At 35.9% G+C, this 57,671-nt stretch carries 45 protein-coding genes and 1 other RNA gene (2 of these 46 running past the window's edge); 14 read left to right on the top strand and 32 right to left on the bottom strand.

From position 1 onward, the window contains the following. The 6 genes from MR062_RS02085 to typA form a co-directional block, all read right to left on the bottom strand. Positions 1 to 445, bottom strand: the start of a protein-coding gene (locus MR062_RS02085) for an oligosaccharide flippase family protein (RefSeq protein ID WP_242202418.1). It extends 1,055 nt beyond the left edge of the window; only the first 445 of its 1,500 coding nucleotides appear in the window; it begins with the start codon at positions 443 to 445; the stop codon falls past the left edge of the window. 5 nt (positions 446 to 450) lie between these two features. Then, positions 451 to 1,554 carry a DegT/DnrJ/EryC1/StrS family aminotransferase gene (locus MR062_RS02080; protein ID WP_242202417.1) on the bottom strand — a complete coding sequence of 368 codons (1,104 nt, stop codon included), beginning with the start codon at positions 1,552 to 1,554 and terminating at the stop codon, positions 451 to 453. Beyond that, on the bottom strand, positions 1,551 to 2,546 hold the full coding sequence (locus MR062_RS02075; RefSeq protein ID WP_242202416.1) for a GNAT family N-acetyltransferase: 996 nt from the start codon (positions 2,544 to 2,546) through the stop codon (positions 1,551 to 1,553). Before MR062_RS02075 ends, MR062_RS02080 begins: the two co-directional genes overlap by 4 nt. 48 nt (positions 2,547 to 2,594) lie before the next feature. Continuing rightward, on the bottom strand, positions 2,595 to 3,896 hold the full coding sequence (locus MR062_RS02070; protein WP_242202415.1) for an O-antigen translocase: 1,302 nt from the start codon (positions 3,894 to 3,896) through the stop codon (positions 2,595 to 2,597). 125 nt (positions 3,897 to 4,021) lie between these two features. Then, complete coding sequence (locus tag MR062_RS02065; protein ID WP_242202414.1) at positions 4,022 to 4,267, bottom strand: uroporphyrinogen decarboxylase; 246 nt, start codon at positions 4,265 to 4,267, stop codon at positions 4,022 to 4,024. Between the two features lie 80 nt (positions 4,268 to 4,347). Further along, the gene (gene typA, locus MR062_RS02060) at positions 4,348 to 6,147 is read right to left on the bottom strand and encodes a translational GTPase TypA (protein ID WP_242202412.1); all 1,800 of its coding nucleotides are present in this window, start codon (positions 6,145 to 6,147) and stop codon (positions 4,348 to 4,350) included. Positions 6,148 to 6,469: 322 nt separating this feature from the next. Here typA and kdsA point away from each other — a divergent pair, with 322 nt between their 5' ends. Further along, complete coding sequence (gene kdsA / locus MR062_RS02055) at positions 6,470 to 7,288, top strand: 3-deoxy-8-phosphooctulonate synthase (RefSeq protein ID WP_242202527.1); 819 nt, start codon at positions 6,470 to 6,472, stop codon at positions 7,286 to 7,288. A gap of 12 nt (positions 7,289 to 7,300) precedes the next feature. Here kdsA and MR062_RS02050 read toward each other — a convergent pair whose 3' ends face one another. After that, entirely contained in the window at positions 7,301 to 8,284 is a 984-nt protein-coding gene (locus MR062_RS02050; RefSeq protein WP_242202410.1) for a helix-turn-helix transcriptional regulator, read from the bottom strand. 79 nt (positions 8,285 to 8,363) lie between these two features. On the opposite strand from MR062_RS02050, the gene MR062_RS02045 reads away from it, so the two are divergent. After that, positions 8,364 to 10,700 (top strand): TonB-dependent receptor, encoded by a 2,337-nt coding sequence (locus tag MR062_RS02045; protein WP_242202408.1) that lies wholly within the window; start codon positions 8,364 to 8,366, stop codon positions 10,698 to 10,700. 98 nt (positions 10,701 to 10,798) lie between these two features. After that, positions 10,799 to 11,515, top strand: a complete 717-nt coding sequence (locus MR062_RS02040) for a DUF4198 domain-containing protein (RefSeq protein WP_242202407.1) — start codon at positions 10,799 to 10,801, stop codon at positions 11,513 to 11,515. 52 nt (positions 11,516 to 11,567) lie between these two features. Here the strand turns inward: MR062_RS02040 and MR062_RS02035 are convergent, their stop codons facing one another. Next, positions 11,568 to 11,819: a hypothetical protein gene (locus MR062_RS02035; RefSeq protein WP_242202405.1), complete on the bottom strand. Its 252-nt coding sequence runs from the start codon at positions 11,817 to 11,819 to the stop codon at positions 11,568 to 11,570. A gap of 41 nt (positions 11,820 to 11,860) precedes the next feature. On the opposite strand from MR062_RS02035, the gene MR062_RS02030 reads away from it, so the two are divergent. Then, positions 11,861 to 12,160, top strand: a complete 300-nt coding sequence (locus MR062_RS02030) for a hypothetical protein (protein ID WP_242202403.1) — start codon at positions 11,861 to 11,863, stop codon at positions 12,158 to 12,160. A gap of 4 nt (positions 12,161 to 12,164) precedes the next feature. Continuing rightward, positions 12,165 to 13,709 (top strand): PepSY-associated TM helix domain-containing protein, encoded by a 1,545-nt coding sequence (locus tag MR062_RS02025; RefSeq protein ID WP_242202402.1) that lies wholly within the window; start codon positions 12,165 to 12,167, stop codon positions 13,707 to 13,709. On the opposite strand, the gene MR062_RS02020 is transcribed toward MR062_RS02025, so the two are convergent. After that, complete coding sequence (locus MR062_RS02020) at positions 13,702 to 14,070, bottom strand: DUF1801 domain-containing protein (RefSeq protein ID WP_242202400.1); 369 nt, start codon at positions 14,068 to 14,070, stop codon at positions 13,702 to 13,704. The two genes, MR062_RS02025 and MR062_RS02020, sit on opposite strands and share 8 nt — an antisense overlap. Before the next feature lie 103 nt (positions 14,071 to 14,173). Here MR062_RS02020 and MR062_RS02015 point away from each other — a divergent pair, with 103 nt between their 5' ends. The 6 genes from MR062_RS02015 (at position 14,174) to MR062_RS01990 (ending at position 20,279) form a co-directional block, all read left to right on the top strand. Further along, on the top strand, positions 14,174 to 14,779 hold the full coding sequence (locus MR062_RS02015) for a hypothetical protein (protein ID WP_242202398.1): 606 nt from the start codon (positions 14,174 to 14,176) through the stop codon (positions 14,777 to 14,779). A gap of 6 nt (positions 14,780 to 14,785) precedes the next feature. After that, a complete protein-coding gene (locus MR062_RS02010; RefSeq protein ID WP_242202396.1) occupies positions 14,786 to 15,079 on the top strand; it encodes a winged helix-turn-helix domain-containing protein in 294 nt (97 codons plus the stop codon). A gap of 77 nt (positions 15,080 to 15,156) precedes the next feature. Continuing rightward, complete coding sequence (creD, locus tag MR062_RS02005) at positions 15,157 to 16,530, top strand: cell envelope integrity protein CreD (protein WP_242202394.1); 1,374 nt, start codon at positions 15,157 to 15,159, stop codon at positions 16,528 to 16,530. A 530-nt stretch (positions 16,531 to 17,060) separates the two neighbouring features. Then, the gene (locus tag MR062_RS02000) at positions 17,061 to 17,444 is read left to right on the top strand and encodes a ribosomal maturation YjgA family protein (RefSeq protein ID WP_242202392.1); all 384 of its coding nucleotides are present in this window, start codon (positions 17,061 to 17,063) and stop codon (positions 17,442 to 17,444) included. Continuing rightward, positions 17,432 to 18,112, top strand: coding sequence for a DUF1361 domain-containing protein (locus tag MR062_RS01995; protein ID WP_242202390.1), 681 nt, complete (start codon positions 17,432 to 17,434; stop codon positions 18,110 to 18,112). The genes MR062_RS02000 and MR062_RS01995 overlap by 13 nt, the downstream gene beginning before the upstream one ends. A 70-nt stretch (positions 18,113 to 18,182) precedes the next feature. Continuing rightward, positions 18,183 to 20,279 (top strand): M48 family metalloprotease, encoded by a 2,097-nt coding sequence (locus MR062_RS01990; protein WP_242202387.1) that lies wholly within the window; start codon positions 18,183 to 18,185, stop codon positions 20,277 to 20,279. 113 nt (positions 20,280 to 20,392) lie between these two features. On the opposite strand, the gene MR062_RS01985 is transcribed toward MR062_RS01990, so the two are convergent. From MR062_RS01985 to MR062_RS01975, 3 genes are all read right to left on the bottom strand, one after another. Beyond that, positions 20,393 to 21,139, bottom strand: a complete 747-nt coding sequence (locus MR062_RS01985) for a slipin family protein (protein WP_242202386.1) — start codon at positions 21,137 to 21,139, stop codon at positions 20,393 to 20,395. A 128-nt stretch (positions 21,140 to 21,267) separates the two neighbouring features. Further along, complete coding sequence (locus MR062_RS01980; protein ID WP_242202385.1) at positions 21,268 to 22,047, bottom strand: SDR family NAD(P)-dependent oxidoreductase; 780 nt, start codon at positions 22,045 to 22,047, stop codon at positions 21,268 to 21,270. 28 nt (positions 22,048 to 22,075) lie between these two features. Next, entirely contained in the window at positions 22,076 to 23,281 is a 1,206-nt protein-coding gene (locus tag MR062_RS01975; protein WP_242202384.1) for an NAD(P)-dependent oxidoreductase, read from the bottom strand. Between the two features lie 288 nt (positions 23,282 to 23,569). Between MR062_RS01975 and ssrA the strand changes: the two genes are divergently transcribed. After that, positions 23,570 to 23,967: a transfer-messenger RNA gene (ssrA, locus tag MR062_RS01970) on the top strand. A gap of 59 nt (positions 23,968 to 24,026) precedes the next feature. Here ssrA and MR062_RS01965 read toward each other — a convergent pair. The 19 genes from MR062_RS01965 to MR062_RS01875 form a co-directional block, all read right to left on the bottom strand. Beyond that, positions 24,027 to 24,575 carry a hypothetical protein gene (locus MR062_RS01965; RefSeq protein WP_242202383.1) on the bottom strand — a complete coding sequence of 183 codons (549 nt, stop codon included), beginning with the start codon at positions 24,573 to 24,575 and terminating at the stop codon, positions 24,027 to 24,029. Between the two features lie 122 nt (positions 24,576 to 24,697). Further along, entirely contained in the window at positions 24,698 to 26,215 is a 1,518-nt protein-coding gene (locus tag MR062_RS01960; RefSeq protein ID WP_242202381.1) for an aminotransferase class V-fold PLP-dependent enzyme, read from the bottom strand. A 174-nt stretch (positions 26,216 to 26,389) separates the two neighbouring features. After that, positions 26,390 to 28,336: a protein-disulfide reductase DsbD family protein gene (locus MR062_RS01955; protein WP_242202379.1), complete on the bottom strand. Its 1,947-nt coding sequence runs from the start codon at positions 28,334 to 28,336 to the stop codon at positions 26,390 to 26,392. Between the two features lie 42 nt (positions 28,337 to 28,378). Continuing rightward, positions 28,379 to 28,825 carry a protein-disulfide reductase DsbD domain-containing protein gene (locus MR062_RS01950; protein WP_242202378.1) on the bottom strand — a complete coding sequence of 149 codons (447 nt, stop codon included), beginning with the start codon at positions 28,823 to 28,825 and terminating at the stop codon, positions 28,379 to 28,381. 181 nt (positions 28,826 to 29,006) lie between these two features. Beyond that, on the bottom strand, positions 29,007 to 31,814 hold the full coding sequence (locus MR062_RS01945) for a M16 family metallopeptidase (protein WP_242202377.1): 2,808 nt from the start codon (positions 31,812 to 31,814) through the stop codon (positions 29,007 to 29,009). Between the two features lie 430 nt (positions 31,815 to 32,244). Next, positions 32,245 to 33,627 carry a TlpA family protein disulfide reductase gene (locus tag MR062_RS01940; protein WP_242202376.1) on the bottom strand — a complete coding sequence of 461 codons (1,383 nt, stop codon included), beginning with the start codon at positions 33,625 to 33,627 and terminating at the stop codon, positions 32,245 to 32,247. Between the two features lie 44 nt (positions 33,628 to 33,671). Beyond that, positions 33,672 to 34,886, bottom strand: a complete 1,215-nt coding sequence (locus MR062_RS01935; RefSeq protein ID WP_242202375.1) for a TlpA disulfide reductase family protein — start codon at positions 34,884 to 34,886, stop codon at positions 33,672 to 33,674. Between the two features lie 130 nt (positions 34,887 to 35,016). Beyond that, positions 35,017 to 35,982 carry a hypothetical protein gene (locus MR062_RS01930; RefSeq protein WP_242202373.1) on the bottom strand — a complete coding sequence of 322 codons (966 nt, stop codon included), beginning with the start codon at positions 35,980 to 35,982 and terminating at the stop codon, positions 35,017 to 35,019. 62 nt (positions 35,983 to 36,044) lie between these two features. After that, positions 36,045 to 37,475, bottom strand: coding sequence for a RagB/SusD family nutrient uptake outer membrane protein (locus MR062_RS01925; RefSeq protein WP_242202372.1), 1,431 nt, complete (start codon positions 37,473 to 37,475; stop codon positions 36,045 to 36,047). A gap of 11 nt (positions 37,476 to 37,486) precedes the next feature. Further along, entirely contained in the window at positions 37,487 to 40,963 is a 3,477-nt protein-coding gene (locus tag MR062_RS01920) for a SusC/RagA family TonB-linked outer membrane protein (protein WP_242202371.1), read from the bottom strand. A 209-nt stretch (positions 40,964 to 41,172) separates the two neighbouring features. Beyond that, complete coding sequence (locus MR062_RS01915; RefSeq protein ID WP_242202369.1) at positions 41,173 to 42,336, bottom strand: FecR family protein; 1,164 nt, start codon at positions 42,334 to 42,336, stop codon at positions 41,173 to 41,175. 607 nt (positions 42,337 to 42,943) lie between these two features. Then, positions 42,944 to 44,356, bottom strand: coding sequence for a RagB/SusD family nutrient uptake outer membrane protein (locus tag MR062_RS01910; protein ID WP_242202368.1), 1,413 nt, complete (start codon positions 44,354 to 44,356; stop codon positions 42,944 to 42,946). Between the two features lie 14 nt (positions 44,357 to 44,370). Further along, positions 44,371 to 47,934, bottom strand: coding sequence for a SusC/RagA family TonB-linked outer membrane protein (locus MR062_RS01905; protein WP_242202366.1), 3,564 nt, complete (start codon positions 47,932 to 47,934; stop codon positions 44,371 to 44,373). A 255-nt stretch (positions 47,935 to 48,189) separates the two neighbouring features. Further along, complete coding sequence (locus MR062_RS01900; protein WP_242202365.1) at positions 48,190 to 49,356, bottom strand: FecR family protein; 1,167 nt, start codon at positions 49,354 to 49,356, stop codon at positions 48,190 to 48,192. Positions 49,357 to 49,501: 145 nt separating this feature from the next. Continuing rightward, positions 49,502 to 50,068 carry an RNA polymerase sigma-70 factor gene (locus tag MR062_RS01895; RefSeq protein WP_242202364.1) on the bottom strand — a complete coding sequence of 189 codons (567 nt, stop codon included), beginning with the start codon at positions 50,066 to 50,068 and terminating at the stop codon, positions 49,502 to 49,504. 209 nt (positions 50,069 to 50,277) lie between these two features. Next, on the bottom strand, positions 50,278 to 51,300 hold the full coding sequence (locus MR062_RS01890; protein WP_242202363.1) for a UDP-glucose--hexose-1-phosphate uridylyltransferase: 1,023 nt from the start codon (positions 51,298 to 51,300) through the stop codon (positions 50,278 to 50,280). A 20-nt stretch (positions 51,301 to 51,320) separates the two neighbouring features. Then, complete coding sequence (gene galK, locus MR062_RS01885; protein WP_242202362.1) at positions 51,321 to 52,469, bottom strand: galactokinase; 1,149 nt, start codon at positions 52,467 to 52,469, stop codon at positions 51,321 to 51,323. 36 nt (positions 52,470 to 52,505) lie between these two features. Continuing rightward, positions 52,506 to 53,399, bottom strand: a complete 894-nt coding sequence (locus tag MR062_RS01880; RefSeq protein ID WP_242202360.1) for an aldose 1-epimerase — start codon at positions 53,397 to 53,399, stop codon at positions 52,506 to 52,508. A 9-nt stretch (positions 53,400 to 53,408) separates the two neighbouring features. Next, positions 53,409 to 54,401 (bottom strand): GntR family transcriptional regulator, encoded by a 993-nt coding sequence (locus MR062_RS01875; RefSeq protein WP_242202358.1) that lies wholly within the window; start codon positions 54,399 to 54,401, stop codon positions 53,409 to 53,411. Positions 54,402 to 54,553: 152 nt separating this feature from the next. On the opposite strand from MR062_RS01875, the gene MR062_RS01870 reads away from it, so the two are divergent. Together MR062_RS01870 and MR062_RS01865 are read left to right on the top strand one after the other, a co-directional pair. Further along, complete coding sequence (locus MR062_RS01870; protein ID WP_242202357.1) at positions 54,554 to 56,203, top strand: sodium/sugar symporter; 1,650 nt, start codon at positions 54,554 to 54,556, stop codon at positions 56,201 to 56,203. A gap of 195 nt (positions 56,204 to 56,398) precedes the next feature. Continuing rightward, entirely contained in the window at positions 56,399 to 57,265 is an 867-nt protein-coding gene (locus MR062_RS01865) for an alpha/beta hydrolase (protein ID WP_242202355.1), read from the top strand. 17 nt (positions 57,266 to 57,282) lie between these two features. Here the strand turns inward: MR062_RS01865 and MR062_RS01860 are convergent, their stop codons facing one another. Then, positions 57,283 to 57,671: the 3' portion of a (4Fe-4S)-binding protein gene (locus tag MR062_RS01860; protein ID WP_242202354.1), read on the bottom strand. 31 nt of this gene lie beyond the right edge of the window; 389 of the gene's 420 nt are visible here — the last part of the coding sequence; its start codon lies beyond the right edge, outside the window; its stop codon occupies positions 57,283 to 57,285.

The raw sequence follows: 57,671 nt of genomic DNA, 5'->3' as shown, positions 1-57,671 counted from the left end.
ATATGGCTTTTTTTCCATGACTAAGCTGATTAATCAATATAGCTATTGACAACCATAAAAATTCTATTGTGTAATCAGAATTCCCAAAAGTCCAAATACTCAATTTTTTTGAAAATAGCAAAGTAAGAACGGCTCCTATAATACCAGTAATCCAAATAACCTTATTCAAGACATTAATAAAAACAACTACTTCAGTCTTGTTTTTCTTTGAATTATACTGAGAAATCTCTCTTACTGCACTAGTATCTAAACCTAACTTTGTTAAATCAACAATAAGATTTACCGTAGAAGAAAACAAACTTAAAACACCAAATCCATTAGCTCCAATTAAAACTGTAACCACCTTAGTTTTTATAGCAGACAATAGAATGTTAAAAACTTGAACCCCTCCAAACAAGGAGGTAGATTTCAAAATTTGTCCATAAGAGTTGGTTTTCTTTTCCAATCTTGCTAAAATTCAGATAAAACTTTCACCACGCTTTTCACCTCTTCTTTTTCCATTATTGGACTTATGGGCAAGCTTAAAACCTCGTTATGAATCTGCTCTGTAATAGACAGTTTTAATCCATTCCACTCTTGGTAAGCCTTTTGCTTATGAATAGGCATAGGATAATGAATATAGCTTTCTATACCATTTCTATAAAGATGCTCTTTTAACGCATCTCTTTTTTTACTGCGAATGACGTATAGGTGATACACATGCCCATAAAAATCTTCAGGACAATTGGGAAGTAAAATGTTTTCATTTTGTATAGCTACAAAATATCTTCTAGCGATGCTTCTTCTTTTTTTATTATCATCCTCCAAGTTCTTTAACTTTACTCTCAAAAAAGCTGCTTGGATTTCATCTAATCTACAATTGCTACCTTTTATGTCATTTTTATAAGCAGAAGTTCTTCCATAATGCCTCAATCTCAAAATAATCTCTGCCAATTCTTGGTTATTTGTAGTAACTGCCCCTGCATCACCTAACGCTCCTAAATTTTTAGTAGGATAAAAACTAAATGCTGCAGCATCTGAAACATTGCCTGCTTTACGTCCATCAAAAAAAGTTGCTCCGTGCGCTTGAGCCGCATCTTCAATTAACAATAAACCAAACTCTTTTGAAATTTTTTCCAATCTTTCAACATCATACAAACGACCATATAAATGCACTCCTAAAATCGCTCTGGTTTTAGAAGTTATTACTTTTTCTATTTGAGCAGGGTCAATATTAAAAGTTTCAATATCAGGTTCCACCAAAATGGGCTTCAACCCTGAATTACTAACAGATAAAACTGTAGCAATATAAGTATTGGCAGGTACAATAACCTCATCACCCACTCTAATTTTACCCATAATTTTATAGGCTTCAAAAATAAGTTCCAAAGCATCCAACCCATTACTTGTACCAACACAATAATCTGTACCACAATAGCTTGCGAATTCCTTTTCAAAATTCGACACTTGTGTTCCCAAAATATAACTACCTGAATCTAAAAACTCATGAAACGCTGTCTTTAATTCATTTTCAAATCTTGAATTTAATTTAAGTAAGTCCAAAAACTTTATCATGGCAAGACCGCATTTAAGTTTTTATAATTTGCAATCGAAACACTATAAAAATCTTGGGTAATAGTTCTAGCCCCAAAACCTTCTTTCCAATATTGCAAACCACTATTAATATATTTACCATTATTTTCATTGGACGAACCAAAATCGAAATATGCCTTATCTGCAAAAACATTTTTAATTAAATGGCCAAAAAGAAAATCCAAGCTCCCTAGTTGATTACTATCTGAATTACCTGAAATATATTGGCAATGGGCTACATTCTTTGTCTCAAAAATTGTTGTTCCAGCTACAATTTCACCCCTATGATATACATTAAATTGCCTTATGTTATTTGGAAATCTACTCCTTAACAATATTATTTCATCAAGTGAATGAACTGGTAAAGCGTTATATTTAGCCTTCAAATTAGGGATCAAAATCATATTCCAAAAGGCATCAAAATTAGTTTCTTCAACAATCTTTAAATCATGTTTAACCCCTCTTTTGTAACCTTCTATCCTATTTCTCGACATTTTGATTGTCTCTTTTTGATTGATTACAGAAAGTGTATCTCGCTTTATTAAAATACCTTCGAGTAAAAACATGATATAATCTATTTCGTTATTGGGTACACTACTGTAAATTGAAGGTAAACACTTTATTTCTAATTTTTTATAGCTCTTTCTGCTCAAATATTCCAAAATGGCCGAAAATATATTTAAAGCATCATTAAACTTAATGTCTTTTTTTAAAACCAAACCGCCATAAGTTAATCCTTGGTGCGAATAAACAGTTAATCCCGAAACATTTGCAGGCAATACTGCTATTAACACCTCTTTCTTGAAAATCATTAAGGAAAAATCTTCAAACCTATCGCTATGATATTCCATAAAGTCTCTATGAAATAAAAAAGTAGCATTCTTAGCTTGGAAAACAAAGCTATTCCATTGATGGTAATAGACTTCACTATATTTTACTACTTTATAATCATTTGACACATTAGACTTTTCCATCAACAATTAAAGATTGGATCTACTTAAACAAAAAGGCCATCAACGCTGCTACTCCACCTTCTCATTGACCACCCCAAACAACGAACTTCCGAATATAAGCAATATCATACCAAAATACATTAAATAACTCACCAAATGACCTATAACGGCGCCTTCAACACCAAATAATTTTATAAAATAAATGCTGGTAACATATAAAATGATAACCAAAAAAGCTTCGGTTACAATGTAGTGCCAAAACATTTTCTTGGCCAAAAATTGATAGGCTATTACCGTCGATAGTACTTTTACCAAATCCCCCAACAGCTGCCAAATAAACAAATCTTCAACAGGCTCAAATTCTTCAGAAAAAACAAAAGCCACAATAAAAGACCTTAGCAGGTAAATAATGGCCAGACCCAAAACAAAAATGGGGATTATAGCCTTATAAAAACTAAATACTTCTTTTCTAAATTCCTTTACGGTATCAATCTCGGCAAATCTTGGCAATATATAAAGGGTCATAAGCGAGGTGACCAACATCAAGTAATATTTTGAAATTCGGGTCATGGCTTCCCAAAACCCTGCATCCTTATAACTGATATTCTCTATAATGTAAGATCTTATCGCTATAAAAACCAATGGTAAGATGATGGCTGAAAATAACGCCATTATGGAATACGGACTTAGTTTTTTTATAAACCCAAAACTAATTTGCTTTACCTGAATTAAATTAGACAAACTACGCCTATTAATAATCCCTACCAACGTAATTAAAAATATTAAGGCTTCTGCTATTGCCACAGAAATTAAAGCCCCATCTATTCGCTTTTGATAAATTAAAATTAATGCAATAGACAAGCCTAAAATTTGCCCTATAATGTTAATGACTATTAAGTTCTTGTACTTAGCAAACCCATTCATTATAGAGAATGAAAACATGTTTAATGCATAAAATGGGAGCACAATGGCAAAAATCCTTATCACATAGGTATAGTCATTATAGTCTGGAAAAATTAGGTCATTAATATGTCCTGCAAAAAAATAACACAGGAAAGCCATTAAGATCGTGGCAACAAAACCTAAGTAAAATACGGTTGAAATGACCTTAGCTAACTTCAGGACATCTTCCTTAAAATCGGCTATATATTTTACCGCTCCGTTATAGAGTCCCAAAATTGAAATGGACTGAATAGAACTTGTGAAATTTCTCAAGTTACCTATAAGTGCAAGGCCTTCAGCCCCTATAAACACTGCAATAGCCTTAGAAGTCAAAATCCCAGAAATAATCTTCACTAAAACCGAGACCGTTTTTAAAGATGTAATTTTAACTAAAACTTCACTGTTTATGTACGCTAATAATTTTTTCAATTATGTTGAATTAGCCTTTTTTATAAATTTAAAACTTAAAACTTTTGCAAGAATTTACCCCTCTTTAACGAACCAAATATACAAATCGTTTAAGTAACTGTAAGTTGCAAAAGAGATTTATTCCTTTAATTACCTAAGTTCTTTTGTAATAGATAATAAAGATTAACCGAAAAAATCGCTGCATTGGCTATTATTATGGGCAAACCTATCCTAAACGAAGGCATTAAAAAACCATATAGAATAAACAAAATACATCCCATCATATTGATAAGGCGTAACTTTTTAATGGTTTTCATTGTAAACGACAGCAACACCATTAAGGATGCCAAATAACCTATACACTCCAAACCTGTAATGCCAAACAACTCCATATACCAATATTAACAAAAAAAAAGAGAAATCCTGTTTAGAATTTCTCTTTTAATATCTATTTCATCAATCTATATAGCTTTTAAATCGCTTTATTTCGTTTGCGCTCAACTTCTGTTAACAATATTTTACGCAAACGTATATGGTTTGGGGTTACCTCAACATATTCATCCTTTTGAATGTATTCTAAAGCTTCTTCTAAGGAGAATTTTATAGCCGGTACAATTTTAGCTTTATCGTCTGCTCCTGCAGAGCGAACATTGCTTAACTTTTTGGTTTTGGTAACGTTCACCACCATATCGTCTCCCCTAGAGTTTTCACCAATAACCTGACCTTCATATATATCTTCTCCCGGGTCGATAAAAAACTTACCACGCTCTTGCAATTTATCTATTGAGTAAGGAATGGCCTGTCCGTTTTCCATAGACACCAAACTACCATTTTGGCGTTCTGGTATACCTCCTTTTAATGGCTGATATTCCTTGAAACGATGTGCCATTATAGCCTCTCCAGCAGTAGCAGTCAACAATTGGTTTCTCAATCCTATAATACCTCGTGAAGGCACAATAAATTCACATACCATACGGTCGCCCTTAGCTTCCATACTTATCATCTCCCCTTTTCGTAAAGTCACCATTTCAATAGCTTTGCCTGACACTTCTTCCGGCAAATCTATAGTCATTTCCTCTACAGGTTCACATTTAACACCATCTACCTCTTTTATAATAACCTGTGGCTGTCCAATTTGCAATTCGTAACCCTCACGACGCATGGTTTCGATTAAAACCGATAAATGCAGAACACCACGGCCAAACACCATAAACTTATCGGCACTATTGGTTTCCTCAACACGTAAAGCTAAGTTTTTCTCCAGCTCTTTGGTCAACCGTTCTTTAATATGGCGTGAAGTCACATATTTACCATCTTTACCAAAAAACGGCGAATCGTTAATGGTAAACAACATACTCATGGTTGGCTCGTCTATAGCAATCGTTTTTAAGCCTTCAGGAGTTTCCCAATCGGCAATAGTATCGCCAATTTCAAAACCTTCCAAACCAACGACAGCACAAATATCACCAGCTAAAACTTCTTCAACTTTTTTACGTCCTAAACCTTCAAAGGTATGTAGCTCCTTAATCTTGGATTTTACAACATTACCATTGCGTTTTACCAACGAAATATTTTGCCCTACTTTTAACTCGCCTCTGGTTAAACGCCCTATAGCAATTCGACCTGTAAAAGAAGAGTAATCCAACGACGTAATCAACATTTGCGTGGTTCCTGAAGCTATTGTGGGTGAAGGAATATGTTCAATTACCATATCCAACAACGGCTCAATATTTTCGGTTTGGTTTTTCCAATCCTCACTCATCCAATTGTTTTTTGCCGAACCATAAACGGTTGGAAAATCCAATTGCCATTCTTCTGCCCCCAATTCAAACATTAAATCGAACACTTTTTCATGTACCTCATCTGGGGTACAGTTCTCTTTATCCACCTTATTGATAACCACACAAGGCTTTAGCCCTAAATCGATCGCTTTTTGCAATACGAATCGAGTTTGTGGCATAGGGCCTTCAAAAGCATCGACCAATAATAAAACACCATCGGCCATATTAAGTACACGCTCAACCTCTCCTCCAAAATCGGCGTGACCAGGGGTGTCAATAATGTTAATTTTTGTGTCCCTATAGGTAACCGAAACGTTCTTTGAGGTAATGGTAATACCACGCTCTCGTTCTAAATCGTTGTTATCTAAAATTAAGTCACCTGTATTTTCGTTTTCACGAAACAACTGACAATGGTACATAATCTTATCAACCAAGGTTGTTTTTCCGTGGTCTACGTGTGCAATGATTGCAATGTTTTTAATATTAGCCATACTACATGCCTTATTTTAAGCGTGCAAAGGTACGCTATATTTTAACACGCTGGTTAATTATTGTCACAATTCGATAATTAATTTTAATATTTTGCAAATCAGAACCTTATTGACATTTATTGGTTTTTTAAGGCTTCTTCACTTCGAATAAACGCTATGGCCTCGATAAGCTTAGTACAGGAATGTCATGCCCAATTATCCTTCATCAATTGGCTAACTAATTATTAATAGATATTCCATAATTTATGTTATAAAAAAACAGCTTAAAAAAGAAGCTTATAATATGTATCTTTGCAGCAAAATTGTGAAACACATTACATCAATGAAGCTTCAAGACATCCCTAAACTAAAACACATCAATTCTAATAATTTTTTCTTATTGGCTGGCCCTTGTGCTATCGAAGGTGAGGACATGGCCTTGCGTATTGCCGAAAAGGTGGTAACCATAACCAACAAACTTGAGATCCCTTATGTGTTTAAAGGCAGTTTTAAAAAGGCCAACAGGAGCAGGATTGATAGTTTTACAGGTATAGGCGATGAAAAGGCCTTGAAAATCCTAAAAAAGGTTTCGGAGACTTTTGATGTTCCAACGGTAACCGATATCCACGAAGTTTCTGATGCCGATTTTGCAGCACAATATGTTGATGTGTTACAGATTCCTGCCTTTTTGGTGCGTCAAACCGATTTGGTGGTTGCAGCCGCTAAAACCGGAAAAGTGGTCAATCTAAAAAAAGGACAGTTTATGAGCCCAGAGGCCATGAAACATGCCGTACAAAAAGTAAAAGATGCTGGTAATGAGAAAGCATGGATAACCGATCGAGGCACTATGTTTGGCTACCAAGATATGATTGTCGATTTTCGTGGCATTCCTACCATGCGCCAATACGCTCCAACCGTTTTAGATGTCACCCACTCTTTACAACAACCCAACCAAACCATTGGTGTAACGGGAGGTAGACCGGATATGATTGAAACCATTGCCCGAGCTGGTGTAGTGAACCATGTGGACGGCCTCTTTATTGAAACCCATTTCGATCCCGCCAATGCGAAAAGTGACGGTGCTAACATGTTACACTTGGACAATTTGGAACAACTACTCACAAATTTAGTTGCTATTAGAAAAACGATAAACTCGCTTTAATCTATTATTACATTATAGTTTTGACCTATAGGCTTTAGGTGTTTCATTAAAAACACGTTTAAAGGCAGCACTAAAATGAGTGGCATTTTTATAGCCAACCGCTTCGGCTATTTCGTAAATAGGGATCTCAGTATTTTTTAATAAGGTCTTGGCCTTTTTCATTTTTTGGTTTAAAAAGTATTGATTGATTGTACAGTTGAAAACCCGTTTGAATTCCAGTTTCAAAATATTTTCACTTACTCCTACTTCTTCAGACAATTCCCTTATTGAATAGTTTTCACTTAAATTATCCTTTAAGTACTGTTTTAACAAAAACATTTTATTCATAAGCTTTTTATCCTTATTGTTAACCTTATGCATTAGCTTATAATTGCCCATTTGTAATGCAATGACCTCTAACACCTTTGCTTCTAAGAATAATCTTTTTACTAAGCCATCACCATGCTCACTTTCCAATATTTCCAAAGCAGCATAGAGACTTGGCGTGGTGGGCAGCATAAGCTTTTTGTCCGTAATGCTTTTAAATTCTGATTTCTCCATAAAACCATACTTTTTCAAAAAGAATTGAGGGACAATTATTTTTACTACTTTATAAGCTTTATTGTTATACATTTTTAACCCACCCCTAAACCGTTCTATATAAGCCATAAACGATTCATTTTCTACATAAGGCCTTTCTTCTGCCACATCTCCTATTTTAAGCAACATTTCCCCTTTAATTAAAAACGACAAATACAATGCATTAACATCAATTTCATTAAAAAAAACAAAGTTGTCATGAAGAACTAAATTACTTATAGAAATGGTAACACCTTCAAAATGCAGTTCGACAACATGCCCTTTTCCATATTCAGGTAAAACCGAATATGCTACTTGTAACAGTCCGCAACGCTCATTGCGACTAACTTCCCTACATAAATGATCTTTTAACCTTAAATGCTGTCCTGTTAAATCTATCGCCTTAAAATTGTGCTTTTCACGTCTTTTTTTCTTCAAATCGCGTCATTTATTAATTGGAAAACCATCATATTTTTGCGCTTTATATTTATTTAGACTAATTATAAATAGCAAACTTATGATAAAAAAATTAATCCTACTAACATCTTTTCTTTTTTCAGCATTGATTACTTACGGGCAGTATGGAAGTCTAAAAGGTAAGGTTGTTTCAAACCAACAAAAGGCCCTAGAATATGTAAATGTATCTTTATTAAATACGCAGTATGGAACATTCACAAACAGTCATGGAAATTTTATATTAAACGATATAATAGCTGGTGAATACCAACTTAATGTATCGTATGTGGGTTACAAACCCCAAAAAATAATACTTACCGTAAAAAACAATGAAACAACAAGCCTACCTACTATTGTTTTAATTGATGATGAAGAACAATTAACCGAAGTTTTAGTTAACGGGCACGCTAATAAAAATGTAGAACGCCAAACCTCACCTTCTCTTCGTCTTAAAGGAGAAATCGTTAAACTCCCCCAAAACATTCAGGTTATTAATAAAGACTTACTCATTGATCAACAGGTAACGAGTATTATGGATGGTCTTATAAAAAATGTAAGCGGGGTTTCAATGCTAGAACATTGGGGGCACTTTGCCCGTGTAAACATGAGGGGGTTTAGGTTACCTGCATTTAGAAATGGCGTTAACGTTCAAGACAGCTGGGGACCACTATCTGAAGATATGAATACCGTAGAACGCATTGAATTTGTTAAGGGCCCAGCTGGTTTTATGATGTCTGCTGGTGAACCCGGAGGTTTTTATAATGTAGTCACCAAAAAACCAACAGATGAAGCTATAGCCCAGATATCATTAACGGGTGGAAGTTTTGACTTCTACAGGGCTACTATTGACCTTGGTGGAAAATTAGCTAAAGACGGGAAGTTACTTTACCGCTTAAATGGCATGTATCAAACCGCAGACACCCATAGAGGTAATGAAGATACGGAACGTTTTGGATTTGCCCCAGCCCTCACCTATAACATATCCGATAAAACCTCAATAACTACCGAGTTGAATTTACAACAAGCCGAAAGCTTTATAGGTTCAGCCTATGTTTTTGCTCCTGTTAACGATGGCTATGGAAGTCTGGATAGAGACTTTAAATTTACGGACGATAATTACCCTGTGACAGATATTCAAGAAATAACCTTATTTGCCAATATAAACCATAGGTTTAATAAGAATTGGAGTTTAGAGTCCCAGTTAGCCTATTTAAGATACGATCAAGAAGGGAATTCTACATGGCTTTGGAGTTTTGGTAACAATGGGGACGCTACACGTTATGCAAGTATTTGGGATGCCCTTTCTATTGGAAAATATGTTCAGACCTACCTTAACGGAAACTTTGAAACGGTTGGTTTAAAGCACTCTATTTTGGCTGGTTTCGATTTTAGCGAAAAAGCATATTGGGCAGATTGGAGCCAAACATTTGTTATCGATACAGACCAACCTTTTAATATTTACAATCCAGCCTATGGCAATACCGAAACACCTGTGTTTAACCGATCGCTAAACCTACTGCACAGAGCCAATGTTTATAATACAGGGTTCACGGTAAGGGCTTTTTATGCACAAGATGAAATAGGCTTTTTGGATAACAAAATAAGATTGACATTGGCTGCCAGACACACCGAACTTGTTACCCTTGGCAAGACCGAAAGTGATAAAAAATTCACGCCTAGGTTTGGTCTAAGTGCAGATATCTTGCCTTCGTTGACAGTATATGCGCTTTACGACCAATCGTTTTTGGGCCAAACAGGTGTAAGCCAATCTGGTGATTATTTCGATCCTGTTGAGGCCAAAGACATTGAAGGTGGGATAAAAAAATCATTCTTCAACAATAAATTAAGAGCTTCTTTGGGAATGTACCAGATTACAAAAGAAAATATATTGGTAACAGACCCCGAAAATATAAATTTCTCCATTCAGCTAGGCGAAATTCAATCCAAAGGTATTGAGTTCGATATGCAGGGTAACATTACTCCAGAGTTAAACATCGTTCTCAATTATGCCAATACCAACGTTGAGATAACAAAAGACACCAATCCAGATAATATTGGACAGCGTATTGCCGGACACGCTAAACACATTACTAACGGATGGTTAAACTATAACTTCCACAACACCTCTATGTTTAAAGGCTTTGGAGCATCATTGGGGTACCAATATCAAGTAGACCGTTCTACATGGGCATGGGGAGCCGATAGTGAAAGCTTATTACCTAACTATTTTAGGTTAGACGGTGGACTGTCTTGGAAAAATGACAAAATAAGTGTACGTCTTAATGTTAATAACATTTTGGACGCGTACCTATACTCTGGGTCTAATTATAGCAATTACCTATACTGGCAATCTGAACCAGGTATTAATGGACGGTTGACCCTTACCTATAACTTTTAAAAATCAAGTACTATTCCATTTAAGTTTAATTTGTTTGATTTTGCAGTTCCCAAAGCATATTGGGAACTGCTTTCAGCTTTAAAAAAAAAAATCATATCATGAAAAAAACATTATTAACTCTTGCGATCATTACCTTAACCATTACAAAATCTTTTGCCCATTATTTGTGGATCGAAACCAACCCTCACGGAACAGTTGGCCAGGAACAAGACATAAAAGTATTCTTTGGCGAATACACCTATGGCATTACTGAAAAAGTAAACGGCGAAACTTTTCCAAACGTAAAGGACTTTACACTTTGGGTCATAGACGCCCAAGGAAACACTTTAAAATTACAAACAACAGCCTATAACGACTATTATTTGGCAAAATTTACGCCTACTACAAATGGCACATACACGATTGCACTAAATAACGATAATATTAATGTGATAGATTATACCCAGTATGATTTCGGAATTTTCAAAACCCACTATCATTCAGTAGCTAAAATTCAGGTTGGTGAACATCCTAATGAAACCACGGACTTTAACAAAAATGGGATAACCATAAAAGATGTTTCTAAAAACAAGGATGAAGTAAAACTACAGGTCCTATTTAAAAATAAACCACTTACAAATAATGAATTAAAAATTTTTGTTGCCGACTTATGGTCCAAAACATTAAAAACAGATGAACATGGGCATGTCACTTTTAAACTGCCTTGGAAAACTAAATATATAATTGAAACTACAACCAAAGAGGAGGTTCCTGGAACTTACAAAGGAGTAGATTATGAATTCATTTGGCATTGTGCAACCTATTCCATTTTATAAACACAATGGTTTCTACAACACTATTAACACTTTTCATGGGGTTTTACATGATCTATAACACCTCCAAAAAAGTACTGTTAAAAACACATTTCGGATTTGAAAACTGGGTTAACAAACACCCCATAAAAGGGACTTCTGTTGGTTTAATGACACTTTTACTGTCCTTTACCTTAAACTGTTTTTTATTTGGTATGGGTTCTGGCATTATATACTCCTTTATTGCTTTGATGACCTTTGGTAGCCTAATAGTTTTACTTAACCCAATAAATTTTTTAACACCAAAACCTATTATGGTTTTATACACCTTATCACTTTATCTTGAATGTTTCATTTTGAATTCGTAAAATGCCTGCAAACCCCAAATACTTATCATCAAACTGGCAACGATTTGCCAAATTTTCGGCTGGCTTTTTAGGTGGTTATTTAGTAACCATAACCCTTCATCTGGCTATGTCCTTTTGGATAAACCATGTAACCCTAATCATTACTGCTACATTTTCTGCTTTTATACTTTGGGCCGTATTAATGATTATAGCTTTTTTGGCAAGAAACGGTTGGAAAATTTGGGGCATTTACCTTTTGCTTAGTCTTCTTTTTTCAATAGTTATTTACTTGAGCAAAACATATAACCCCATTACATCCTAAAAATATGAAAAACAGAACTTACAACATCCTTTTCCATACCCATACCATAAGCGGTATTGTTATAAGTGTTGTACTATACATTATCTTCTTTGCAGGTTCCTTTTCTTTTTTTAGGGATGAAATCGTTAATTGGGAACGCAACCAATCTGTTACCATTACCGATGATATTCAACTGGATCTTAATACTGCATTAGATACTTTAAATGGGCGTTATAATTTAAACGGGCGCGATATTGAATTTAAAAAGTATTATATAGAGCAACGTGTTGGGGTCTCTATATCTGCTTCAAAAGATTCATTGGCTTCAGAAGAAGCAAAAAGAACGGATTTTTTTTATTTAGACACTAAAGCATATACCCAAAACACTTACCAAAACTCATATACTTTAGGTGAGTTTCTTTACCGCTTGCATTTCCTGGCACAAATACCTTACCCATTTGGATATTACTTATCTGGGTTTGTGGCTTTCTTTTTTTTGTTTGCCATCCTTACGGGCTTAATAATTCACTGGAAAAAAATAGTATCTAATTTTTTCTTATTTCGTCCATTTAAAAAATTAAAAACACTCTGGACCGATGCCCATACAGCTTTGGGCACCATAGGGTTACCTTTTCAGTTTGTATATGCCGTTACTGGTGCTTTCTTCATGATAAAATTATTATTGATAGCACCAAATGTTATGGTCCTGTACGATGGCGACCAAGCCAAATTTTATGAAGACCTGGGATATTCTCACCCCCATTTTGAGCTAAATGGAGAAACATTGGGTGGTAACTTCAACTTAAACGCCTATGTAGAAAGAACAAAACAAATGTGGAGTGGGTTTAATACTTCCGAAATTCATATTTCCAATTATAACGACACCAACATGCATGTGTCAATAAGTGGCCATTTAGATTATGGCTCGAAGTTTAATGGTCTAGGCGAAGCCATTTATAAGGTAAACAACAACGATCTGGTTTTTAAAAAAGACCCCACTTTAAAAACTTCATATGTAGATAGTGTTAAAAACATCCTGTATAGAATTCACTTCGCCGACTATGGTAGCTATGCACTTAAGATCCTTAGCTTTATTTTAGGGATCATTTCTTGTTTCGTCATCATTTCGGGAGTCATGATTTGGTTTGTAGCCCGTAATAAAAATAACGTCTCCTTAAAAAAAAGACTATTTAACCTTAGGGTCGTTAGGGTATATTTAGCCGTATGTTTAAGCATGTACCCCATTACAGCGGCTTCATTTATAATGGTTAAGGTGTTTCAACCGCAAACCCCATCTTTCATTTATAATTTTTACTTTATTGGTTGGTTAATGTTGGTTATATATTTTATAAGAAAAAAAGACATCGCTTTTATAAATAAATACACCCTACTATCTGGAAGTGTTCTTGGCCTTATGGTTCCTGTCGCAAATGGCTTAACGACCAAAAATTGGATTTGGAGCTCATTTGCCAATCAACAATATCAAATATGGTTTATTGACACGTTTTGGCTTATACTATCTTTTATAACGTTATGGATCTTTTTAAGGCTAAAAAAGAGTTCTAAATAAACCAAGCCTTCTTACTGTTTCGTATTCGTTCTGTTGCGGCGATTAAAAGTTCCTGAAAAAGTTCATGGTCCAAATCCTCTATGGACCTTAATTGAATGGAGCGCACTTGCTTACGCTTGTTATCATCCTTCAATATAGGAAAGTCCTTTTCCAATAAAATGCCTTGTACAAAAGCCACATCTACATAATCCCGTCCCTTTAAAATATTTAAATACAACATGGGCTTTTTGCCTATATTATAAAACGGAATTTTATAGCTATAACGCTCTACCACATCTGGCAAGGTATTTAAAATAACACTACGCACATATAGCATTATGGATTGGTACGGTTCTTTTTGATTGAAAAAATAGTTGTCCACGGGTTTCATTAAAACAAGCCTTCTTGATTCTTCAAACTTAACAAAAATTTATGATGGAAAATTAAAGAATATTTATTTACTTTGTAATTCAAAGTACTTTAATATGGAGCCAAAAGATTATTTAAAAGACATTAGCGAGATTAAGGATTTAATGAATAAATCGTCCCGCTTTATTTCATTAAGTGGTTTATCGGGTATCCTTGCTGGTATCTATGCGATTATTGGGGCGGCCATAGCCTATTACATTGTCGATAATTCGGTAAGGGGCTATTTAATTTTGGATGGCACTATTTTTAAAATATGTGTTTTTATACTCTTTATGGTAGCCCTACTTAGTATTATTACAGGTATTGCACTAACCACCAAAAAGGCTAAAAAACACGGTGCAAAAATTTGGGACAGTACCTCGCGTAGGTTGGTCATTAATTTTTTAATCCCATTGGTTGCTGGTGGCCTGTACCTCTTAATAATCTTAGGCCAACAAAAATATGGACAAACGGCAGCGCTTATGCTTATCTTTTATGGACTGGCGTTGATAAATGCTTCAAAATACAGCATTGGCGATATTAGGTATTTAGGAGTTATTGAAATACTTTTGGGGTTAATATGTGCCCTGTTTCCTGGCTACGGATTTTGGCTTTGGGTATTGGGATTTGGGGTAATGCATATTGTATATGGTACAGTCATGCATTTTAAATATGACAGATAGCTGGATTTGAGCATTATAGACAACATAAATAAAGTTTTTGATCACCGTGTCCGTTTGGGGATTATGTCGGTATTGATGGTTAATGAATATGCCGATTTCAATACCCTAAAAGAACTATTGAATGTAACCGACGGCAATTTAGCCAGCCATGCAAAAGCATTGGAAAATGTAGAATATATTAAAGTAGAAAAGCAATTTATAGGACGTAAACCCAACACACGGTATGCCGTGACCATATTAGGTAGGGAAGCCTTTAAAAAACATGTGGAGGCCCTTGAAAAATTAATTAATAAACAATAACATTTCGACTATGCATGGTGCAGGTCTATTTTTTTAATTCTTTACTTTGAAATACAAAGTACTTTAAATTAAACTTTATGGAAACACAACAACAAAACAAAAACAAATTCGGTCACTGGCTAAAGACCTCTATTACAGCTAGAATGCTCATGGTTGGTTTTTTAACTTTAGTATTGTTAATCCCATTATTCTACATAGAAGGATTAATTACGGAACGCTCTATCAGAAAAGAACAAGCAGTAAACGAAATAAACCAGCAATGGGGAAACGAAGTACTCATTTATGGCCCCATATTGGAAATCCCATATAAAACTTATACTGAAAAAACGGTTACCGATAAAGACACCAAAAAAACGTATACCGAAACCATTGAAAATATTGAACATGCCTATTTCTTACCCGAAAATTTACAAATAAACTCCAATATTGACCCCGAAGAAAAGAAACGTGGCATTTATAGTACTGCGGTTTATAACAGCAATATTAAAATAAATGGAACATTTGGCAATCCTGATTTTAAATCCTTAGAAATTGATGGCAAGGATATTATTTGGGACAAGGTCAAACTAATTATTCAATCCTCAAACGTTAAGGGCGTTTATGGCGCAGATATAACATTGGCTAATAAAAACTATCCAATAACTTCAAAGTACAATAATAAAAGTAATCGATCTCCCTACACGCTTACTTTGCACACTTTAGAAACCAAATATCTTGAAAAGTTAGATTTTATTGCAACAAACCAAATACCTTTCAATATTGAGTTTAATATCAAGGGTAGTGAGCAAATACGCTTTATTCCCGTTGGAAAAACAACTGAAGCAAGAATTACATCAAACTGGAAAACAGCCAATTTCTTTGGTGAGTTCTTACCATATAACAACGATAAAATTACAGAAAACGGTTTCGATGCTAAATGGAAGATATTGGAACTCAACAGACCCTTTTCCCAAGAATACAAAAATAACATACCTGATTTGACCGAATTTGCCTCCGGTGTTAATTTTATGATTCCTGTTGATGAATACCAAAAAAGTGAACGCTCGGCAAAATATGGATTCTTGGTTATTGGTCTAACCTTTTTAATTTTCTTTTTAATTCAAACCTTAAGCAAAATTAGCATCCATCCTTTTCAATATTTAATGATTGGGCTGGCGTTAACCATGTTCTACACCTTATTGGTTTCCATTTCGGAACACAGCAATTTTTTTAAAGCTTATTTAATAGCAGGAATATCAGTGGTATTACTTATTAGTTTGTATTCAAAATCCATATTGAAAAATATAAAGTTTCCCTTATTTATTGGTATTTCCTTATCTGCGCTCTACACTTTTATTTATGTCATTATACAATTAGAAAACTATGCATTGTTAACAGGAAGCATTGGTCTATTCTTAATACTTGCTACAGTAATGTATGTATCCAGAAAAATTGATTGGAACAACGATTGATTTTATTAGTTAGTGATTAGCTCCACTCTCCAAAACCGGGCGAGTGGAGTTTAATTGAAATTCTGATATTTAGATCCATGCTTTATTACTGTACTCCTATTTCAAACCTTTGTACTCATGAATATTTGATTTCTCGCGAATAACAATCCTGACAGCCTAACTGCGAGGTAGGCCGGTTCAACGCCCCTAGGCAGATCCTAAAGGAATTCTTTTTGATTAAAAATTTTTAGTTATGGTTGACGATTCTATTTTAACAGCAAAAAAGACAGCTTTCATAAGCTTTGCAATAGGAACATTTTTATTCCTTCTATTTGTTTTCATTACACAATCCTTAAAACTGATCTACTTAGGTTTTGCTTATGTTCTAGGTGCTATTATAATTAATAGTATAGTGATGCATTATTTAGTTTACTTATTGTTAAATTTTCCAAGGGCGTGGAAAAAATTGATATTAACTTGCTTAATTGTTTTGTCAAATATTCCCATTTCAATGCTTTATTTATACGTCATTCTCATTTTAATTTAAATTTATGAAACTCTATTTTAACCTAACATACTTCAGTTTCTTTATACTTCTGCTCTGTATCGAAGCCCTAATCGCCATTTTCCTAAAAACCGGTTTTATACGCCATACCATTGGGGATTTTCTGGTAGTGATTCTAATTTACTGTTTTGTGAAAAGCTTTTTTAAAATCACACCTTTAAAACTGGGCATAGCAGTATTGGCTTTTGCTTTCCTTATAGAGTTTTTACAGTTAGTCAACATACTGGCCTTGTTCAATTTACACAAAAAAAGTTTCTTGAAATTGCTATTGGGAAGTACTTTTCAGATTACAGATTTAATAGCTTACACTCTAGGAGTAGCTAGCATATTATCTATTGAACTCAACATATACAAATCATGGAACACATAAAACAACTGCTCTTTAATAGGTTTAAGACCTTCGCCTTAATTACCTCATCCATCTTTTTAAGCACCATCTTGCTTATGGTACGGCTGAAATTAACCCATTCCTTGTTCTTATTGTTCTTGGTGTGGAATTTATTTTTAGCCACCATTCCATTTGCTATTACCACCTATCTAATATGTTTACCTAAACCCTCAAAAAAACAGTTAATTATTTGGTTCGGTATATGGTTACTCTTTTTGCCCAATGCCCCATATATGGTAACCGATTTAATTCATCTAAGGTTAAGCGAAGGCCATATGTTATGGTTAGACATTATAGTAATTAACGCTTTTGCCTTTAACGGACTATTGCTGTATTACCTTTCTGTTTTAGATATGAAAAGCTTACTAACACCATATATAAGTATATCCGTGTTCAAATATTTTCCTACCGCGATATTCTTTTTATCGAGTTTTGGCATTTATTTGGGACGCTTTTTACGCTATAACTCCTGGGAACTGTTAAGCAATCCAAAATATTTATTGATGGACATTTTAGATATCTTCCTAAACCCATTATCCAATAGGTGGGCTTGGCTGTTTACCTTACTGTTTGGCCTTTTGTTAATTGTTGGGTCCAAAATTTTTAAACATCTATTCTCCCCCATTTTTTCAAATCATTCAAAAAGATGATACCCTCTTTTTAGGCTTTGCCATATTTTGATTAAAATTTTATATATTTCGACATACTAATCAACTTACTATGACAGATAATTTATATCCCGCCAGCCCTATTTCACTTCCAAAAAACCTAACCAAATTACCATCTTCGTACCAAACCAAGGCTTTTTTAGCTATTCTAGCAATAATATTGTTTTTTCTGCTCTATACAAGTCTTGTTGTAGGTCTTGCTTATTTAGTTTATTATGCATTTATATATGAGATAGGACATATCAATAAGATAACCATCTTAATGAAGATTGGAGCCATTGCAGGATCAGTCATGTTATTTGTCTTTACTTTAAAATTCATTTTTAAATTAAAAAACCATAAGCCTAAAAACAGAATTAAACTCACTAAAGGTGATTATCCAGAAATCTGGGATTTTGTATACAAAGTTTGCCAAGAAACCGGGGCTCCAAAACCAAAATCTATTTTTGCCGATCCAGACGTAAATGCATATGTTTCATATACAAACATGTGGTTAAGTTTATTTTTGCCAGTTAAAAAAGAATTAACCATTGGCTTAGGACTAGTAAGTTGTCTTAATTTATCTGAGTTTAAAGCTGTTATTAGTCATGAATTTGGTCATTTTGCCCAAAGGAGCATGAAGATTGGCAGCTATATCATTTCTGCTAACACGATAATACATGACATGATATTTTCTAGAGATAAATGGGACAACTTATTAGATCAATGGCGATCTTCAGACATTAGACTTTCTGCTGCTGCCTGGGTAATTACTCCTATTATTTGGATGATAAGGCAAGTGTTAAATCTTTTTTATCAGTTTTTAAATATTATGTATTCATCCTTATCAAGGGAAATGGAATTTAACGCAGACAAAGTAGCTATTAGCACTTCTGGAAGTGACGCCATAATCTCTGGTTTGTGGAAATTAGACCCAGGATTTAACAGTTGGAACGCCACCATTAATCATGCCTATATGGCATCACAAAAAAAGCAATTTGTAAAAAATTTATATAGACACAACACTTTGTCCTTAGATAGAGAAAATAAAGTACTTACCAACTTATTAAATAATCTACCGGAGGATAGTAGAGGGGGCAAAACCTACTTCTCTAGCTCAGAACATTCTAAAGTTGGCATGTATGCAAGCCATCCACCAAACGACAAAAGACAGAACAACGCGAAAGTACCATACGTAAGTTGTGAAATCGATGAGCGTTCACCATGGCTGTTATTCCCTAACAAAGAAACCCTACAACAAGAAATGACGCTTTTGGTTTACGAGCAATACTTAACAAAACATCCTGAAAGTTTTATTTCTGAAAATGACTTTGAAAGCTTCATCATTTCCGAAAACCAAGGCGCTGAACTACTCAAAGCATATGACAACACTTTTGAAAACAGATATCTTAACATTCCTGATGATGATATCCTAGAAAAAAATTCAAAATCTGTTAATTTAAACAAAGCAACACTAGATAATATTAAAGTTGAATTAAAAGCCTTAATGGAACCCATTAAAGCTATTGAAGATTTGATGTTGAAGGCAAGTCAAATATCAGAAGGCACCACAAAAGAAAACTCGTTTTCATTTAAGGGTCAAACGTATAAAAAGAAGAATTTACAAGAAGGGTATTCATTACTTTTTAATGAACGGGAAACATTATTCAATGAAAACTTTAAAGCTTGGGACACTTCTTTTTGCAGTTTCTATTACGCTCTAGCCAAAAAAGAAAACAAACACTCTAATTTAAAGAAACTATATACGCAACATAAAGACTTATCGAACATCTATAGATCTATTGTTGCCGTTAAGAGTAAAATCATATCTGAATTGAACCACTTACAGTCCCAAGAAGTTACACAGCGTCAAGTAAACTCTTTTGGCCACAAGGTTAACGATTATGTTATAAGCCTAAACCAAGACATAGAGAAGATTGAAGCATCCAACTTTGTTGCGCTCCCAAATCTCGATACCGTACAAGAACTTAAAGAAGCCATTGTAGAGGGTGGGGAATTTAAGCGAGAAACAGGGCAAATTTTTGAAAATGGCGGTTTTAACAGAATATTAATTGGCCTTGACTCTGCCATTCAACATTGCCAACGTATCGACCAAAAAAGTATAGGTGTCATTTTATCACATCACTACGACTTGGAAAAAAGCTTATAGCTATATTCCAAAACCTTGTAAACGTCGAGAAGCAAGCCATAAAATCTGGGCTTGCTTCTACTACACGACATGTGTCTGTTTATTTTAATTTGCTAAACCTTTTCAATCAACCATTAATCAATTTCTTTTTTTGTTGGTCTAGGCAATACTTCTTCTGGGAACGGAAATAGTATGGTTGAATTTTTCTCTGCTGCAATATTAGATAAGGTTTGATATAGCCTTAATTTAATTGCAGAGGGAGACTGATCTATCAATTTACCCGCTTCCAATAGCTTACCTGCGGCTTGCTCTTCTGCCAGGGCCAAAATTATACGTGCCCGCCTAGAGCGTTCAGCTTCTGCCTGATTGGCCATCATACGTTTCATGTTTTCTGGCAATTGTATGTCTTTTATCTTAACATCAATAATATCGATACCCCACTCTTTGGTTTCAACTTCTACAATATTTTTAATGTTTTTACCCATTTCTTCCCGTTTGGACAGTATGGTATCCAATTCTACCTTACCGCATACATCACGTAAAGCTGCTTGGGACAATTGCGTAATGGCGAATTTGTATTCTTCAACTTCCAAGACCGCCATTTCTGGATCAATAATCTTAAAAAATACCACGCCATCAATACTACACGGCACGTTATCTTCCGTCATAACTTCTTGGGAAACCACATTTATAGTAATCACCCTAATGTCTACTATTTGTATCGTCTCAACTATGGGAATAACCCATCTAAACCCAGGCTGTAAAGTCTTAATGTATTTACCAAACCTAAATTTTAAAGCGCGCTTGTATTCAAAAATAATGCGTATACCTGATAACAGAAATACAACAAGAAAAACCGTAAACATTAAAGGAGGATTCATGACACCATTCTTTTTAGTTAATACTCAAATAATTACCTTATAAGATAACGCTTTTTCATCAACTATAAAAGGATATTCATCAAATTAATTCAGAGAACACCTATTCCAATCTAATCTTTTAGGAACGCTTATTCTTTCCTGTTTTTTTCCTGAAGGTTCCTTACAATTTTTGTTGCCATGCTTCTTGAAACAAAGCGGTGGATGGTTGCAAGAAATTTATTGATTAGTCCGGGAATGGCCACTGTTTTTCCTTTTTGCATGGCTTTATAGCCATATTGGGCAACATCGGATGGACTTGCCATATTAAAACTAATCTTATTTTCCGTAGTGTTTTCTGAAACCACACCCTGAAAGGCCGTTTTGGTAGGTCCAGGACACAATACGGTTACCGTAACCCCTGTCCCTTTAAGTTCATTGGCTATAGCTTCAGAAAATGATAATAAATACGATTTTGTTGCATAATAAATAGACATGAGCGGCCCTGGTTGAAAAGCGGCAAGAGACGATATATTTAGAATTTTACCAGACCCTCGTTTTACCATCCCATCCAATACTAATTTTGTTAAATGGGTACTCGTAATAACATGTACATACAGCATGTCCAATTCTCGTTGCCATTCTGTATTGGTAAAGGTGCCGAATAATCCAAAGCCAGCGTTATTAACCAGAACATCAACAACAACATCTATAGCTTCCACAATTTCATTGGCGACATTGGGTTTACTCAAATCCTTGACCATAACATCAACGTTACAGCCATAAGATTTTGTAATCTCTGCCTTTACTTCATTTAGTTTTTCTGTATCAACATCTATTAAAATTAGATTATAGGCATCATTGGCCAACAACAATGATAATTCATAACCCAATCCTGAAGCTGCTCCAGTTATTAGTGCGGTTTTAGTCATAAAAATAAATTAGAAAGATGAAATCTGTCTATTCTTTTCCATCCACATAATCCTGTAAATAGGTAAAACGTTCGGTTAGTTTTCCGTTTTCGGTAATCTTAGCACGTTGTAAGACCCCATCTTTATCGCCATTAAAAAAAGCAGGTATAACGTGCTTTAAGAACATGTCACCAAAGCCTTCACTGGCATCTTTAGGCAATTCACACGGTAAATTGTCTACCGCCATAACGGTAATGGCCCGTTCATCCCTAAAATCGATTTCGGTTTCGGTTTGGGGCTCATACCCATAAATAGGCGCTTCTATAGTTGAAGCCCTAAGAGTCGTCGCCACAGGACCATCGACATCACAACTTATATCGGCCACCACCTTAATATTAAATTCTGGAGACTTTACATCGTTTCTGGTATACAAATACGGTGCCCCATCGCCATAAAAATGTCCCGCAATATAAAAATCGGTTATCTTGGCAAAACGCATAAAATTAGATTCGTAATCTTGTGGGTTTTTGAAAAAATCAAAATTATCCAGCGTTTGCCCATCTTTACGTTTATTATAGTCCAACACATCTATTTTGCAATATACGGACTCCTTAAAGGTACCGTTCAAATAATCTACCACAGACACTTGCTTAACTCCCATAGCATCTAACATTTCCTGTGCGCCGTTAGATACCTTTCCGCTTCCTGTAAGCAGTATTTTAATATTAGGTAGCGCTATGTTTTTTAATTCTGAAATTAAAGCTATTTGATCTGCTAAGGTTTCTGCCTTTGGCAAATGCCAGGAGCCATATTTTAATCCCCATGCCCGAAATCCGTTATAGGTTCCAACAATACCTGCGTAACGACCAAAACCTATTAATCGGAATCCTTCACTATTCACTATGGTTTCATGATCGTAAAGTTCAATGCCCTTATCTAAAATAGCTTGTAACAACTTTCTATTATAAGATTGCTTTTTTATGGTATGCGAAAAGAAAAAGTACTTTTTGTTTGGTATTAGCGCCTCTATGGGCACCTCTTTTACACCAATCATAACATCGCAGTCCGATATATCATTAACCACCTCAAGCCCCACGTCCTGATAAGTCGAGTCTGGAAATACACGAATGCTTGATGACTCAACTTTAAAGGTAGCTTGTGGAAATTGTTGTTTGGCTTCAACAAGTTTAGATGGTGAAAAAACCACACGACGATCTGGCGGGTTCTTACGCTCTTTAATAATGGCAAACTTCATATATTGGACTTGGAATAATTTTTGCACTAAAGTACTTGGATTTATATTGAATTACAAAGTTTTTGATAACTTTGCTCCCTGCGTTAAGGATTGAGGCGGCATCCTTTTTTAAATAAGAAGCCGTCATTACGAGGCGTTCATTGAACTTGTCGAAATGAGGAACGACGAAGTAATCTCCAGTAATAAAGAGATTGCTAAAGAACGCCCCTTCGACTACCTGCCCGTCCGGCAGGCGGGTGCTCAAGGCATAATTCGATTACGCAAATTAAAGATTTACTATCTCAATATGGGGTCGACTGGTTTTGACAGCGAGATTAATTGAATGGTAAGCACGTCGTGTAATGGTTTTGAAACACGTTAAAGGCTAGACCAAATTTTAAACGGCGAGAATAACTACGCTTTAGCTGCTTAATAACCGAATTATAGTAGGTTCAAGCCTTTGTCCGACAAGGTCGGAAAGCTAAATGTCCCTTGAAAGCCTTGGTTTATGGCGTTCTAATTAGGGGCATCGTAAAAGTAAACCTAGAGGTATTAGCGCATCGATAATACTTCGAAATTTAAGATGATAAGCTAAAAGTAGATGGTTTTTAGTCGGCTTTTAGTCGAAAATCAAATAAAAACTAAACGTGTAGAAAGCCTTTTGGTTACTTGTTTGGACGAGAGTTCGATTCTCTCCGGCTCCACAATAAAAACCCCCTTAAGTCATATTAACTTAAGGGGGTTTATTATATATTAAACTTGTTTTTTATTCTTCGGTCGCATCTTCATCGTTGTTATTCATATCCATTTCGGGTTCAAATAAATGTTTCCACAAACCTCCAAAATCGCCATACATTTGCTCATAAACAATTTTGCCTTCATCATTAAAATCAAAAGAATGATAGACCGATAGAGTTCCAGACTTAGCTTCAGTAGAATCGGTCGCTGAACGTATTACTTCCCAGTCGCCATAGTATCTAACGGAACCATCTGCCATTTTAGTTTCTGAGTTGACTCCTGGCAAAAAAACAGGGTCTCCTAAAAATTTAAAATCAAAAGCAGCAAAAGATTTTTTGTCATGTTCTTTCATCTCTGCAAGGGTTGTCGAGTCTTTTTTAGCCCCAAAGGCCGTTTCCTTAATTACAACATCATCGGCATAAAGCGAATAATCTACATTTTCACTTTGCCAGCTATCCATCAAGGCTTTGACTGTTTTAGAATTTTCCTCAAATTTAAGTTGAGCTGTGTTATCAACCTTTGGTTGACAGGATACAAATAGTAATGCAATACAAAAAATAGAGCAAACTGTTTTCATAGTTAATGGTTTTAGAGTTAAGTTACCAATTTACAAAAAAAACCAATATATTCTTACAAACATCTGGTTTTTAATTTCTTACATTCAACTATAAAAGCCACAATCTCTTAGTAGGCCTGGTTCTACAAGTCGAACCAAGCTTTGGTAATATCTTGCTCTACCGCTAAGTTCCCTTTATGGATAAATTCATTTTTGGCTGCATTATACTCGTAATCTTCTCCCCAAACTTTAATGTTTTGGGCCACTTGTTTAATGGCATCGCATATAAAATTGATTTCATCGTTGGTCATGGTTGGGTGAATGGACATACGTATCCATCCCGGTCTTTCTATAAGACAGCCTTCCAATATTTTTTGTTCAATGGCTTTTGATTGTGGTTGATCAACATTAAGCAAAAAATGACCATAGGTCCCTGCGCACGAGCACCCCCCTCTGGTTTGCACACCAAAACGGTCGTTCAATATTTTAACCACCAAATTATAATGGGCATCGTCTATAAAGAATGAAAACACGCCCAAACGGTCGGTATGCCTATCTGCTAGAATATGTAAATTCTTAATCTTTGAGAGCGCCTTAAAAACGCGTTTGTTTATTTCGTGCTCGCGATCTAAAATCTGCTTAACGCCCATCTGTTCCTTTAAACGAATGGCCAAAGCAACGCGGATGGCCTGTAAGAATCCAGGTGTACCACCATCTTCACGGGTTTCAATATCGTCTATATAATCATGGTCTCCCCAAGGGTTAGTGTAAGAGACTGTCCCTCCTCCGGGATTATCGGGCACCATATTTTTATATAACTTCTTGTTAAATATAAGCACTCCCGAAGTTCCTGGCCCTCCTAAAAATTTATGGGGTGAAAATGTAATGGCATCTAAATATTCATCTTCATTTTCTGGATGCATATCTATAGCCACATAAGGTGCCGAACATGCAAAATCTACAAAACACAGCCCATTGTATTTATGTACCAATGCAGCCACTTTATGGTATGCTGTTCTAATTCCCGTAACATTAGAACAGGCTGTAACCGAGGCTATTTTTATGGGGCATTCTTCGTGTTCTTGCAATAGCTTTTCAAAACTTTTTAAGCAAATGAGTCCTTCACTATCGCACGGAATAACCATTACTTTGGCTATGGTTTCCAACCATGAGGTTTGATTGGAATGGTGTTCCATATGGGAAATAAAAACGATAGGACGCAATGTGTCTGGCACTTGAGTATGGTCCTTCAAGTTTTCAGAAACCTTCAAGCCCAAAATACGCTGAAACTTATTAATAGCCCCTGTCATACCCGTTCCAACGGTTATCAACACATCATCTTTAGAGGCATTAACGTGCTTCTTTATAATGTTTCTTGCATCATGATAAGCCAAGGTCATGGCCGAGCCCGTAATAGAAGTTTCGGTATGTGTATTGGCCACATAAGGCCCTATTTCCTGTTGCAGCTTCTCTTCTATGGGTTGATACAGCCTACCACTGGCCGTCCAATCGGAATAGATTATTTTTTGCTTGCCATAAGGCGAAGTGAATTCCTGATCAATCCCTATAATATTATCCCTAAACGGTTTGAAGTAATCTTCCAGATTGGAACGATCACGTTTTCTAAAAACGTTTTTAAGAGTATTGGCTATAGCATTCATAATTTGAAAATTAACAAAGAATCACCTTAACATCAAAATATTAAAGCGATTCTTCTATCTAAAACAATCAACTAAAACTATTATCGATTATATTTTTAATTCGTAAACAAGTCAATTAACTTCTCATTTGAAGGTCTTGGCGCATCTGCAGACAAAATGCACCCTTCATCCAATTTACTTTTTAAAATTGTTAGTTCCCTTTTTCAACCAATCGTAATATTCATCTACATCTGGCGTATAGGCTACTGGATCTATTAAGTTTTCTTCATTATGATCCATAAGCACATAGAATGGCTGTGAATTAGTTTTATATTTAATGGTTTGGAGTTCGCTCCATTTTTGACCAATATACTTTAACTTTTTCCCAGGTTTCAATTGAGATTCTACCACTTCTTCATCTTTTAGTTTACGCTTATCATCAACATAAAGCGAAATAAGTACCACGTCGTTTTTTAAAATATCGAGCACTTTAGGCTTCACCCAAACATTCATTTCCATTTTTCTACAGTTTACGCAGGCGTGCCCCGTAAAATCTATCATCACTGGCTTCCCTACTTTTTTGGCATATGCAAGGCCTTTATCGTAGTCGTTAAACGCCAATATATTATGTGGCGGCATTAAATGAGCCCCCTCTGGCACACCTTCGTGCCCTTTCGCTACTGCTCCACCAACACCATAAGGCGATTCGCTATAATGCTGTGGTGGTGGAAAGGCACTGATTAAGTTTAAGGGTGCTCCCCAAAGTCCTGGAATCATATAAATGGTAAACGATAATACGAGAAGCCCCAAGCTTAATCGCCCTACCGAAATGTAGGTTACCGGTGAATCGTGGGGCAATTGTATTTTTCCGAAAAGGTAAAATGCCAAAGCTCCAAATATGGCTATCCAAATGGCTATAAATACTTCGCGTTCTAAAAAATGGGCCTGTAATACCAAGTCGGCATTGGATAAAAACTTAAAGGCTAATGCCAATTCCAAAAATCCTAACACAACTTTTACCGTATTTAACCAGCCTCCAGATTTTGGTAAAGAATTTAACCAGCCTGGGAACGCGGCAAAAAACGCAAAAGGCAAAGCAATAGCTAAAGAAAACCCTAACATACCTATAATTGGCCCCACTTGACTACCACCAGCCGCTGCCTCAACCAATAAGGTTCCTACTATTGGCCCAGTACACGAAAAGGACACAATAGCTAAGGCCAATGCCATAAAAAATATACCTATCAAACCGCCTCTATCGGCCTGTCTATCTACTTTATTGGCCCATGAATTTGGCAACATAATTTCGAAAGCACCTAAAAAGGATACTGCAAAAATTAACAGTAAGAGAAAAAAGGCTATGTTAAACCATACATTTGTTGATAAGGCATTTAAGGCATCTGGACCAAACATTAAACTAACCAACACCCCTAAAAACACATAAATAACAATAATTGAAATACCATAAATAATAGCATTTCTTATACCTGCCGCTTTATTTTTACTTTGCTTGGTAAAGAAACTTACCGTCATGGGTATCATAGGGAATACACATGGTGTTAATAAGGCTGCAAATCCAGAAAAGAAAGCTATAAAGAAAATAGCCCACAACCCTCTTTTAGATGCTTTGGATTTTTTTGCTCCCGAAGATTTATCTACTGTTGCTGAAACTGAAGCTGTACTCGCTTTATCTTTTTCCGAAAGCTTAAATACCAAATCAACCTCCGTTGGAGGTGAACATTGTGTATCGTTACAGATCATAAACTCTACAAAAGCGTTCACTTGGGCTAAACCTTCTGAAACTTCAACTTTTTGTTTAAATACTGTACTATTCTCAAAATACTTAATTTTCATTTCAAAAACAGCGTCATCGACAGTATGCCCTTCTTCTTCGCTTGTATTTCCTATTAATTTAATAGTTCCGCCTTCATCGTCATAAGTAAAAGTAGTTGGTATTGGCCCGCCTTCTGGTACGGTTTGGGAATACAAATGAAAACCTGATGGAATGGTTGCCTTTGAGACTAGGTTATATTCTGTATCTGAAAGCTTTTCTACAGACGTGGTCCATTTTACATCTGGGATCATCTGGGAGAACCCTGAAAAGCTTACTAAAGCGATTAAAAGTAAGATATACTTTCTCATAATGTTTTATTCTTTGTTTTGGTTGGCTTATTTAATAACCCATTACTTTATATTGAATACTAAATCTACTTCGGTAGGTGGTAAACACTGTGTGTCGTTGCATACCATATACTCCACAACGCCTTTAACCTTAAAAGCGTCTTTGGTCTTTAACTTGATACGTTGCTTAAAATCGGCTTTTTTACCAAAATATTTAATTCGCATATCAAAAACCTTATCATCTACTGTATGTCCTTCGCCTTCTTTAGTATTTCCTTTTTTTAGATAATTTTTACTGCTCTCGTAAGTAAAGGTTGTTGGTATTGGCCCATCTTCTGGCACGGTTTGGGAGTATAAATGCCATTGGCCATCAATAGTTGCCGTGGCTATTAGTTCGTATTCTGTATCCGATATTTTCTCTACAGCGGTAGACCACTTAACGGGGTTATGAATTTGTGCTATGGCATTAACGCTTAAACTTAAAAACAGTATTATAATTATTTTTTTCACACGTTTAAATTTTTATGATTCATTTGTATTCGTTTCATAAACTACAAATGTATTGGTTTAATATTTATAAAGGAAGGGTTACTTGGGTAGTGTAACCCTTCCAAAACTTCTTCTCTTAATTTTGAGTGACTAATTCAAATATATTGCTTATGAGGAAAAGTTTAGTGTAAGAAGTACGCTTTTATTTTTTTGGTTTAACAATAATTTCATAAGTCTTTGCTCCATTCAATACTTTAGCGGTAAACGCTTTTAGCTGTTCTGCCGTAATATTATTAACAATGTTTTCAAAGTTTTCGGGGGCATCTATATTATAGCCCTCACGATAAAAGGTGGTTAACAAATTCATGTCGTAACTATTGAAACCAACCTCTTGCTGTCTTTCTTTTAAATAATTGGTAGTCGTTTTATCGAGGTCTACCTGACTAATATCACCTTCTGCAATTTTTTTCAGTTCGTTATGAACGATTGAAGCTAACTTTTCTACCTTATCGGGGTTACAATCAAAACCTACATTAATAAAGGCTTCTTGTTTGGGACGCTTTGAAATACGAGCATATGCCCCTGCTCCGTAAGTACCGCCTTCTTCTTCCCTTAAGGTTTCTGTATATCTTAATGTTAAGATATCTCCCAAAGTTCTGGCCAATAACTTATTTTTTAAATTATACTCGATGGTATTCTTGTAAGCTATTTTTACTGTACTCTTTGGATCTTCCATGGTTAAGTACACATCTTTATCGATGTTATCCTTAACCCAATTCACCGAATTATCCAGCCACTCCTCAGTAGTTTCATTTGTTGGAATACTGGCAATATACTTTTCCAATAAAGGCTTTAACTGTGCTTCTGTAACATCACCTACAATAAAAAATTCAAAATCGGCCGCATTGTTAAAGCGCTGTTTATAGATTGTTTGAATCTTATCGAAATTAATTTCGCTAGCATATGCTTTAGTAAACAAACGATGCTTTGGATTGTTTTTGCCATATAACGCTACGGTTACACTATCTGCTATTTTTGAATTGATGTTTTTTGATTTTCTAATAATATAACTATCTATCTGCCCTTGAAACACCTTAAATGCATCTTCATCGAATCGTGGTTTTACAAATCGTAAGTAAACCATTTGCAACATGGTTTCCACATCTTTTGTGACCGATGACCCACTAACGATTTCACTAAGTCCCGAAATTTTCACACTAGTAGAGGCTGTTTTTCCCGCTAACACTTTACTTAAATCGACAGCAGAATAATCTCCAAGTCCAGATTCTTGTGCAATAGCACTGGCATATTCTGCCGATGGCAAATCTTCATCTTTAACCAAGGACAGCCCACCATAACTCAATGCGCTTAACTTAACATCGTTTTTATTTTTATCGGCAAACTTATAGTGTACCGTTATACCATTACTTAATTTATAGGTCGTAGCGCCTATGGCTTCATTTTTATCTTCGGAAACTATACTACCTGCGGTTATATCGATATTTGAAATTAATGTTTTTCCTGCGAAACCATCGGTATAAGGTTCAAGGCTTGCATCGTTTTCCACCGTTTTTATAATACGAACAGCGTCTTCTTCTGATAGATTATTATTTCCTTCAACACCTACAACACTTACATATCTGTTTTTTGAAGTATACAAAGCCTTCATTCTGTCATGTAATGCTTCTTCGCTTAATGTTTCAAACAAAGATTTAACGATGTTGTATTCGTCTTCAATAGCTGTCATTGCCTCGTTATCCAAATAGTTTTGTTGCATGGTCTGTACCAAGGCACCATGACTACGATCGTCCTGCTTGGCTATTTGGTTCTCATAATAGTTCTTAAACTGCACAACGGTGCGATCGATCTCTTCTTTAGTAAAGCCAAATTTTACGGCACGATTTACTTCTTCTAAAGTCACTTTAAAAGCCTCGTGTTGTTTATTGGGCTTAGGGGAAATGTTTACACTAAAGGCATTGGCTGTCCTTGTGTTTTTGCGGTAACTAATCCATACGCCTAAAAATGGCGCGTCTGGTTTTTGGGTAAGCTCTTTTATTCTTGACGACAACATGCTTGTTATCATGTTATTTAACAATGATTCTTTTAGGTCGGCTACGGTTTGATCTTTCAAGGATTTGGGGTGTCTAATATTAAAGCCTATGCTAGATGTGGTCACTTCCTCATCCATGGCCATAGTATACAGCATCTCGTTATTATCTGGTATATATACAATGGTGCGCTCCTTCGGGTTTTCTACAGCAGAAATGTCTGAAAACAAATCTTTTATCTTTTGTTCAATAAGGTTCACATCTACATCGCCTACAATAGCTATAGCCTGTAAATCGGTTCTGTACCAATCGTGATAAAAATCGCGTAAGGCCTTATATTCAAAGTTTTCGACTACATCCATTAAACCTATGGGCATACGCTCGGCATATTTGGTATTGTTAAACAAAACCGGCAACTGCTTCTTAAATATTCTCATGCGGCCAGACTGTCTTGTACGCCATTCTTCTTTAATGACACCACGCTCTGCATCGATTTCCTCATCTGTAAGCAACAGATAATTGGACCAATCGTGAAGCACCAATAAACAGGTATCGATTAACTCTGGGGTTGTTGGTATATGGTTCATATTATAAACCGTTTCGTCGAAAGAGGTATAGGCATTAATATCTTTTCCAAAAACGGCACCATGCTTTTGAAGGGTATTTAAAATGCCTTTGCCTTCAAAATTTTCAGTTCCATTAAACGCCATATGCTCCAGAAAGTGAGCCAACCCTTGTTGATCTTCATTTTCCAATACCGAACCTGCATTTTGAATGATATAGTAACTGGCTGCATCTTTTACCACATCGGTGCTTTGAATATAGTAGGTCATGCCATTAGACAGTACACCTTTCTTAATTTTAGCATCAGCAGGCAACTTATCATTTAGATTAAGGGGTTGTGCAAAGCCAGCATGTAAGCCTAAGAATAAAACTGTTAATACTACAAGTGCTTTTTTCATACGTTTATTTTTATTGTTTTTTAATATGCCGATATAACTTTTAATAATTAAACCAAACCTATTGGTTTCATGTATTCATTTCAATTAAGCTCGTTTTTTTATAGTAAAACGCAAAAACAACAAATAAGGGTAATTAAATTCTGTTAGTATTTCGTTAGTCACTTTTACAGTTGCCAATAACTTCCCTTTTTTGTATTCTTTATGTATAGACTACAAAACTGGCTAAAACCCCTAGCCTAAATTAAATTTTATGATAATTTTATGATTCTAAAACAATCACCAATTTAAAATCAAACCTTTACTGTACCAATACATCTATATTTTAGTGGTGCAAAGTATTTAATGCCGAAAAGGTGTCTATAGGGAATATTCCTTATTTTTTTGGTGTTCTAAATTCTAAGGTTCTTATTGTTTCCCTAAGATTAATGTATTACAGATTTAGCGACTCCAATAAAGCTTTTAGTTGGTCTTCTGAAGGTCTAGGCGCATTGGCCGTAACAATGTTCCCTTCTGGATCCAGCAAAATAAATCGGGGAATACCTTTGATATAATAATCTTGAATAAACTGGGATTTGAATGCATTATCTGCCAACAATTGAATGCCTCCCAATTCTTTATCGGCTACCATTTTTTTCCATTTATCGCGATGTTTGGTTACATCTAGAGAAATGCTAACAAATTCAATATTCTTGTCATGGTATAGGGATTCAACCTTTTTCAGATGTGGTATTTCTGCTTTGCATGGCCCACACCACGTTGCCCAAACATCTATATAAATATATTTGCCCTTAAGATCGTCGAGCGATGTTGTGCCTCCGTTATAATTTTCATAGTCCATAAATTTTGGAGAAGGACTTCCTGCAGCCACTTTTTTCAAAGCCATGTAGCTTTCATTTACTCCATTTAAGAATTCTTTGTCTGTACAGCCTTTAACAACTTCTGCATAGTAAGCATCTAAACTTGATGTATAGGTTATTCCATATTCGGCCTTTTTCCGAAATAAAATATTTTTAATGCTTTGATCTGTTAATGTATTATACACCTTTAAAAGTGCTACATCTTTTTCTATACCTTCTGTCTCCGCTATTTTTTTGGCCTCTTTTTCACAATGGCTACTTACCAGGGAATTAAATGAGGGTGAAAACATAAAATCTTCTCTATTATTATAATCTAGACCGTCAAGCTCCTTCAAAAAACCTTCTGTTGCTTTAAAATCTGGGGTTTTGGTATAATAGGCATGATTGCTTTCATAATTACTAAGTTTCCTCAGGTAAGTATATTTAATATTTCTTTTCTCTTTTTCTTTATAGCTACTTGGTAGATTTTTTGTGTTTTCAAGTAATTCCAACGATGCCAATTGTATTTCGTTTTGTTTCAATTTAAAATCGGATTCATTTAACTTATAAACATTATCAGTATCTTCCAGCATTTCTCGTTCTTTCTTTCGTTTTGAAAACATATAGTTGTTGATTTCGGCACCTTTACCTGTAAAATTCACCGTTTCATATATATTCTTATGATCAAAAGTTAACGTAACATCATGCCCTGGCTCTAAATACATATATAATAGATGCCCTCCATCATAAATCATAAAATTATCCAGCTCTTCTATTTTTATGGTATCCATGAATACCCCTTCACTATCTACACCTATTTTCTTTCTAAAAAAAGGCCTAATAAGACTGGATAACTGCAAGCTATCCATTTTCTTATTGGTTATGGTTCCTTTAATTATGGCATAATCTTTTTGGGGCTCGGTAGTACAAGATGCCACAATAAAGACTATAACGAATGTATAAAGTAGTATTTTCATGCGCTTAAATTTTAAGAAATAGTTGATATTGAAATATTGAATAGCTATGATTGGGTGAAGATCCCATCTAACATTTTATACATATCAACCTTATCTGGATTCTTAGAACTATATATAATTTTACCTTCTGGGTCTAATAATATTTTTGTTGGAAACGAATTAACATTAAACGGAACCAACAGGTTATTCTCTTTTGTGGTTTGGATATGAGTCCAATTATACTGGTTTTCTTCAATAACTTTTTTCCATCTAGCCATTGTATCGCCCTGATTAACACCTACAACTACAAAGTTTTTATCTGAATACTTATTATAATATTCCTTTATTTTAGGCATCTCTCCCATACATGGTCCACACCAGGTTCCCCAATAATCCAGTAACACATAATTCCCTCTTAAATCTGACAATTTAAATTCTGAACCGTCAACTGTATTTTTTGTAATAAGTTCGGGAGCATGCATACCAATACCAGTCTTATCAACTGCTTCCAACCTATTTTTAACCTCTTCATAAAATGGCGTACCAGATAAGGTGGCAATATCAAAACCATCAAACAATTGCTTGGCTTGATCATGGGTAAAAGATTTACGATAATAAGCATCACTAAAAACATATGATGCCGCAATAGATTTTGGATGTGCCTTAATAAATTCAAGCTTCAATTCCTTAACCTTACTATAAAGTTCGCTTCGCTCTTTTTTTAGTTGTTCAGATTCTTCTTCGCCTAAATCATTATTTGTACTTAAAGCAACCGTTATTGAATCTGTTTTATTAATTAAAGGAAATATCTGCTTATTAATTTTAGCTAAATCGTCATTAATTCCATTTTGATCTGATGGATATGCATTTACCATAAAATCGTCAACTCTTCCTGAATATGTTATTTCTGCACCTGGGTAACCTATAAACCACATTCTACACATCTGTGCTTTAACGGAAACTTTGTACTCCTTACCGCCTGCATTAATTGTATAGCTTCTTAGCGCTTCTGGCACAGTAATAAAGTACAACTTATAATCGCTAACCGAGTCCTTGAATGTAAACTTTTGATCTTTTACCCAAAGTGTATCCCTTCGGTACCCATCGGTATAACTTTCATCTTTTTCATAATACACAAGATAATCGGCTTCTAAGTTTTCTAGATGTGCATTTAGGGTAAACGTTTTTGGTGTTTCTTCTGCCTTTACACTATTTTTATCTTGCTTACAATTAAGCATTAGAATGGCTGACAGCAATAATAAGGTGCCTTTATAATTCATAATCTGGATGTTTTTTAATGGAATACCAAAATGGAGCTAAAGGTTGCCCCATCTTGGTATAGAGCTATTAATCTAGTTATTTACTTCTTGAGCACTTGGCCAAGATTTTTTAATTAGCTTAGAAAAGCTATTAATTGGTATGAATGTTAGCTGGCCAATCCTGCCCATCTGTTCTGGTAAGCGTAAATGTCCCATATTCATCATAGCCAGCAGAATAATAGTAACTAAAATCGATGGTTAACGTAGGCCCATTAACCTCAACAATATCCCATTTTTGATCATACCTTCCATCAATTTCAACTAAACCAGAGTCGTAATCATAATAAAGCGTTCCTGCACTCCCATAATAATAATCTGCGGTTAAGTGACTCACATCATACACCGTAAAGAAACCAGGTTTTAAAGTCATGGTCATGGTTCCAGTTTGTCCAACACTTATTCTTCCATATCTTTCCGCATTAGCTGTGGCGGCAATCCACTCATAATTAAAAGTACCTTCCCAAATGGCAGGAGCTACGTCAACAACGTTTGTTCCCATACCATAAGTACAGTTAAAATCAAAACAATCTGTTCTTGAGTCTACAACATTTCCATCTTTTCCAGTAATTACCCATTTAAATTCAAAGAAATCATCTGTAGTTACTTGTCCATTATGGTTTGCTGAAAAGTCACTTTTAAAAAGGTCTTCCAATTTATCTTTGGATATGGAAAGTACAAAGGAGTCTGAAGGATTAGCTATGCTTTCATATAGTTTACCTTGTTCGCCACCTAAGTATTTATAGGTCTCTCCATTTTTTTCCTCGGCAAAGGCATAGATATCAATTTTACTGATTTCCGATGCTGAAGCACCTCCCAGTTCAACAGATATATCAAAATCCACATTTGTTGTATGCCAATATTCTTGTCCGGTTGGTCCAGCTTCAACATAATACTCAAAAGTATTAAGATCATCTACAGCAGGCGTAAATTTAAGTGTCGCATAATCTGCCCATGTAGCGTCGTAAGCATCGGGCATTCTAACAGCTTCTTCTTCCTCACAAGATTGGAATACGGGAAGCAACAACAAGCCTATATAAAACAAAATTATTTTTTTCATCTCTATATGTTTTTTTAAGTTCATACTCTATAAATCGTATAAAGCCTTTGAACCTTGGTTAATTAATTTAAGTTTGGATTTTGATCCCTAACCGACTGTGCAATCTTTACCACGTAGCCATCGTCTCCCGGATTTAACTCAATAGTATTTCCAGTTTCTGGGTCAATACGCGTAAAGGTTGGAACGATATCGCCATATACATAGTATCGTTTTTGGTCATATAGGTTTAGGGACGTTCCTGCCAGTTCCTTTCGCCTTTCATTCTTTACTATTTGTAAGGTCGTTGCATCGTCTGTATGGGTTAATGGAGCAAAGGTTGACATCCTGTTTTCCAATAATGTATTCAACACCGTAATGGCTCCTGGCCCATCTCCTGTACGTGCTTTAGCCTCGGCATTGGTCAATATTAACCTGGGCACACTCAAGCCATTGCAACGCTCTGAGTTTGCGTACATGTATATATAGTTTGGCGATACATCCACTCCCGTGCTTGAGGTTTGTGTTGCAAACAAATACCACCTTCTGTCGTTGTCCTTATCATACAGTGCTTCCAATTCTGGAGCGTACAGATGAAATGGATTGTTAAAAGACCAATAATTGTATCGGTTCCATATATTCTCTTTATTAAGTGTACCAGAATACCATAGGCTCCCGTTGTTGTAACCAGACCAAGGGTTAGATGGATTACTAAAGTCTATAGTATTGTAATCGTACAGAAAATTATACATGCTTAAAGCTATATTGGAATTATCCACCGCTTGGTCGAAGTCGCCCATATACAGGTTAATTTCGGCAATCAAGGCGTATATAGAAGCCCTACCGGGTCTAAAATTAGCATAGGAATTGATGGCCTGATAATTATCGTCCAACAAGCTAAGCGCTTCATATAGGTCTGCCAGCATTTGTTGGTATACCTCCCCAAGGCTAGAGCGCCCTAACTGGGCCTGTAAATCGACCGTCAATGGCATGGCCACTCCTGGCATGTCCGGATTTGCAGGGTCATAATGGTGTGCGTATTCATTAACCACCATAAAGTATTCGAAGGCTCTTTGCGCCAGGGCCTCGGCCTTAAGAATGTTTCGCTTTGATGGGTCAAAATTCCCTGGCTCTACACCATCCACGGCTTCCAAAATATAGTTCATGGTGTGGATATAAAAGTAAAAGTCGTTATAGTCATTATCGGATACTCCAGCTGGAAATATGTCATGCTTCCAGGTGTATGCATTGACATCTTTGGAACTACTGGTTATCGTGGTAAAACTGGCATCGTTATGGTACACATCTGGATCCATATAGCGCACATTGGTTCCTACTGAGCGTAGTATGGCATAATTTTGTAACAACTTGTCATAATCTTCCAAGGTTGACGGAATGATATAACCTGTTGGCTCAACATCTAAAAACTCATCGGGGTTTTGGCATGCCGATAGTGTCAAAAATGTTAGCAATAAATATATATATCTTGTTTTCATCGTATTTCGCTTTGTTTTCATAGTCTTACTTTTTAAAATGATGCTCTTAAGCCTAAAGTATAACGTGTTAAATTAGTATAAGCCTCACTGTTTGGAGCAAGTGGATCTACTCCTAAATCGTTGGCCACCCAAAGGAAAGGATTGGTAACCTGCATGCTTAAACGCAAGCTTTTGAAAAACGTTTTATCCAAAAACTTTTTTGGCATGGTATAACCCAAAATAACATCCTGCACCCTTATGTAGTCCCCTTTATGGATATTTCGCTTAGACTGGCTCCATATACGGTGCATACGGGAAGTTAATGATCTGCTAATTAGCGCCGGCACATCTGTATTTGCTTCGTCCCCTGGCTGCATCCAGCGCTTGGCCCATTCTTTATGTACCCTAATATTACCAAAATCATAGTTATAGTTATTATAGGTACCGAATCCGGTTGATGCATAATTATATGACATTCTAAATACGTAGTCTGCTTGGTAGTTCATGTTTACCGTAAGGTCTAGCCCTTTGTATTTTAAGGTAGTAGATAAACCTCCATAATGCTTAGGTGTCCTAATGCCCGCATATTTCATTTCTTCGGGCATTATAGTTCCATCGTTCCATAGTTTTTTGTTACCGTCCAAATCGTAAAGTAACACCTCACCATTGCTATCCAAACCAGCAAAATTATAAGCGTAGAAAGATCCTATTCCATCGCCTTCAACATAAGTATTTCCAGATGACAGACCATCGGCTGTTGGATTACTTTCAATCAATGATTTGGTTAACGTGTTCTTATTATAATTGAAATTGGTCCTTATCGACCAGTTAAAATCTTTGGTACGGATAAGGTCTGCATTTAATAGCAGTTCAACTCCTTTATTTTCTATGTTCGCATAATTAACAGAAGATCGAGTAAAACCCACTGTAGGATCTAAAGGTCTTGAGGTATAAACATCACTACTCTTTTTAATATAATAATCAACACTACCAGACAATCTATTATTAAAAAAGGCAAAATCAAGAGCCAAATTGGTGGTGGCTGCCTCCTCCCATTTTAAATCATGATTAGCCGGTTGGCTTAAGTACAAACTATTATATCTATTTCCCGATGTAATATTTCTAATGCGTGCAGTGGCTTCTGGATATACCCCAGTTAGACTATTGCCCCCCAATCCGTAAGTTGCTCTAAGTTTTAGACGATTTATCCAGCCTGCATCCGCCAAAAAGGATTCTTTATCTACATCCCATGCCGCTCCAACAGACCATAACGGTTTATATCTAAAATTTCGGTTACTACCAAAAACATTGGCTTGGTCAATTCTAAAACTACCATTAAGGGTATACTTTGCTTTAAAGGTATATCCTAAATTAGAAAAGACGCTTACAAATCGATTGTCTTGGTTTCTTACATTAAAAACTAGTCTATCGTAATAATCAGCAAATCTTCCTCCGGTCCAGTTAGTTAACCTATAGCCCACCAAAGCTGCCTCATCTATAGGCAAATAAGATGTAGCCCCCTTATCATAACCAAATTGTCTATTCCTTAAAGATTCATTAAACCTTCTGGAATATTCGCCCCCAGCAAATACGGTTAATTGATGGTCTCCCCACATTTTGTCCCAATTGACGGTGTTCTTAAACACCCATCCTTTTGAATAGGAACGTTCCTGTAAATACTCCGAACCTGGAGGTATCCCGTATTGAAAGTTTCCGGTATCTGAATCAAATACATAATAATCATTTACGGTATTGCGCCATGATGGCATGCTCATGGACTTAAAGGCATCCAAATCGTTGGTATTACGTTCGTATCTAAAAGAACTACTTACCACTAAACCTTTAAGTACCTCTATATCCAATTTAAAATCGGCTCTTATGTCAACAAGTGTACTACTATTATCAATATTCCGTTGCTCTTCCAACGCATTGTATGTATAGGGTACTCCTAATTGCGCTTCCCGGTCTTGGGACATCCATGGATTCCAATGGTAATATTTTTGAATGTATTGCCCATTTTCATCAACCAATTGGTCATAGGGCTGGGCCAGTTTAACCATTTCTATAGGATTTGCAAAACCAAACCGTGCCGTTAAATAATTATCTTTTTCCTTTCTTAAGGCGGCGGTCATTCCTGTGGTAAAAGATATTTTGTCATTAAAGTCGTAGGTGTTGCGAATATTCATGGTGATACGGTCATTGTCATCCCCATTCACCTGTCCCGATTGATCTACATAAGATAATGAAGCAAAGAAAGCATTTTGCTCACCACCACCTGAAAGGGACAAGTTATATGTTTTTTGCAAGGCACTTCTTAAAAAGTATTTATCCCAGTCTTTATCAATGTCTCTTTGTTTAAGTTCATTAATGTAGTTATCAAATGTATTTTGCGACCATACGATACCATCTGGTGAGAGTCCGCTCCTGTAAATATGGGCCATATGGAAATCATTGATACTTCTAGTTCCATTCTCTAATCCATTGATACTAACCCAACCCCTATCAATATATTCTTGATCTAATGCAATTTCTTGTGCAGTAGTCATGAAATTAAGATCTTTTAGGTCTACTCTTTCTTCCATTGTCACAAAGGTTGAAAGGTCCACCGTTAAAGGTTTATTTTTTCCACCTCGTTTAGTAACAATAACGACAACACCATTGGCTGCTCTTGATCCCCAAATGGATGACGCTGATGCATCTTTTAAAACCGTAACCGTTTCAACATCTTCCGGGTTAATAGATTCAAGATTATACTGATCTGCCAAAGGAAATCCATCTACCACAATAAGCGGGTTAGCATTTGCGCTTAAAATAGAGCCTCTTCCCCTAATCTCAAAGGTACCACCAAATGCCGGGCTAGAGTTTAAACCAGCGGTTTGTCCAAAAATACGATCTATTATATTGATGCTACTTGGACGTTGTTGTATCTGGGCTGCTCCAACTTGTACAAAGGACCCAGCTGTTCTTTCTTTAGAAAGTGTTTGGTAACCTGTAACCACAACTTCTTGCAAAGTATTAACTTCTTCATTTAAGGTTACATTCACATTAGAAAAATAAGACAAATCGGCAACGGTTATTGATTTTGATTGAAAGCCGACAAAAGAAAACACTAGTGTGGCATTCTTGGCTACCGATATAGTATACTCCCCTGTAAAGTTTGAGGACACACCATTTCTGGTACCTTTCTCCAAAATAGTTACTCCTGGAAGCTCAAGACCATTAGCGTCAAACACTTTACCGGTTATGGTTACCTTATCTTGAACCACTCCTTCGGTAAGTTCATTTTTCTTTATTAAAATGGTATTATCCTCATAGAGTTCAAACTCAAGATTGCTATTCTGCAAACTTTTCTCCAAAAGGCTCATGATTAAGATTTCTCCTTTTTTTAAATGTATACTAGGCGCGTTCTTAAACAATCTCTTAGGAAAAATAAAATGGTAATTGGTTTGCTGCTGAATAATTCTAAACACTTCATCGACAGGAGCAAACTGTTCTTGATCGATAAATACTTTTTCTTGTGAAAACGACATTTCAGTTGTGAAACTAAACGCAGTTGCGCACATTAGGAAAACAATCATTCTCAAAATCAATAGCTGTAGCCATTTTCGAATGAGACAACGGAGGTTAGTAAATTTAATTTTCATAAATTTCATTGAGTTAGTTAGACAATTATTTAATTAATACATACAAGGGGGAGGAAGTCGTTACACGGCCAAGAGTTACACTTCACTCCCCTTTTTTATTTTATCGTTATTATTTTATCATTAAATTCATAACTATTTATAATATCTAAGTCCTTTAAATTTTCAAGGATACTTTCAATCTTTTCATTTTTCCCCAAAACCCCTACAAAAGACTCTTTTTCAACATCTTTATTTTTAAAAACAACTTCAAAATCGTACCACCTTGATAACACTTCCATAATTTCTTTTAAAGACTTGTTATTAAAACTAAACACGCCATTTTTCCATGATACCTCATAAAAAACATCGGCTTCTTTAAATGAAATTATATTGGTTGTTCTATCCAGAACAGATTGCTGGTTGGGCAATAAAACATGGTCTCGCCCTTGATACTTAATGTTCACCTTGCCCTCTACTAAAGTGGTGGTAACATGAGACTCATTATTATAAGCCTTAACATTGAACTGCGTTCCAAGCACCTCTATTCCATAATTGTTATTGGTCACCATAAATCTATCGCCCTTATGTTGGGTACTAGGCGACACCTCGAAATAGGCTTCACCATATAACAATTCTACATGGCGTGTTTTTCCAGAGATAAAATCAACAGGATATTTTAGTTTAGATTCTGAATTTAACCAAACCTGTGTTCCATCTGAAAGTTTTACAAAAAACTGACCTCCACTGGGAATGGTTAAATAATTATAAGCTATTTCTGCTTTTTCTGAACCTGCACTAGCATAAACTAATTCTTCACCATTACTTACTAGATTATCTAACATAAATTGCTCTCCTTTTTGCAGGATGATATTGGAGCCATCTTCTGTTGTTAAAATGGCCTTATTGGTACCATTATCTATACTCGTATTTACAATAGACTTATTAGTAAAAATATGTTGTGCATTATCATTCTTTAATAAGATGTAAAATCCAATAAAAAGCAAAATTGAAGCTGCCGCACTATACTTAACAAGTTTGCGTAAGGAAATTACTTTAGGTTTTATGCTCTTCTCATCATCTTTAATGACCTCCAGAATATTAACCAACATACGCTTCTTAATAATATTTTCTGGCCCTAGCGCCTCAACCCATTCGTTTTCCTTTTGAAAACTCTCGTAGTAGTTAATTAGCAACCTTAACTCATCTGCCGTGGTTTCGCCTGCTAAATACCTTTCTATTAGCTTTTTAAAAAATTTCTTATTTGTTTCTGAATTATTCATTAAACTTTTTATAATGCTGCTATACCCCTTAAGTGTGCAAAAAAGAGGGTACCCCCTAAAAAAAAATTAAAAAATTTAAAATTTATTATTTACCACATAAGCAAACACCCATATTTACTAGGGAAAGCACATATATTATTTTGAAAAAATTAATCGAATTAAAATAAATAGGAGCACTTATGAAGCACCATAATTTATACATGTTGATTAGCTGTTTAAAGCCAACCTAGTTGACGTATAATCCCTTGGTTCAAGTCTCTTGCTATTTTCTTTACATAAATTTAGAAAAAGAAGTATTTATGTGGATATCTAGATTTAAAGTTTTGACTTATTGAATATCCGTAATCTGTTAAAAAAGTAAATTCCATGTCTGGTCGAGCATTGGTTGAAAAAAATATATTCTCTTTGAAAGTACATTGCAAAGCAAGTAGAAACCTTTTTTTAAATGTATTAAGTCCAACAACCTCTCCGCTGCGCTCGAGGTTGTGACAGCTCTTTTATGACAGATTACAGGCAATCAGTTTTAGATTTGTTCCTTTTAATACTATGCGGTTAACTGGCTTGGAACCCCATTCCTTATTAAGCAAACCAATAGGATAAAAAAACATCAATAATTTAAATTTGGGTTTTGGTCCCTAACCGCCTGTGCAATCTTTACCACATAGCCATCGTCTCCCGGGTTTAACGTGATGGTATTTCCAGTTTCTGGATCTATACGCGTAAAGGCTGGAACAATATCGCCGTATACATGGTATCTCTTTTGGTCATATAGGTTTAGGGACGATCCAGCCAATTCCTTTCGCCTTTCATCCTTTATCATTTGTAAAGTCGTCGCATCGTCTGCATGGATGAGCGGCGTGTAGTTTAATAGCCTGTTTTCCAATAACCTATTCAACACCATAATAGCTCCTGAACCGTTTCCCGTACGCGCTTTAGCTTCGGCATTGGTCAGCATTAACCTAGGCACACTCAAACCATTGCAACGCTCTGAGTTGGCATACATGTATATATAATTTGGCGACACATCCACTCCCGCACTCGAGGTTTGCGTTGCGAACAAATACCACCTTCTATCGTTGTCTTTATCATACAGTGCTTCCAACCCTGGAGCATACAAATGGAAAGGACGGTTAAAAGACCAGTAATTGAATCTGTTCCATATATTTTCTTTATTAAGTGTACTAGAAAACCACAGGCTCCCATTGTTGTATCCTGCCCAAGGGTTTGACGGGTCACTAAAATCCACAGTATTGTAATCGTATAAAAAATTGTACATTCCCAAGGCTGTATTGGAATTATCCACCGCTAGATCAAAGTCGCCCATGTACAGGTTAATCTCTGCTATCAAGGCGTATATAGAAGCTCTACCTGGTCTAAAATTAGCATAGGAATTAATGGCCTGATAATTATCGTCCAATAAGCTAAGTGCCTCATAGAGGTCTGCCAGAATTTGTTGGTATACCACGCCAAGGCTTGAACGCCCTAACTGAGCCTGTAAATCGACCGACAATGGCATGGCCACTCCTGGCTTGTCCGGATTTGTCGAATCATAATGGTGTGCATATTCATTAACCACCAAAAAGTATTCGAATGCCCTTTGCGCCAAGGCCTCGGCCTTAAGGACATTTCGCTTTGAAGGATCGAAATTTCCAGGTTCTGCACCATCCACGGCTTCCAAAATATAGTTCATGGTATGGATATAAAAGTAAAAGTCGTTATAGTCATTATCGGATACGCCAGGTGGAAATATATCGTGTTTCCAAGCGTATGCATTTACACTTGGTGCACTGCTGGAAATGGAGGCAAAACTTACATCGTTATGGTACACATCTGGATCCATATAGCGCACATTGGTCCCTACTGAACGCAGTATGGCATAATTTTGTAACAACTTGTCATATTCCTCCAAGGTCGATGGAATAATATAACCTGTTGGCTCAACATCCAAAAACTCATCGGGGTTTTGGCAAGCCGATAGTATCAAAAATGTTAGCAATGAATATATATATCTTGTTTTCATTGTTTGTCTTTACATTAAAATAACGCCCTTAAACCTAAAGTATAACGTGTTAAGTTAGTATAAGCTTCACTGTTTGGAGCAAGAGGATCCACTCCCAAATCGTTGGCCACCCAAAGGAAAGGATTGGTAACCTGCATGGTTAAACGCAAACTTTTAAAAAACGTTTGGCCCAAAACCTTTTTTGGCATGGTATAACCCAAAATAATATCCTGCACCCTTATGTAATCGCCTTTATGCACATTATGTGTTGATTGGTTCCAAATACGGTGCATGGTAAATGTGTCAAACCTACTTTCAACTTCTCCTGTATTGGGATTCAATCCGTTATAGAATATTTTAGGAACACTTGTAAAGGCTTCATCTCCTGGTTGCATCCAACGCTTGGCCCATTCTTTATGTACTCTAATATTGCTAAAATCAAAGTCATTATTATTATCTGTACCAAATCCGGTTGAGGCATAATTATATGACATTCTAAATACAAAATCTGCCTGATAGTTCATGTTTACTGTAAGGTCTAGCCCTTTGTAATTTAAGGTAGTAGATAGACCTCCATAATGTTTAGGTGTTCTATGTCCTGTATATTTTAACTCTTCAATAGTTATATTATCCCGCCATGATCTTGTATTCCCCTCTAAATCATACAACAGCACCTCTCCATTACTGTCCAACCCTGCAAAATTATAGGCATAAGTTGCACTTATTGGTTTGCCTTCTACAAATGCAATATCAATTGTGTATGCATCTGCTGATGACGTATTATTAAGATTAGCTTTAGTTAAGGTATTCTTATTGTAATTAAAATTAGCTCTTACCGACCATTCAAAGGCTTTGGCACGAATAAGATCTGCATTTAATTGCAGCTCTACCCCCTTGTTTTCTATATCTGCATAGTTAACACGTGCGGCTGTCCAGCCCACAGTAGGATCTAAGGCCCTTGAGGTATAAACATCACTGCTTTTTTTAATATAATAATCTATACCACCAGACACCCTATTATTAAAAAAGGCAAAATCTAATCCCACATTGGTGGTAGCCGTCTCCTCCCATTTTAAATCGGGGTTAGCTGGCTGTCTTAATACTAAACCATTATATTGATTTCCCCAATATATGTTTCGAACAAATGCCGCTGCATGTGGATAGACTCCTTCAAGACTATTGCCTCCCAGTCCATAAGTTAGCCTGAGCTTTAAACGATCCAACCAATTAACATTCTCCAAGAATGGCTCTTTAGCCATATCCCATGCCATACCGCTAGACCACAACGGTTTATATCTAAAATCTGGGTTACTACCAAAAATATTGGCCTGGTCTATCCTAAAACTGCCATTAAGGGTATATTTTCTTTTAAATGTATACCCTAAATTAGAAAAGACACTTACAAATCTATTGTCTTGGTTGTTTACATCAAAAACAAGGGTATTACTAAAATACCTATCGAAACTCTCCCCTGCCCAATTCGTTATTCTACGGCCAATTAAATCGACCTCATTAATTGGCAGGTATGATGTTGACTCCTTATCATAACCAAATTTTCTGTTTCGTGAAAATTCATTAAAGCTTCTAGAGTATTCACCACCAGCAAATACGGTTAATAGATGATCATTCCAAATTTTATCCCAAATGACAGTGTTTTTAAAGACCCATCCCTTGGCATAGGTACGTTCCTGTAAATACTCCGCTCCTAGCGGTATCCCGTACTGATAGTTTCCTGTATCTGGATCGAATACATAATGATCGTTCACCGTATTGCGCCATGATGGCATATTCATGGACTTAAAGGCATCCAAGTCATTGGTATTTCGTTCGTATCTAAATGAGCTACTCACCACCAAATCTTTAAGCACTTCTATATCCAATTTAAAATCGGCCCTTATATCGACAAGTGTACTGCTATTATCTATATTCCGTTGCTCCTCTAATACATTGTATGTATAGGGCACCCCTAGTTGTGCCTCTCGGTCTTGGGACAACCAAGGATTCCAACTGTAATATTTTTGAACATACTGCCCATTTTCATCAACCAGCTGATCATAGGGCTGGGCCAATTGCACCAACCTAATAGGTTCCAGACCATACTGAGCGGTTAAATAATTATCTTTTTCGTTCCTTAAAACGGCAGCCATTCCTGCTGTAAACGATACTTTATCATTAAATTCATAAGTGTTGCGAAGATTCATGGTAATGCGGTCATTGGCATCACCAATTAACTGCCCCAATTTATCCACATAAGATAATGAACCAAAAAAAGCATTTTTCTCTCCTCCTCCTGAAATAGATAGGTTATATGTTGTTTGCAAGGCACTCCTTAAAAGATATTTTTCCCAGTCTTTATCTATGTTTCTTTGTTTAAGTGCGTTAATATAGTTATCAAATGTGTTTTGTGACCATACGATACCGTCTGGTGCCAATCCATTTCTATACAGATAGGCTAAGTGTAGATCGTTGATACTATTTGGGCTACTAGCTAATCCATTTAAGTTAGTCCACCTTTTTTCTATAAATTCTTGATCCAATGCAATCTCTTGAGTTGTTGTCATTAGATTCAAGTTACTTAAATCCACTTTTTCTTCCATTTCAGTAAAAGCTGAAAAATCAACTCGCATAGGACTGTTTTTCCCGCCTCGCTTGGTAACGATGACCACAACACCGTTAGCTGCCCTTGAACCCCAAATGGAAGAAGCCGAGGCATCTTTTAAAACCGTAACCGTTTCTACATCTTCTGGGTTAATAGATTCTATGTTATCCTGATCTGCCATTGGAAAACCATCTATAACAATTAGTGGCCTGGCATATATTCCCACAATACTATTCCTACCTCTAATCTCAAAGGAACCCACAAATCTCGGATCTGAATTTAAACCTGCTGTTTGACCAAAAATACGATCAATGATATTGGTCTTACTTGGACGTTGTTGTAATTGAGCTACACCAACCTGCTCGTAAGCCCCTGCCGTTCTCGCCTTTAAAAGTTTTTGGTACCCAGTAACAACAACTTCTTGTAAAACATTTACATTTTCTGTTAATATGACATCTACATTAGAAAAATAAGATAGATCGGCAACTGCCAATGTCTTAGTATGAAACCCTATAAAAGAAAATTCTAGTATTGCATTTTTTGAAACAGATATGCTATAACTCCCGGAAAAGTCTGATGCAACACCATTACTTGTTTCCTTCTCCAGAACAGTTACTCCTATAAGCTCAAGACCATTAGTATCAAGCACTTTACCGGTTATGGTTACCTTATCTTGTGTTGCACTTTCTGTAAGCTCATTTTTCTTTATTAAAATGGTATTGTTCTCATTGAGTTCAAACCTTAGGTTACTATTCTGTAAACTTTTCTTTAGAAGATCGATGATTAAAATTTCTCCTTTTTCCAGTTGCACATTAGGGGCATTCTCAAACAGTTTCTTCGGAAAAATAAAATGGTAATTACTCTGTTGTTGAATAATCTTGAACACTTCATCGACAGGAATTGATTGGTCTTGGTCTATAATTATTTTCTCCTGCGCATGCGACACTTTGGTCCCCAAACCAAAGAACAAAATACATAATAGGCACATAATTACTCTCATAACACGTCAAGAACAACCACTTTCTGACAACAGCAGCGATTGGTTAATTAAATTTTCATAAATTTGTCCTGTGTTAATTAGATAATTATTTAATTAGTACATACAAGAGGGAGAAAGTTGTTACACGGCCAAATGTTAAACTTCACTCCCTTTTTTCATTTGCTAATTTTTATTGTTTTAACGGACTCATGTAACCTTTGATGATTAAAATAATGATTCATGGCATGTTTAAAGATTATATTAATCATGTTGGTTTCATTCAATAATTATTTTTTTCTCACGGAATTCGTAGTTTTTAATTACTTCCAATTCTTTTAAGTTTTTCAATATATCTTCAATCTTCTCATGCTTACCCAAGGTCCCGAAAAACAACTCACTCTCAACAGATTTATTCTTAAACTCCACATCAAAATCATACCATCTGGATAGTACCACCATAATTTCTTTTAACGATTTATTATCGAAACGAAAGAGACCTTCTTTCCAAGATATTTCATGAATAACATCGACTTCATTAAACGTGATTGTATTGGTATTTCTATTTAAAACAGACTGTTGATTGGGCAGTAAAACATGGTCTTTTCCCTGATACTTAATATTTACCTTGCCTTCTACTAAAGTGGTGGTCACCTTAGACTCGTTATTATAAGCCTTAACATTGAACTCGGTTCCCAACACTTCTATTTCATGATTATTATTGGCCACCAAGAATGTAGACCCTTTATGCGCCGTGCTGGGTGACACCTTAAAATAAGCTTCACCATACAACAACTCGACCATGCGCTTTTGACCATCCACAAAGGTTTCTGGATATTTTAGTTTGGTTTCAGAGTTTAACCAAACTTGGGTCCCATCTGAAAGTTTTACAAAAAATTGACCTCCACGGGGAATAGTTAGGTAATTATATGCTGTTTCCGTTTTTTCAGTGTCTCTATTGGTGTAAATTAATTCTTCTCCATTACTCTCCACATTATCCAAAGCAAATTGTTCTCCTTTTTGAAGGATGATATTAGAACCATCCCCTCTGGTTAATATGGCTTTATTGGTTCCTATTCCAATACTGGTATTAACGATGGTATCGCCCTGGGAGTTCTTTAGGCCATCTCTATTCATCAATGTATAAACAGCAACAAAGGCAATCACTGATGCCGCTACGGCATATTTTAAAAACCTTGATTTGAATAAAGAAATCACTTTTGGCCCTTTGGCGACCTCATCGTCTTTAATCGCCCCTAGAATATTAACCAGCATACGGTCTTTTATAACATGCTCCGGTCCTAAAGCCTCAACCCATTCGTTTTCCTTTTGAAAACTCTCATAATAGTTTATGAGCAATTTCAACTCGTCTGCGGTTGTTTCTCCATCTAGATATCTTTCAATCAATCTCTGAAAAAACTTTATGTTCAATTCGTTATTATCCATTCAAATATTTTAAAAGAGGCCGATATATCCTTTTAGTCTAAAATAAACAGACAATCCCCTATAAAAAAATAAAAAATCGTCTTTTTATTTAAACACAAAGAAAAACATGAATATTTGAAATAAAAAATGTGTAATTTGAAGAAAATCAATATATCATACACAACATTTCTACACAAAACGAATACCCTAAAGAAGACTTTAAAATTTTAAGCGCTAAAGTAATATGGTTCTCAACGGTCTTTGTAGAAATACCTAGTCTTTCAGCTATTTCTTTATGACTAAGCTGTTCATTTCTGCTCAAAACATATACTTCTTGACATCGCTTAGGCAAAGTGTTTACTATAGTGTCTATTTGCATCACCAATTCGTCGTGCATTATTTTTGTCTCCGGCGTGGCATACTGAAATCTATCGTTTAAGCCTTCGAACAATTCTACACGCTGTACTTTATTTTTTTTGAATTCATTGAACACTTTGTACCTCACACAGGCATAGAGGTAGGATTTTAGAGAAATCTTTATTTCCAATTTCTCCCTCCCTCTCCACAAGTCAATGAATATGTCTTGTATAATCTCTTCACATAGCTCCTTATCTTTTAAAAGGTTATAGGAAGATATAAATAGTGGCTTCCAATAACGATCATATAGAAGTGTTAAAGACACTTTATCGTCTTTTTTAAGGCGCTTTAATATTTCATTATCTGTAATATCCATATAACAGCACAGAGCTTCATGCTTTCAATTTACTTCAAAAATAAACAAATAGCATAGTTTTTCACCGTTTAAGGATAAATTTGTAATTATTAATTTATTCATAGGTTTATACCAATTAAACATTTGCACACCAACAAAAAAAATAACCCATCACCAATCTTTAAAAGAAAGGTAACGGGTTATTACTGACTAACTCAAAAATCTGATAACTAAATCAAAGCCTTTATTCTTTGTGCTGCTGTTTCGGCAGTAATATCGCGTTGTGGTGATCCAAACATTTCATAGCCTACCATAAATTTCTTAACGGTGGCACTTCGCAACAATGGTGGGTAAAAACTCATGTGCCAATGCCAATGGGCATTATCCCCGGCATTAGTAGGAGCTTGGTGTATACCACTGGAATATGGGAATGAAGTATTGAACAACTTATCGTATGCTTTAGTTAATACTGAAATAGCTTCGGCATAAAGTAAAGTCTCCTTGTCATCCATTTCCAAAATACTGGACTGATGTTTTTTAGGAACTACCATAGCTTCAAATGGCCATACGGCCCAAAACGGAATTAAAACCACAAATGCATCGTTCTGGAAAATAATGCGTTCTTCCTTTTCCAGTTCTTGCTTTAGGTAATCGCCCAACAAACTACTGTTGTTGGTTTTATAGTAGTTTAGTTGCTGTGTATTTTTTTTATCAACTTCGTTAGGAAGTGTAGACTGGCTCCAAATTTGCCCATGGGGGTGTGGATTGCTACAGCCCATTACGGCACCTTTATTTTCAAATATCTGTACGTAGTTGATTAATTCGTTTTCACCAAGTGCCTTATATTCCTTTTGCCAGGCCAAAACCACTTTTTCAATTTCGTTGGGTGACATATCGGCCAAACTTTTAGAGTGATCCGGACTAAAACAAACCACTTTACAAATACCGATTTCACTTTGTGCTTTTAATAAGCCTTCTTCCAGTTGAAATGAAGGTGAATCACTTTGTAAGGCTGCAAAATCGTTAGTAAAAATAAAAACGTCTTCGTATTTAGGGTTGATCTCTCCATTAATCCTAGTATTTCCTGCACATAAATAACACGTTTCATCATAGGCGGGTCTTTTTTCATTAGACACCGCTTCATTTTGTCCTTGCCAAGGTCGTTTGGCACGATGGGGTGATACCAAAACCCACTCTCCTGTTAAAATATTGAATCGTTTATGTGAATAATCCTGTAAATCTGTATTGTTCATCTCTTAATCCCCTTTTAATATTATTTAACAATGTGAGTTCCTTCAGAAAGTGCTATAAAATAAACCGAACAGGATTTACCAAAAGCCTTTTCATAAGCCTTGGAAACCGTTTCGGCAAAAGTATTGGCCGCTGTTTTTTCTATCAAATTGATGGTACAGCCACCAAAACCACCGCCCATCATTCTCGCTCCTAAAACCTGCTTATTTAACTTAGCCTGCTCTACAAGAAAGTCCAGCTCTTCACAACTTACTTTATATTGTTTTGACAAACCATTATGTGACCCATAAATTAAATTTCCGAGGGTTTCCAAATCACCATCTTCTATAGCCTTGGATGCCATAATGGCCCTATTGTTTTCTTCAATAACAAATAGTGCCTTTTGGTAATTCTCTGGTGTTACTTTATCCTTTATAGTTTCCAAATCTATAATCGTAGCGTCCCTTAACGCCTTAATACCCAATAATTCTGCAATGCTTTCGCAAGCCGAACGCCTATCATTATAGGCACTATCGGACAGACTGTGCTTTACATTGGTATTGATGAGCATCAACTGGTGGTCTTTAAAATCTATTTTATAAGGTTTGGATTCCACAGTTCTGCAATCCAAAAGCAAAGCATGGTCTTTTTTACCAAACATACTGGCATATTGATCCATAATGCCACATTTCACACCAACGTAATTGTGTTCTGCCTTTTGTGAAATAAGTATCATCTCATGTTTGGTCAACCCTAAATTGAAAAGTTCATTTAAACCAAACACCACACTATTTTCTAATGCCGCAGACGATGACATGCCTGCTCCACTTGGTATATCGCCCTTAAAAACAATATTAAAGTTACCAATAACCTTATTTCTATTTTGAATTTCGGCCACTACACCCAAAACATAATTCTCCCAACTTCCTTGTGCTTGTGGCTTTAGTTGATCTAATTGAAACTCAATATGCCCGTCCATATCCAAAGCATGAGCCGATGAATATTGCGCATCGCTTTTCTGTATTGCGGCAGCTATACCTTTGTCTACGGCTGCCGGAAAGACAAAGCCATCATTATAATCGGTATGCTCGCCTATTATATTAATTCGTCCAGGTGAAAAAATAAGCAATGGCTCTACTCCATAGTTTTCTATGAATACATTTTTAACCTCACTAAGCATCTGTTCTTTCATCTATTAATATTTAATGGTTTTATGTTGTGATGTAATCTAGTGGTCTTCTTTTATTTTCAAGCGCCATTCCATATTATGGGCTTCATTGGGTTGCAAAATTTGTAACCCAATCTTATTATTCAAACTATCAGATACTCCTGTAGTAGGTTCTATAGCAATGGTATTCGTTTTTGGCGGTGTATATAACTGTAAATAATTATTGTCTCCCGTTGCATTGAACTGCAAATGGTATTTTGGCGTCTTGAAAACCACCTCATCTGAATTTAAAATCCAACAATCATCAAGCTGCTGATCTTTAATTTTTAGGGGCGACTCTGTATTCGTTTTTTCAACACCTTTAGTGATATTGCCTTCTCCCAGAACTATTTTTTGGGAGCTGTCCATTTGTATTTCGCTTTCATACAGGTTATCACTACAAAAGTAAGGGTGCCAACCTAGCGTAAATGGAAACGCTTTGGAACTTGTATTTTTAACAATTACACCTAAACTTAAGCCCTCTTGACTAAAAACATATTTTAATTGAATATGATAAGTATACGGAAATCCTACAGACGCATTGGTTTCATTATACTCCAATATTAGTGTAGCAGAATTCACATCAACTTGACCATCAACCACACTAAAGGTTTTATTGTAAACCAAACCGTGCAACGCATTATGTTCTTCTCTTTGATTGGCTTCTAGTTGATACGTGTCTCCTTCAAAAGTATAAACTCCCCCTTTAACCCTATTGGCAAAGGGAAACAAAATGGAAGACGCATAAGTATTGGCATAAGTTAACGGGGACAGATCCTGAATGATGGCTTGTCCGCTTAGCGTTAATTCCTGAAGACTTGCTCCTTCATCTAAATAGATCTTAGCATATAACTTTTTATTAGGGCTTTCTACCTCTAATACATTTGATACTTTATTATGATTTACACTATACATTCAAAAAATTTATAAAGAATTTCTAATAATTAAATTATTGGGGTTCACTACTTGCTCATGTTCTTTGTTGCATATCATTTCTGCCAATCGCCTGCCCATAGCATTAAAATCTGTTGATATAGTTGTTATACCGCCTTCTACAATTTCTTTAAGCAAGGTATCGTTATAAGAGATAACCCCCACATCTTTTGCTAACGATAAATTATACTTTTTAAGCGCCTTGATAGTATACAACAGGTCTTTGTCGTCTGGAATAATATATACCTCGCCCTGCTTTGGCATAAGGTGCTTAGCTGTATCTATTACTGAACTAGCAAATCCATTTACATCGCAAAAACGTTTAAATCCCCTTAACATACCCATTGGTTGTTTATCTTGGGAAAAAACCAATATCAACCTATTATACTTATTGATAAGATTTGATAAGTTAGTAAGGTTTTTAAACATATCATCTTCGAAATTTTGATATATGGCTGCATATGCATTTAAATCGGCATGCATTTGGTCTAAAATATATACTCTATCCGCAGGCAAATTCTTTATCACAGTATTGGTATCTGGCAAATTAGCAGGCATTATCACATAATTATTATATGCTCCAATATTGTCATTAATCAATTTAGCAAAGAGTTCCTTGTTGAAGTGATGAAAGAAAATATCAACATGAACGTTGTCTCCCAGGTGATCCAAAAATGAATTGTATAAGTCTTCCTTAAACGAATTCAACTCATCAAAAAGCAAAAATATATTTTGATCAACATGAATAGCCTCACTAGAAACAAAGTACCCCTTCCCCACAACCGATTGTATGATACCCCGGTTTTTTAATTCATTAAATGCCATTAAAACCGTATCCCGTGATAAAGAGTGCAAAGCCTTAACCTCATTAATAGAAGGTATTCTATCCCCCTTTTTAAGCACACCTGTAGCTATAGCATCTTCAATTGAACTAACAATTTGCTTGTACTTTGCTTTACCTACATTACTCTTTATGGATATCATAACGGTTACAAAGATATAATATTTTTTTTAAAACCCTACCACTCCCTACTAGTTTGTTTTTTTTAACACTAAGTTTAAATTTTAATTTATATATTTGGCTTTTTTATATCCATATTTTTATGGATTTCAACTAACTAAATACTTATTAAACTATGACATCTGGATTTCACGAATGGGATTATGTTGTATTCATTGCTTACGCCATTTTAATATTGGGCGTAGGACTTTGGGTTTCAAGAGACAAAAAAGGGCATCAAAAAAATGCCGAAGATTATTTTTTAGCGAGTAAGTCATTGCCCTGGTGGGCCATTGGTGCTTCATTAATAGCCGCCAATATCTCTGCCGAACAATTTATAGGCATGTCCGGCTCGGGCTTCGCCTCTGGTTTGGCCATAGCCTCTTACGAGTGGATGGCAGCCATAACCTTAATTATAGTAGGTAAATACTTTTTGCCCATTTTTATTGAAAAAGGGCTTTATACCATTCCCGAATTTGTTGAAAAAAGATATTCTACCAACCTAAAAACCATATTGGCTGTATTCTGGATCGCTCTTTATGTGTTTGTTAACCTTACTACGGTTTTATATTTGGGGGCACTAGCCTTAGAAACCATTATGGGAATCCCTCTAATATATGGTGTTATGGGATTGGCACTATTCGCAGCGGCTTACTCCCTTTATGGGGGACTATCGGCTGTAGCATGGACCGATGTTATCCAAGTGGTCTTTTTGGTTATGGGTGGTTTGGTAACTACTTATTTAGCCTTGAATACTGTATCTGGAGGACACGGTTTTGTTGCTGGTCTCAATACGGTTTTCGAAGCTGTTCCAGAACGCTTTGAAATGATCCTGGACAAATCTAACCCAGAATACAAAAACCTACCTGGTCTAGGTGTATTAGTTGGGGGTATGTGGGTCGCCAATCTATACTATTGGGGCTTCAACCAATATATTATCCAAAGGACACTGGCTGCCAAATCTTTAAGAGAGGCCCAAAAGGGTATTTTATTGGCTGCATTTTTAAAGCTGGTCATTCCTTTAATTGTTGTTATTCCTGGAATTGCTGCTTATGTAATCATTAACGATCCTGAATTAATGGCAAGCTTGGGCGAAGTAGCTACTAGAAACATACCATCTTTAGAACAGGCCGACAAAGCCTATCCTTGGTTATTACAATTCTTACCAACAGGCCTAAAAGGTGTTGCCTTTGCAGCCCTGGCTGCTGCAATTGTATCATCTTTGGCATCGATGTTAAATTCAACATCCACCATTTTCACCATGGATATATACAAACAGTATATCAACAAAACTGCAGGTGATAAAGCTACAGTAAATATGGGGCGTATTTCTGCATTCGTTGCATTGGTCATTGCATGTATTATGGCGCCTCTTTTAGGAAATTTAGATCAGGCATTCCTGTTCATACAAGAATATACAGGCGTGGTAAGTCCAGGTATATTGGCCGTATTCTTACTTGGTTTGTTCTGGAAGAAAACAACAAACAAAGCCGCCATTGTTGGTGCTTTGTCTTCAATTCCAATTGCCATGTACTTTAAGGTAGCTCCTAAAGGATGGTCTACCTCTCCATTTTTTGTTGATGTTCCTTTTATGGACCAAATGGGATACACCTTGTTATTAACCATGATTGTAATTGCTATTTATAGTTATATGCAACATAAAGGAGCCGATGACGATAAAGGGATCCCTATCACTAAGGCACTGTTCAAAACATCGCCAATATTCAATATTGGTTCGTTTGCAGTATTACTTATACTAACCGTATTGTATGCCATGTTTTGGTAAATCAATAACAACACATATTAGACAAGAGCCTTATAAGACTATTTATAAGGCTCTTTTTTTATATTTACACATAAAAAGCAGGCAATATATCTTTTTCTTTTAAGTTATTAAAACCATGTATTGAACCACCATTAGTCTGGACACCAATATCAATAGAAGTAAATCATGGCCTCTGAAAAATAATATTATAGACAGATGAAACTAATTACACCTACCTTATCACTAATACTATTCTTTTTATTGTCTTTTTCTTGTTCAGATGATAGTGGCGATTCCAATTCCGAAAAACTAGAATCTCTAAAACTAACTGATGTCTCTTATGGTTCAGATAGCAATCAAATCTATGACATTTACCTTCCCGAAGACAGAACAAAACAAACCAAAGTTATGATTTTAGTCCACGGAGGAGGCTGGAGTTCTGGAGACAAAAGTAGCATGGATGCTCTAATTGGACTATATAGAGCCGATTTTCCAGATATTGCTTTAGTGAACATCAATTATAGGCTATCCGATGAAAACAATCCGCCTTACCCTATGCAAATTGATGATATTACTTCAGTAATAAACCAACTAAAAGCCAAAAAAGATGATTATGTGATTTCTGAAAACTATGGTTTCTTAGGCACTAGTGCGGGTGGCCATTTATCCCTTTTATGGAGTTATGCTTTCGACACCCAAAACAATGTCAATATGGTTTGCAGTATTGTGGGACCAACCAACTTTTTAGACCCCGCCTACACAAATAACACCGACCCTTTATTACAAGAATTACTTAATGTGTACGGTGTGAACCCGTCCGAAGATTATCTCAAGGAAGTTAGCCCTCTACACCGAGCCACAACAACTTCGCCACCAACTATTTTATTCTATGGCGGACAAGACCCTTTAGTTCCAACAAGCCAGGGAACCGATTTAAGAGATAAATTGAACACGCTAAATGTCGCAAACGAGTTTACGCTCTATCCAGATGCTGGCCACGGTTGGGGTGCCAATCCTAATGAAATCGCTTTGCTATTGGACACTTGGAGCAAGATTAAAAGCTTCACACTAGCCTATTTGTAAAAGGCCTTTAAAATCGGCTAATCCACAAAGCCTTTCTTCGAATGACTACCATCACAAAATGGCTTATTGTTTGAACTTCCACATCTACAAAAAGCAGTGGTCTTTTGTTTTAACTCCTTCCTACCATCTTTATGGGTAACCTCTAATGTCCCGTGCACTAATAGCGGACCATTATTCATAACCTCTACCTTGGTATTTTCTGGATTAGTAGCTTGCTTTGTCTCACCATTTAAATAATAATGCAATGCCCCCGATGGACAATGCTTCACCTGATTTATAATAGCATTAGTATCTGCAGCCTGTATTCGCACCCAAGGCCTCTCTTTAGGCCTAAACACTTTAGGAAGCCCTCTAACACAAACACCAGAGTGTACACACTTATTAGCTTCCCAAACTACGGTCACTT

It is taken from the genome of Aestuariivivens insulae (assembly GCF_022662195.1).
GTDB lineage: Bacteria > Bacteroidota > Bacteroidia > Flavobacteriales > Flavobacteriaceae > Aestuariivivens > Aestuariivivens insulae.
The sequence above is the reverse complement of the archived record's forward strand: the minus strand, read 5'-3'. Positions and strand labels throughout refer to the sequence as shown.

Excerpts from the sequence above, each read along its gene's own strand:
- MR062_RS02080 (WP_242202417.1), bottom strand. The coding sequence starts at position 1,554 with ATGATAAAGTTTTTGGACTTACTTAAATTAAATTCAAGATTTGAAAAT.
- MR062_RS02075 (WP_242202416.1), bottom strand. The coding sequence starts at position 2,546 with ATGGAAAAGTCTAATGTGTCAAATGATTATAAAGTAGTAAAATATAGT.
- MR062_RS02065 (WP_242202414.1), bottom strand. The coding sequence starts at position 4,267 with ATGGAGTTGTTTGGCATTACAGGTTTGGAGTGTATAGGTTATTTGGCA.
- typA (WP_242202412.1), bottom strand. The coding sequence starts at position 6,147 with ATGGCTAATATTAAAAACATTGCAATCATTGCACACGTAGACCACGGA.
- kdsA (WP_242202527.1), top strand. The coding sequence starts at position 6,470 with ATGAAGCTTCAAGACATCCCTAAACTAAAACACATCAATTCTAATAAT.
- MR062_RS02045 (WP_242202408.1), top strand. The coding sequence starts at position 8,364 with ATGATAAAAAAATTAATCCTACTAACATCTTTTCTTTTTTCAGCATTG.
- MR062_RS02040 (WP_242202407.1), top strand. The coding sequence starts at position 10,799 with ATGAAAAAAACATTATTAACTCTTGCGATCATTACCTTAACCATTACA.
- MR062_RS02030 (WP_242202403.1), top strand. The coding sequence starts at position 11,861 with ATGCCTGCAAACCCCAAATACTTATCATCAAACTGGCAACGATTTGCC.
- MR062_RS02025 (WP_242202402.1), top strand. The coding sequence starts at position 12,165 with ATGAAAAACAGAACTTACAACATCCTTTTCCATACCCATACCATAAGC.
- MR062_RS02015 (WP_242202398.1), top strand. The coding sequence starts at position 14,174 with ATGGAGCCAAAAGATTATTTAAAAGACATTAGCGAGATTAAGGATTTA.
- creD (WP_242202394.1), top strand. The coding sequence starts at position 15,157 with ATGGAAACACAACAACAAAACAAAAACAAATTCGGTCACTGGCTAAAG.
- MR062_RS02000 (WP_242202392.1), top strand. The coding sequence starts at position 17,061 with ATGAAACTCTATTTTAACCTAACATACTTCAGTTTCTTTATACTTCTG.
- MR062_RS01995 (WP_242202390.1), top strand. The coding sequence starts at position 17,432 with ATGGAACACATAAAACAACTGCTCTTTAATAGGTTTAAGACCTTCGCC.
- MR062_RS01990 (WP_242202387.1), top strand. The coding sequence starts at position 18,183 with ATGACAGATAATTTATATCCCGCCAGCCCTATTTCACTTCCAAAAAAC.
- MR062_RS01985 (WP_242202386.1), bottom strand. The coding sequence starts at position 21,139 with ATGAATCCTCCTTTAATGTTTACGGTTTTTCTTGTTGTATTTCTGTTA.
- MR062_RS01980 (WP_242202385.1), bottom strand. The coding sequence starts at position 22,047 with ATGACTAAAACCGCACTAATAACTGGAGCAGCTTCAGGATTGGGTTAT.
- MR062_RS01975 (WP_242202384.1), bottom strand. The coding sequence starts at position 23,281 with ATGAAGTTTGCCATTATTAAAGAGCGTAAGAACCCGCCAGATCGTCGT.
- MR062_RS01965 (WP_242202383.1), bottom strand. The coding sequence starts at position 24,575 with ATGAAAACAGTTTGCTCTATTTTTTGTATTGCATTACTATTTGTATCC.
- MR062_RS01960 (WP_242202381.1), bottom strand. The coding sequence starts at position 26,215 with ATGAATGCTATAGCCAATACTCTTAAAAACGTTTTTAGAAAACGTGAT.
- MR062_RS01955 (WP_242202379.1), bottom strand. The coding sequence starts at position 28,336 with ATGAGAAAGTATATCTTACTTTTAATCGCTTTAGTAAGCTTTTCAGGG.
- MR062_RS01945 (WP_242202377.1), bottom strand. The coding sequence starts at position 31,814 with ATGAAAAAAGCACTTGTAGTATTAACAGTTTTATTCTTAGGCTTACAT.
- MR062_RS01940 (WP_242202376.1), bottom strand. The coding sequence starts at position 33,627 with ATGAAAATACTACTTTATACATTCGTTATAGTCTTTATTGTGGCATCT.
- MR062_RS01935 (WP_242202375.1), bottom strand. The coding sequence starts at position 34,886 with ATGAATTATAAAGGCACCTTATTATTGCTGTCAGCCATTCTAATGCTT.
- MR062_RS01930 (WP_242202373.1), bottom strand. The coding sequence starts at position 35,982 with ATGAAAAAAATAATTTTGTTTTATATAGGCTTGTTGTTGCTTCCCGTA.
- MR062_RS01925 (WP_242202372.1), bottom strand. The coding sequence starts at position 37,475 with ATGAAAACAAAGCGAAATACGATGAAAACAAGATATATATATTTATTG.
- MR062_RS01920 (WP_242202371.1), bottom strand. The coding sequence starts at position 40,963 with ATGTCGTTTTCACAAGAAAAAGTATTTATCGATCAAGAACAGTTTGCT.
- MR062_RS01915 (WP_242202369.1), bottom strand. The coding sequence starts at position 42,336 with ATGAATAATTCAGAAACAAATAAGAAATTTTTTAAAAAGCTAATAGAA.
- MR062_RS01910 (WP_242202368.1), bottom strand. The coding sequence starts at position 44,356 with ATGAAAACAAGATATATATATTCATTGCTAACATTTTTGATACTATCG.
- MR062_RS01905 (WP_242202366.1), bottom strand. The coding sequence starts at position 47,934 with ATGAGAGTAATTATGTGCCTATTATGTATTTTGTTCTTTGGTTTGGGG.
- MR062_RS01900 (WP_242202365.1), bottom strand. The coding sequence starts at position 49,356 with ATGGATAATAACGAATTGAACATAAAGTTTTTTCAGAGATTGATTGAA.
- MR062_RS01895 (WP_242202364.1), bottom strand. The coding sequence starts at position 50,068 with ATGGATATTACAGATAATGAAATATTAAAGCGCCTTAAAAAAGACGAT.
- MR062_RS01890 (WP_242202363.1), bottom strand. The coding sequence starts at position 51,300 with ATGAACAATACAGATTTACAGGATTATTCACATAAACGATTCAATATT.
- galK (WP_242202362.1), bottom strand. The coding sequence starts at position 52,469 with ATGAAAGAACAGATGCTTAGTGAGGTTAAAAATGTATTCATAGAAAAC.
- MR062_RS01880 (WP_242202360.1), bottom strand. The coding sequence starts at position 53,399 with ATGTATAGTGTAAATCATAATAAAGTATCAAATGTATTAGAGGTAGAA.
- MR062_RS01875 (WP_242202358.1), bottom strand. The coding sequence starts at position 54,401 with ATGATATCCATAAAGAGTAATGTAGGTAAAGCAAAGTACAAGCAAATT.
- MR062_RS01870 (WP_242202357.1), top strand. The coding sequence starts at position 54,554 with ATGACATCTGGATTTCACGAATGGGATTATGTTGTATTCATTGCTTAC.
- MR062_RS01865 (WP_242202355.1), top strand. The coding sequence starts at position 56,399 with ATGAAACTAATTACACCTACCTTATCACTAATACTATTCTTTTTATTG.